We start from the raw sequence: 57,671 nt of genomic DNA, 5'->3' as shown, positions 1-57,671 counted from the left end.
AATTTATGGCAAACTTGTGAAGCAGGCATAGAGGCGTGACCTTACTTTTTGGTGGAACACTAAGTAGATCACAACCTTCTATGCCTGTCTTTATTTATGGGGAACCGTCAGCCCTCATGGGGGCTTCTTTCCTATCGCGCCAGCACCTCCACCGCTGACACGCATGCGTCTCAGCCCACGACGGGCCATTCCGCCAGCGATCCCCTGGAGACACCCCCATGCGCGACCCGTTCAAGATTGACTCCCCGACCTGCATCAGTTTTTCCGGTGGCCGCACCAGTGCCTATATGCTGTGGCGCGTTTTACAGGCCAACTGCGGCCTGCCTGCCGATACCATAGTCTGCTTCGCCAACACGGGCAAAGAAGTAGAGGCTACCCTGCGCTTCGTGCGTGACTGCGCCACACATTGGAAAACCTCCATCCACTGGCTCGAATATCAGGACGCTGCACCAGGGTTCACACGGGTCGATTTCACGACGGCCAGCCGTCAGGGTGAGCCTTTCGAGGCGTTGATCCGTAAACGCCAATACCTGCCCAATCCCGTTGCTCGCGGCTGCACCACCAGCCTGAAAATTCGGCCGATGCATAAATACCTGCGCAGTCTTGGTTGGGCGGAATGGGATCAATTCATTGGCATCCGCGCCGACGAGCAACGGCGTGTCGCCAAAATTCGGGCACGCGGTCACTCCACGGAATCAAGCCATGAAATGATGTGCATGCCATTGGCCGATGCAAACATCAGCGTATACGAGGTCAGTGCGTTCTGGCAGGCGCAACCTTTCGATCTGGAACTCTTGACCGTGAAAGGCCGCACACTCGAAGGCAACTGTGATTTGTGCTTCCTCAAGCCACAGGGACAGCGACTGGCCCTCATCAAGGCCAGACCGGAAGCTGCCATATGGTGGATACGCATGGAATCACTGAATCTGGCCAGCAAAGCCAGTGGCACACGGTTTCGTATTGACGGTCCCAGCTATGCCGATCTGGCGCGCTTCGCCGCAAATCAGGGTGATCTGTTCGATTCAACCGAAGATGCGGTGGCCTGTTTTTGCGGTGATTAAATCGCGCCGCAGGGAAACCTGATTGTCTTGGGTCTGTGCTGATCAGGTGCCACTTTGGATAACGACTAGGGCAGCAATAACTGCGCCTGCGTTTTGCCTGCCGCGAGCGCCTCTTTGAACCAGTTCGGCTGCTTACCTCGACCACTCCAGGTCAGGCCTGGGTTGTCGGGATGTGCATATTTGGGAGCCACAGGATTTTTTACCCGAGGACTCGGCTTCGAGTTCGGGAAGACCTGCTCCAGCTCCAGATTTTCACCTTCCAGCAACTGCAGAATTTTCTCGCGAACAGCCTTGATGCGTTCACGTTCTCCCTTGACCAGTTGATCCTGTGCGGATGCGATCAGGTTCTTCAATTCGGCTGCGGACAGCGCCTGCAAATCAATCGACATTATTTCTCCCTCCATGGGTGATGCAGAAAGTCGTTAAGTACGCGTTTGTACCACGACAGCCATTTCCAGAGGAATGGCATCTCGAAAATAGGGAACGACTCCAGTTCATATTTCTCGTCGCGCCGGCATTGAGGCACGGGCATTCTGTCTGCATGTTTTGCTGACGTTGTCAGCGACATGCCACGCAACCACGGTCTCCAAGGTTGCGGTGCGGCAAAAACCGCATGACCAAGCCAGTTCGCACAGCATCCTCGCGCGGACGACCACCGGCTTCTACCGGTAGTGGATGCATTCGCCTTATCAACCCATCGCGGGGTGACACACCCCCGCCATCGGGCCTGGTGTGTCTCCGCTTCATTTTCAATGGAGATTTCACCATGACTCATTCTACTTCAGGCGAAAAGGCCTATTTCGATCTGCACACCGAAGGTTACGGTCGTCTGCAACGCGTACGGGAAGTTCCCGTGCGGGGTGGCCGACGTGCTCAACCCTTCCTGGCCTGCACCATCGCAGCGCTGGTCGGCTCGTCCCAAGAACCGACCACCCGCTATTTTGATGTCAAAGTCACAGGTGCCGAGGCTAAAAAACTGGTCGAACACTATGTCGGCATTGATGATCCAAAGCAGCGTCCGATGATCAAGTTCCGGCTGGGGGATCTGTGGAGTGATGCATTCATTCGCCCCAGCGGTGAGCGCAAGGGTGAACCGGCAGCCAGTCTCAAGGGACGGCTCCTGAAAGCTGAACTGATCGCCCCTGCCGCACTGCAAATAATCGAACAGTACGAGTTGGTCACTCGGGGCATTGGCTACCTCAATCGGCCCAAAGACGTCACACCGAAGAAGGGTGACCCGTTCCTCGCATGCACCATCGGTGCGCTGGCCGGGCCTGTCGAAGAACCGGAATACCGGTACATCAACACCATCGTGACCACACCGGAGGCTCAACATCTGGTGCGCCGTTGCGTGCAGGCCGTCGAGGCTGAGCGCAAGGTACTGGTGGCCTTTCGTCTCAACGACATGAAAGCTGATCCGTACCTTCGCACGAAGGGCGAGCATGCCGGCGAGCCGGCTGCGAGTCTGGAGTCCAAACTGATCCATATTGGCCTGATCAAGATCGATGGCCAATTGGTCTATCCCACTGCCAACCAGGCTCCCTCTTCCGAGCATGCTACAGCGGTATCCACTGCGTCAGAAAGGTCTGATAACAGCGTGGATATGCCGCCTACGACGCCCGGTACAACCGAACCTGAAGCGCAATCCTCGGTAGAAGAAGAGCCCGCTCTCGTCACTTCACGCTAAGCCGATCGGCAAGACCTCACATTGGGGTCTTGTCTCTTTTCCCAAGGTTATCGGTAGTACAACGCATCCCAGGAGATTATCCATGGCTACAGCAGCCGTTCAATCCACTCCCCCCATTATCGTTCGCGGCCAACTCGCAATCCGCACAATATCCGGTCGTAACGGCCGGTTCACAGTCGGTCGTCTCACCACTCACCTTGGGCTGTTCCATGTCAAAGATCCCGAACTGGAGCAGTATCCCGAAGGAAAGTATGAGGGTGAATTTGCGATTCGATATATTTATCCGAAAGCCTATCCTGTCGGCGACGGCATGCGATTCGAGATCCGGGCCAACCTGGATGGCATGACCTTGTCTGGTATCGACAAACTCAGCAAAGCAGAGGCTCGCGCCTTCGCCACGCAGGATGTCGATCCGCTTGATGAGGAATCGGGTACTCAACCCGTACCCACGCCAACCGCAACGTCCAAATCCAAGGCCAGGCCTGCCCCTGTACAAGCCACCCAGGACCCACTGGTCGACACCACGCCATTCAGCGTCGATGCACCCTCCGCGACTGTAGCGGCCTCGGACAATCCCGATAGCGATGATGCTGCATTGTTCGGCATCCTCTGGCCGCTGGGTGAATCGGTGAAGCTGGACGCAACCATTGACCGCCGCACGTTGCGCCTGCAAGTCGCGCGGTTGAGCCAGTTGAGCTATGCGTTCGACGCCACGGCCCAGCAGTGGAACCGCCAGCCAGAATCTCTGGCGACCTGATTCATCCTGTCACTGCTGCCGCATTTTTCCCCACCCACCGGAGCCCCGCCTCCCTGGGGGAGGACTCCGATTTCTTTCTGGAGCACACCATCATGTTCACAAACGATACAACCTCTTTCTCGCACGCTGACGGAAATGCCCGCATCGTACTGGATGAACAAGCCTGGCAGGTTGTCTGCAAAACAGCAGCCACAGAGGCTAGCAGGTACTGCGGGCTGGCTTACGACCATTACATTGTTCTCCTGAGCTCATCAATTGACCAGCATGTTGATCAACTACCCGAGCACCTGCGTGCACAGGCGCTGTCAATAGCACGGGAATGGGATTATGCAACGCCCGCTGAAAGGCAGGAGACCCAGGACTGGAATGCTGAAAACGGCTATTGCACACACGGTCTTGATCCGAATTGCTGTCCGGCTGGTTGCAGCGAGTATTGAACGCCAACCGTCGATCTCCACGCCGCTGATGCGGTATTTATCCACCCGCCGGGGTCTTCCCCGCAAGGGAGGTTCCCGGTCCTTTCATTTCAGGAGCCTCACCATGAGTCGGCACTACTTCACTACCTCTCACCTGGGTTTTCCCACCACTCTCTACCTCGGCTGGGATCGCCCGATGCAGTACTTCTTTCTCGTCATTGAGAAACCGGAAGAACCGATCGAGGAAGACACGTGTGACGAACACGACATCTATCTGTACAGCAACCTGCAAGAGCGTGATCCATTTGGCCATGGCCTGGATTACTACCGTGCCGTGTTGCTGCATTTTCAGATCACCGTGCCCGAGAGCATGTTCAGCGAAGTTCTGCGTGATGCCGAAAACAATGTCGGCAACCGTGTAGTCATTCATCAGGCTGACGGTTCGTTCGCCGAACGTGAAAGCTGAACGGCTCACGCGCTTTCATCCCCTTGGGGCAACACGGCCCCAAGGGTGGTGTTGCCCCTCAATTTTTTATTGAGGACACCACCATGCCCGAATCTTCATTACAGCAACCGTTGTTCCGCATCGACGAATGTACTGACCTGATGGTCGATGCCTGCGTCTGCCGCGAGAATGGCGATCTGGTCTTTGTCTCAATCTGGGCGCGGGATACTGCTATCCAGCAATTTATCGCCCGACTCACACTGGGCCGCGATGACGATGGACTGAACCAGTTTCACCTCATCACAGAGCACGGCGGCTCCGTACCTGTGTTCATCCCTTCGGTCGAGCGCCTTGAAAAGCGTCTGACCCGCAACTATCGCCGCACGCTGTTTGGATCGCTCACCAATCTGTGGCTGTTCGACCAGCGTTGCATCTGCCCTGACAAGAGCACAGCCAGCGCACTGGCGCTACTGCCGCGCTCTGCTGCTGAACCGACCGTTCGCTTGTGGCAACTCGTCAAAGATACATGTCCGCTGCCACTGCTCGACCACTGGCAAACGCCCGTGCTGGAGTTACTGAGCAGCCGCGACATGCTCCATGAGCTACCGGTCGCTCTCGGGCCGCTGCAGGGCTTTCGCCTTGGACTGGACGTGCCAGCACTCACCGATGCGCTGGGCGAGCTTATTCGTAACGGCGTTCTCACGGCCTATCCCTATCCGTCACAGATCTGGACACCGCACGCGGTGGTCTGATCATTTCACGGCAGGCGCACCTTACCAGGCACCTGCACGTTCTTTCATCATCGCCAGACAGGAGATCCCTATGGCACTCATGTTTCCCCGGCTCGCCAGAAATTTTGCCAAAAATGGCTATTACCCTACCGATGAGTCCACGCTCGAACGGACACTCGCCGCACTGGCTCCCAGCGATGAGCCCATGTGCATTATTGACCCTTGTGCCGGCGAAGGCGTTGCGATTGCCGAAGCCGCCCATGCCCTCGGGCTTGATCACACCCGTTCGTACGCTGTCGAGTACGATCAGGAGCGCGCCAGCCATGCACGGTTGTTGGTCGATCACTGCATCCATGCCGACCTGATGGATACTCTCATCTCGCGTCAGGCATTCGGTTTGCTTTGGCTCAATCCACCGTACGGCGACTTATCCAGAGATGCCAACGGCAACATCGGCTACGACGGTAAGGGCCGGCCCCGACTGGAAAAGCTGTTCTACCAGCGGACACTGCCCTTGCTGCAGTACCACGGCATTCTCATTTTCATCATTCCGTTCTATGTGCTCGACCAGGAAATGGTGGGCTGGCTCACGCGCCACTTCGCCGATCTGCGTATCTTCCGTGCGGTAGATACACAATTCAAACAAGTGGTGCTATTTGGTCGTCGTGCTCGCCAGCGCGATCTGGCGAGTGAAGACGTGAAGTCCACCCGCGCCCGGTTGTTGCAAATCGGGCAGGGAGAACAGGACGTAGAGGAATTGCCGCCCGAGTGGACGTCGCTTCCCTATATCGTGCCAGGCACCCAGGCCGAACCCGAGCATTTTTATCGCATCAGCATGGAGCCGATGCAGTTCGCCGAAGAAGTACAGCGTCTGCGAGGTTTGTGGCCAGCGTTCGAGACTCACCTCGGTGCCGCGCAGCAGTCGCTGCGCGCGCCTGCTCGTGCTTTATCTGAATGGCACCTGGCATTGGCCCTGGCAGCGGGTGCGATCTCCGGCGTCGTGCAGTCCCAAAGCGGCCGCACACTTGCCGTCAAGGGCGACACCTACAAGCAGAAAGCAACGAGCACCGAGTATTGCGAACGCGATGACGGTTCAATCGCCGAAACGCGCATTCTCACCGATAAGTTCGTGCCCGTCATCAGAGCATGGGACCTGTCTCCTAACTCAGCCATGCTGGGACGGATTCTCACCATCCATTGATCCCTGCAAGGGGAAGCAGTACCACCTACACACTGCTGGCCACTGAACCCGAGTTCAACACCAGCTCATTTCTCTTACCCATCGGGGCATACATCGCCCCTGGGCGGTGCATGCCCCATTTTTTGGAGCATCACCATGAGCATACAAATTGAAGCGGCCCCTGCCGTCACGCAATCACCCGAAACCGATGATCTGTTCGGCCCTGCGAACGACGAACTCTCCATCAGCATGCAGGATTTCGTCAGCGAGTTCGGGGATGAATTGCTCGACTCTCTCAACCGGGCCAATCCACCGGTCTACAAAGGTGTGCCACGTGCAAACCGACAACGCATTCTTGCCAGTCTCAAGCGACAGTTGTTCCCCGCCCAGGCTGAGGTCGTGCATGCAGCGGCCGAGTTGCTCGTCAATCAGGGCGAGCGCGCGGCCATCGTCAATGGTGAGATGGGGACAGGAAAAACCACTGTCGGCATCGCGCTGGCGGCGGTACTCAATGCGGAAGGCTATCGCCGCACACTCGTGCTCAGCCCACCGCACCTGGTCTACAAATGGCGGCGGGAGATTCTCGAAACCGTCACGGGAGCCAAAGTCTGGGTGCTCAACGGCCCGGACACGCTGCTCAAACTGATCAAGCTGCGCGAGCAACTGAACGTGCCAGCCGATGGACAGGAATTTTTCATCATTGGCCGTGTGCGCATGCGAATGGGCTTCCACTGGAAGCCTGCATTCGTTCGCAAACGCACCCGTCACGGCACCGTTGGGCTTTGCCCACACTGCGGCACCATGGTTCACACCCTTGATGGCGAGCCTGTCAGCGCACTGGAACTCGATGCTGAGGAAGTGCGTCGCAAGTGTGGCGTTTGCAAAAGTGCCCTCTGGACACTGATGCGACCACGCAGTTTGTCAGGCAGCGATCAATCCGCAGCAGTACTGCGGGCGCTAAAACGCATTCCGACCATTGGTGAAGCCACAGCCGCCAAGCTGATGAAGACCTTTGGCGATTCATTCCTGGCCTCGATGCTTGGGGACAACTTCCACCAGTTCATCAATCTGATGGACAACCGGGGGGAGTTGGTCTTTTCAGACCGGCAGGCTCAGCGCATGGAACGCGCCATGTCGAGTATGGAGTTCGGCTTCGGTGAGGGCGGCTATCAACCCAGCGAATTCGTGAAGCGGTATCTGCCGCAAAGCACGTTCGATTTGCTCATCGCCGACGAAGCCCACGAGTACAAGACAGGCGGTTCCGCGCAAGGTCAGGCCATGGGCGTGATTGCGGCCAAAACCCGCAAAACGTTGCTGCTCACCGGCACGCTGATGGGAGGCTACGCTTCCGATCTCTTCTATCTGCTGTTCCGAGCATTGCCCGGACGTATGATCGAAGACGGCTACCGACCCAGTACCAGTGGCAGCATGAACGCTGCGGCCATGGCATTCATGCGGGATCATGGCGTCCTCAAGGACATCTATTCCGAGAGCGACGGCCCGGCCCACAAGACCGCAAGAGGCTCGAAGGTCACCGTCAGAACCGTTAAAGCGCCAGGGTTCGGCCCCAAGGGCGTGCTGCGCTGCGTTCTGCCCTTCACGATTTTCCTCAAACTCCGGGATATTGGTGGCGTACTGCCCCCATATGACGAAGAGTTCAGGGAAGTCGAGATGGATGCCGAGCAAAGTGATACCTACAGCAAGCTCGCTGCCAGCCTGACGAGTCAGCTCAAGGAAGCCCTGCGTAAGCGGGACACCACCTTGCTGGGCGTGGTGCTCAATGTGCTGCTGGCCTGGTCTGACTGCTGCTTTCGTACCGAAACCGTGCGCCACCCGCGTACGCGAGAGGTACTGGCATTCACCCAGGCCCAGTTCAACGAGCTGCAGGTGATGCCTAAAGAGCGGGAACTGATCGACATCTGCAAGCAGGAGAAAGCAGAGGGGCGCAAGATCCTGGCCTATTCCGTCTACACAGGCACGCGAGATACCACCAGCAGGCTGAAAATGCTGTTGGAGCAAGAAGGTTTTCGGGTTGCGGTATTGCGCGCCAGCGTCGATGCCAGCCGCCGTGAAGACTGGATTGCAGAACAGCTCGACCGTGGCATCGATGTCCTCATCACCAACCCGGAGCTTGTCAAAACAGGGCTGGATCTTCTGGAGTTCCCCACGATTGTGTTCATGCAATCAGGGTACAACGTGTACACACTGCAGCAGGCCGCACGACGCTCCTGGCGTATCGGCCAGAAGCAGCCTGTGAAGGTGATCTACCTGGGGTATGCGGCCACGTCGCAAATGACGTGCCTGGCGCTGATGGCGAAGAAGATTCTGGTCTCTCAGAGCACGTCGGGAGACGTTCCTGAATCAGGATTGGATGTACTTAATCAAGATGGAGACTCTATTGAAGTCGCCCTGGCCCGGCAACTTGTCGCAGCCTGATGTTCCTGTCTGCCGGCGTCCCGCAAGGACGTCGGCTTTTTCACATGACACGTTGCGCTGTGGCAATGAAAACTGCCCAGAGACAACGGGATTGTTCGTCATCGCAACCCATTCCTTCGCGCACCATTTAAAACAAAGAAGGCACAACACCAGATGCAAAGTAAGATGCTTGCTTTCGACCTTATTGCAGTCACTGGAATCTATCCGCTGCCGCAGCAATCAAAGCTATGGAGTGGTTTCAGGAGGAGGAGATTTCCTTATTGGACTGCCCACTATATGTCCGATCTCGACAAAAACGACAATTTACAATATGCAGGTCTAGCAGTTGCTCCCAGCCTGAAATTGGAGATGTTAAGAGCAACGTCCGCTTCTGGCTGCGGATTCAACCCATAGTCGCCTTACGATAGATGTATCGTAAGGGCTAGCGGAAGTTCTCTGACAAATCCGAGAAGCGACTCATTTGCGCATTAGTATGTTCTCATGTTCCGTTAACTTCATTAGTCCCAACTCTTGCCACCAAGAAATTAAGCTATTGAACTCTCGATCAAGCCATTGATATTTTTCTAAGATGCGAGGCGAATCTTTAAACTTTTCAAGGTTTTCGTCAATGTGCCCACGCACTCGGTATAAATATGAATAATACGCACCAGCATGCGGCGGATATAAAAACCATGTCCAATAGCGCTGATAATAAAAGCCGTCAATATCAAGCCCATAAAAAGCAGGAGCCAATGGCATTTGCCCTTCTTTTATGGAAAAGAAATTCATAATTTCTGGATCTATGATTACCCTAGGAAAAACTGCAAGCTCCTCTTCAAGCGTGAAAGCTCGAATATATGAGCTACCAAAAATCACCCGTTCCTTGTGGAATAATTTCCCTTTAGTAATAGCGCCCCTGCAAAATATGCCATCGGAAGCTAAGTCAGCGGTTATCTTATGAATTTTCCTTGATAACCCTTTAAAACCATCCATAGTTGGCTGAGCCGATATTATTATGCAGTCGGAAATGTATGTTAGCCTTGGATCTCCAAGCTCTCTTTCTATCAGGCCGTCTTTCGTTTCTTCGTATATTGGAAGGTCTGTAGCATAGTTTGGCTCATAAGTCTCTTCATCCAGGAAGTTTAAAACTGACCTTATTTTCATAAAAATCAGGTCATCTTTTGAGTTGCGCTCTTCTATGCCTCTGATTATTTCCTTGAAGCCAAGGATATCAATAAATGCAACAAATCGCTCCTCCATTAATTCATAATTTTCTAGCATGAGGCCCTCGAAATTCACGCATTATTTTTATGTCTGCGCTATATGATTTAAGCCTAAAAAATATACTACTTCAGTAGAATTCGTCTCTGCTTGGCGCGTGACTGCAATCGTTCCAGACCTGTCTATCATTTTTTGGCAGTTTTTCGAAATCACCGGATCAGTACCGCGCTTTCTAAAACTAAGGTATTAGGGGCATAGCGTTGGATGGCCTGCAATACAACTTCGCGATCTTTCTCGTTAATACTTGATCCCAACGTTAATGTCATGTGATTAAGCATTGAAGTGCCTATCGGCAGATCAATGAAAGGCAGCTCTGGCGGTGGGGCTCCTGTTTCCAAGGTATACCATTTTTCCATGAGGTTGAGGAGCTCATGCTCATACTCATCAGGATTATCTTCATAGATGAGCTCTGGTCCTCGAATGGCCATTAGAGTAAACCGAAGCTCAGATTGATCTTCCCAGTGCGCGGACTTTATCCGGCATAACCTAGAGCCTCCAGTAATCTCAGTTATCTCTGGATTTGAGCGAACGAACTGCTTCAAATAGGCGGAAGGATCTTCGACATATAGAATTTCGCCACCGAAGGATTCCTCGTCAGCCCATGGCATAAGCACAAAGCCCTTGCCAAACATTGTTTTTTTGTAAATGGTGCTGGCGCATCATTGAGTTTAAGTCCCACCTTCTTTAATTCGCCGTCCTTGGTTTTATATGGGCGGCTAAGCTCAAGTTGCAATTTATTCACCGGAAATGGGGAGCTATTGAAGCTCAAGCGAACGCCTCGGTGTTGATCTGCATACCGGTACCACTGCCCTGATTTTTCAACAGTTGATTTCACCCAGGAGCTTACAAAGTAAGCCTGCCGCGACAGGTGAAATGTTTCAAAAGGCATCTCCGCGAGGTCATCCAAGTGATCAGCTCTTGTGAACCGGATCTTGCCACTTTGAAGGATTAATGGAAGGGTAGATGCTTTTGTGTAGTGGTGAATTTCCATTTCTCAGCTCCTGAACGGACTCCTAGACGTCAATACATCTCAAATGCGGAGAAATAATTGCGATTTGACACTGTCTACGAGAGGTTGATGACAACCACCTCGGGCTTAACGCAGCTATTTCTGGATGTCCGCTCTTGACCTATCACAGACATTATAGAATTCCGTTCAGATTTTTGTTACTTCCACCTAAATAAATTTGCATATTACCACTCCAATTTAGTCAGACCATGGTGATTATAAGGGAGCGGTGGGGCTACCTTCATAAACGGTTTACCTGTTCCAGTAACTCCCAAATATACGGGCACCGGTTGCATGAGGATCGCCAACGGAATGGCGCCGTCTTCCAGTCCCTCCGCCTCCAGATGATCCAGGTGACAGTGACGGAAAATCCGCACCAACTCATCGTCCTCGATGAGCCGAATTTCCTTGCCTGCCGCTGCAATTGGGTCAAGTTCCGGAAAACACCAGCATATGCTGAACTCGCCTCACCGATTGATAAAACTACTGCATCAGGCCCTAGCGTAGTTCAGAGAATTGCAGAGCTGGAATCATCGTCAAACAGAAAATCCCCCTCTACTTCGTCTGCGGCAACGACGCAAAATAGGAAGGCACCCAATCCGCATTCTTTGCTGATCAAACCCACGCCTCAGACGAAGGTAGCAGCTCATCGCAACAGAGAGCTGAACCATGTCACCCACACATTCAACCCGGCAGTTGTTCGTCAGTCACCTGCTGATCATTGCAGCATTGAGCAGCGGATGCACAACAACCACTGCCCCGCCCCCCTCACCGCCCATTAAAACGGTCTCCCCGGTTCCCGACGCGACGCCGGACTTCATCCCAATCGTGCGCTACGGGCGCTATACCCTTGTTGAACTGGCACCCAATGCGGCGCAACGCGACCTGCTGCTACAGGTAATTGACGTGGCAATACCCGAAGACGCCCGTGCCACCGTCGGTGATGGCCTGCGGCATGTGCTCAAACGCAGCGGTTACCAGCTCTGTGAAACAGCACAAACCCTCATTGAACTGTATTCACTTCCGCTCCCCGCCGCACACCTGCACATGGGGCCCATGACCCTACGCGACGCTCTGCTGACCCTGACTGGCTCAGCATGGGATATGCAGGTCGATGACCGAGTGCGGCAGGTGTGCTTTGTACGCGCCAGCACAGATAGCAAGGTCGGTGCAGTTTCCAGCGACCTCCCGGCCGCCAAGGCAGGTAAAGCGGCCCTGTCCGCAGGAGGTCAACCATGAACAACGCACCTACGAGGCTGAAGCGCACGGCAACCGCTGTCTCCTGGTTCCTGATCTATGCGTGGTTGAGTGTGCTCACTGTTTTTATCAGCCAGAGCTATCGCGCGATAGCCAACCTTGCTGAACGTGAACAGGTGGATGCCAGCGTGCGGCAAGTTCACGTACTGGAAGCAAGCATGGCAGAGCTGGCTGATAGCATGCAGGTACTTCAAACGCACACTCTCCCTGCCAGCGCTACAGCCCTACGGGAATTACAGCAGAATCTGGAAAATCGCCTCGCTCAAATCGAGCAGATGCAGGAAAACCAGGCTTCCACACAAGCCGTGCAAACCCTTCGTGACGAGCTTGAACGGCTCAAGTCTCAACAGGACGTTGCCCGTCCAAGCCCGCCAACCACCCACAGCACTGCCAACCCTGCAGCGACAGCGCCCAGGAACATGCCATTCCCGTTCCGCATCTTGGGTCTGGAGCTGCGTGCGGGACAACGCATGGTCTCGCTGGCACCTGCCAGCGGAAAGCTGTCATCCACACAAATCCAGCTTGTGTCGCTCGGCGAAACCGTGGGCCAGTGGCGACTGGATGCCATTGAGGGTGACACCGCAATTTTCAGCCGCGCTGGACAGACGCGCCGCCTGGCGATCCCCTGATGGAGAAGACCATGAAACGCCTGATGACGATCCTTATCGCTGCTGCGGTGACCGCCCTTCCACTCCCCACGATGGCACAGCAGCCCACCACTATGGAGTCTCGTATCGTACCGACTCGGGTCGAACAGCACCGAGACGCGCACCTGGCCCAGGACTGGGGCCTGAACACCGAAGAATGGCAGCGTTACCGCGAACTCATGGAGGGGCCACTCGGCACATACTCACCCAACCTCGACCCACTATCAGCATTGGGCATCGAGGCACGCAGTGACGACGAACGGCAACGCTATGCCGAACTGCAAGTACAGGCAGAAGCACATCGCGTTGAAAAGCTGCTGGCCTATCAACGCGCTTATGATGAAGCCTGGCAAAGGCTGAATCCTGGCATGCAGCGGGTGAACCTGCCGGATGCCGCCCCCAACAGCAACGCAATGACCGGCAGCGGCCGCACGGCAGTGTTCATCAAAGAAGACTGCCTTTCATGCACCGAGCACGTACAGCGCCTGCAAGCGTCGGGTACTGAATTCGACCTGTACATGGTCGGCTCGCGGCAAGACGATGCGCGTATCCGCGATTGGGCCAAGCGTGCCCGGATCGACCCTGTACGGGTGCGTAACGGCACCATCACCCTGAACCACGATGCCGGCCGCTGGTTGTCTCTGGGCATGCCCGGAGAACTGCCTGCCAGTCTCAGACAGATCAATGGTCAATGGCAACGCCAGCCCTGAACGCCATGCAGCGCCTGAATGTACTACTGGTGTACCTGCTGCTGACCAACCTGGCGCAGGCGCAAGAAATCCCTCCTCCCGCCTACCAGTTGGCCGCTCAACGCGCAGGGATTCCCTCCGTCGTCCTGTATGCCGTGGCGTTGCAGGAAAGTGGCGTGTACCAGAGAGAGCGCATCGTGCCGTGGCCGTGGTCTCTGAATGTCGCCGGCCAGTCACGCCGATATGCCAGCCAGGCGCAAGCCTGCGCAGGAGTGCATCAGGCGCTGCAAGACGTACCACCTACCCGCATCGACGTGGGCCTGGGGCAGATCAATCTCGGTTGGCAGAAGCACCGCTACCGCCAGCCCTGCGAATTACTCGATCCGTACAACAACCTGGCTATCGCTGCGCAGATCCTCAAAGAGCAGCACACACCCGGCGAAGACTGGCTGCTGGCGATTGGTCGCTACCACCGACCCGCTGGAGGTGCTCCGGCGGCACGCTACCGCCGCAGTGTGTCGCAGCACCTTCAGCGCGTATTAGGGCCACAACAGCAATTGTTCGCCACGACTATCAGCAAGGAGACCTCCCCATGATGCCTCATATCGCTGCCGTATACGGCCTGCTCCTGCCCCTCACCACCGTACCGCCGTTGCTGCACGCGGCACAACCGCCCATCGTGGTGAAAGACCTGGGCGGGGCATCCGCCCTGCCGTACTACGAAGCGCTAAGCCTTCAGGCACGTTCACCTGGTACGCCACGCCCCCCTATTGCACTCCCCTCGGTGCAGGTCAATCCAGCCACCGAAGCGGACATGCTGCCAGTGCGTAGCCCGAAACTCACACCCGGCACCGTAGCACGCCGGATCATTGACGCTCCTGGCCTGCAGCCGTTCTTCCTGGTCGGCGACGATGAAGCATCGCATGTGTGGCTGCAACGCCAGGGCGCATCATTGCGCGAGCGTGGTGCCGTCGGTCTGGTCGTCAACGTAGAGACTGAGGACGGTCTGGTACGCCTGCGCGCAGCCGCGCCGGGCCTGCAGCTTGCACCCGTTGCCGCCGATGACCTGGCCGAACGCCTTGGCCTGCGCCATTACCCCGTGCTCATCACCAGCACGGGTATTGAGCAATAACACGATGGCACAGACTCAGCCGGTCGAGGTACTGCTGCGCCCTCCTGTGGAGCTCTACACCGTTGCCGTTTGTGCCGGAGCCGCGCTGCTGTGCGTGGCAGCACCGTGGTCGCTCGCGCTGAGTCCGGACATCGGCATCGGTAGCGCACTGGCATTCGGTTTTTTTGGCGTACTGCGCTGGCGCGATGCGCAGGTGATCCTGCGCTACCGCCGCGATATCCGTCGCCTGCCACGTTACGTGATGACGAGCAGGAATGTGCCTGTCAGCCAACAACGCTTGTTCATTGGCAAAGGGTTTCGCTGGGAACAAAAGCACACCCACAGATTGATGCAGACCTACCGGCCCGAGTTCAGGCGCTATGTGGAGCCGACACCCGCCTACCAGTTGGCACGACACCTGGAGGAACGGCTGGAATTCGCACCCTTTCCGCTGTCGCTACTGCCCCGCCTCACAACCTGGGATATCCCGCTCAATCCAGTACGGCCATTACCGCCTGTTGGCGGCTTGCCGCGCCTGCATGGCATCGAACCGGAGGAAGTTGATGTCAGCCTGCCGCTAGGTGAACGCGTTGGCCACTCACTCGTTCTGGGCACCACACGCGTGGGTAAAACGCGGCTGGCCGAATTGTTCATCACCCAGGACATTCGTCGAAAGAATCACCTCGGCGAGCATGAAGTGGTCATTGTTTTCGACCCTAAAGGAGACGCAGATCTGCTCAAGAGGATGTTCGTCGAGGCAAGACGCGCAGGCAGAGAGAACGCGTTCTACGTGTTCCATCTGGGGTGGCCGGAGATCAGCGCCCGTTACAACGCAGTAGGCCGTTTCGGGCGAATTTCCGAGGTCGCGACGCGTATCTCGGGCCAGCTATCGGGAGAGGGAAACAGTGCGGCCTTCCGGGAATTTGCCTGGCGATTCGTCAACATCATCGCCAGGGCGTTGATTGAACTGGGGCAACGACCAGACTATATGCTGATCCAGCGCCACGTCATCAATATCGACGCCTTGTTCATCGAATACGCCCAGCACTACTTCGCCAGAACGGAACCCAAGGCCTGGGAAGTCATCGTTCAGATTGAAGCCAAGCTCAACGAGAAGAATATTCCCAGGAACATGATCGGCCGCGAAAAGCGCGTGGTTGCCCTTGAGCAATACCTCAGTCAGGCCCGTAACTACGACCCCGTACTGGATGGCCTGAGATCGGCGGTTCGCTACGACAAGACCTATTTCGACAAGATCGTCGCCAGCTTGCTGCCCCTACTTGAAAAACTCACCAGCGGCAAAATCGCCCAATTGCTGGCACCGAACTATTCGGATCTGAGTGACCCCAGGCCGATTTTCGACTGGATGCAAATCATCAGGAAACGTGCGGTAGTCTACGTCGGGCTCGATGCGCTGTCTGATGCCGAAGTCGCCGCCGCAGTGGGCAACTCGATGTTCAGCGATATGGTCTCTGTGACCGGACACATCTACAAATTCGGTATCGACGACGGCCTGCCCGGTGCATCGGCAGACACCAAAGTACCAATCAACGTTCATGCCGATGAATTCAATGAGTTGATGGGCAATGAATTCATCCCGATGATCAACAAAGGTGGCGGTGCCGGCATCCAGGTCACCGCCTACACTCAAACCCTGAGCGATATCGAAGCACGCATTGGCAATCGCGCCAAAGCAGGTCAAGTCGTCGGAAATTTCAATAACCTGTTCATGCTGCGCGTGCGCGAGACAGCCACCGCCGAACTGCTCACCAAGCAATTGCCCAAGGTGGAGGTCTACACCACCACGGTGGTCAGCGGCGCAACCGACAGTTCAGACATCTACACCAAAACCGATTTCACCAGCAACACACAGGATCGCATCAGCATGTCGAGTGTGCCGATGATTGAGCCGTCACACGTTGTTCAACTTCCAAAAGGGCAATGCTTTGCACTGCTACAGGGTGGCAACCTGTGGAAAGTCCGCATGCCCCTGCCCGCCCCCGATCCAGATGAAATCATGCCAACCGATCTTCAGCAATTGGCAGGTTACATGCGTCAAAGCTACACCGATACCAGTCAATGGTGGCAGAACCAGGGCTCACCTATGCTACAGAAGCAAGCGCTACCGCCTGAACTGCTTGATGAGGATGCCGACCCTATTATCGACGAGAGTAAAGCGCCATGAGCGATCCAGCAGCTACGGCACAACATCAGCAGACACGCCGGAAAAGCCTGCTGGCCAGTGTCATCACCTTGCCATTCAGGTTAGTGGGTGTACTGATTGGCTCATTGCTGATTTCAATCATCGTGGAATGCGCAGGCATGCATCTTTTCTGGAAAGACCAGGGCTGGCAACACTCGCAGGCGATGCTTCAGTACGAATTGGGACACCTGTCGAATAACTTTACCCGCAGCGTCATCGTGCAGGAGCCGGGCCGCACGGCACACCAGCTCATCGACACCGGCTATGAATGGATGTTCATCAAGACCGGACTACTTGAACGCATGAAGCAGACCGCCGAGCATGCGCGTACTCCCAGCCAGACACCCAGACGCGACTTCCGCTACTTCGTAAGCCAAGCCTATGTGTGGTCAGAAAACTATCTGATCGCCGCAGCCTTCACCACACTGACGTTCATGGTGCGTTTGCTGGTACTGGTACTGACATTGCCGCTCATTGTCATGGCTGTGTTTGTGGGCCTGGTTGATGGTCTGGTGCGGCGCGATGTGCGCAGGTTTGGGGCGGGTCGGGAATCAGGATTCGTTTACCACAGGGCAAAAGCCGCGTTACTGCCGCTGGCTGTACTGCCCTGGGTAGCCTATCTGGCACTGCCGGTATCGGTGCATCCGCTGATGATTCTGCTGCCCGGCGCTGCATTGCTGGGCGTCGCTGTGGCGCTGACGGCGAGTAGTTTCAAGAAATACTTGTAGTTTTAAAGTTAAATACCTGAAGCTAGGTTATTAAGCATCCCTTTCGTAGCAAAATAATGCAACCTTGGCAACTCTGGATTAACATAATAGCCCATCGACCTAAAAGGCACAGGAATAACCTCACTATCCAATTCAAAACAAAAACAATTGCTCGTCTGATAAATTATGGCAATCACATCTCGATTTAGCTTATCAAACTCCCTCTTGCCAAATTCACTATAAAAAACCGAGTCAGCCTCGTGGGAAATATAACCATTTAGCAACTTAGAAAAATTCCCATCAGAAATTATAGAACTCAAAACTCCATCTTCTCTAATCTGATTAGAGAAAAAACCTTTATTCGCCATTTTTCCATAAGACTTTAGAAACGAAGAAAAGACATCCTGACTAAAATCCCAGATCTTATCATTATCACATACATTAGATAAATCCAACGCAACAATTCCAAGTTTTGCCAACCCACCATCAACTCTTTTTTTAGCTTGATCTATAGCCTTTGCAACATTATCTCTTAGACCTCTAAGACTATGCAAATATTTGCACTCAATAGCGTACTCTTTACCAGCGATAACATCACACACTGTGGTTAAATCAATATCGGAAGGATAGTCATTCGCTTTGAAGGTAACTGCAAATCTGATAGCCATAGAAAGTTCAAAGAAGTCGTCATTATAACCTTCATTAGCATCATGAATTTTTGCATCCCCTTCCAGAATCTTCATCAACTTATCGTTATTAATAGACACTCCTGATTCATGAGAAAAAAGGCTATTCATAGCAAGATATCTATTAACAATACCAATCAACCCCGACAGCTCGCGGTTTTCCATACCAGATAAGTCATCCAGCATCTTCTGGTACTTCCCCAGCTTTGTACTTTTTATATTTGTTTTTGACCCTGACTCAGAAAGCAACTTCTCAAAGTTACCAACCAAAACACCAAAATCACGAACAACATCATCAATAGAGCGACGACCAATCACAGGACCCATAACCCACCCACTAAAATATTTAAGTAAGATTAAAATTTAGATAAAACCCATCTCAATCGTTAGCCTATTTACAATTCCACGCCCCCATTATCGCCCCAGCAAAATTTTTTCACCCAATACGAATTGAACAAACCAATTCACAACTCCCCTATCAATTAGTTCACCACACACATCACTGAGACCATCCAAACCAAGTAAATTAGAATGGGACGATTCAGTAAAAACCATCAAACAACATAGCAATTATAAAAAAATTAACCCTCTCCCTCATTTGACTCTGAAATAGTGAGGTCAAAACAATAAAAATTTTATAAAAACATCCCGAAACGTAATACTTAAGAGCACCATACCATCCCCCAAAAGGAAACTGGTCTCGAAGTGATGCTAATTACATTATTTTAAGTTATCGAAAATAATACGGCAGCTCCGCAGTTCCGATTGTTTGCAGCCCTGAAGCGCCTACTTCGTCACGATCACCACATTGCTGATCGAATCGAGGAATAGTGCAATGGTGCATCCTACCCGACTTCGCGCTGCGCACTACAGCGCGCTCATTTTTCTCTCCGCCGCTCTGATGCAGGGCTGTCCATTGACTGCCCATGCCGACACGCCAGCCCAGCGTCAAGAACTGGCGGCCGCACTGCGCCAGCTAGACGCACTAGAGCACTTCGTTGTGCAAAGCGCATCCAGAACTCCCACAGTATCAGGCGAACGCTATCACTTCAACTACCCCCGGTTGCTCGATGATTTAGCGCGTGTACGCACAGGCATCCAGTTCCATCTGTCGCCGTCCCGCGCCCAGCCGCGCGACACCACCGAGCTGAGCAGTCACTACCGCCAGGAATCGGTATCCGAGCACAGCAACGTCCCCCCAGAAGGCCAGCCATGACTGCCGCACAGATCAGCGCCTTCCAGGCAAACAGCACTATCACACCTGCAGCCATGTCCACTGTCCTGATCGGCATCGTGTTCGCTGTTCTGCTGCTATGGGGCGCATGGGCCATCCGTACCGCCTACGTCGGCTGGGCCGAGAACCAACTCAACCAGCGTCAGTTCCTCGGTGTCATCGTGCGCTTTCTCGCGATGTACCTCGTGCTGACGTTTTTCCTCCTCTCGTAACCAGAAAGGATCAACCCCATGAAATACCACCACTCTCCCACTCGCCTCGTTCAGCGCGTCGCGCTGGCTTTGAGCCTGACCACCTTGCCCTCACTGTCATTCGCACAGGGATTGCCGCAACTGGAAAACCCATCGCGAGGCACCGGTGGCGGCATTATGGAAACCATCCGCAACTACGGCTACGACATCGTCCTGTTGGTCGCGCTTCTGGTAGTAGCCAGCATGTTCATCGGTGTGTGCTATCACGCGTACGGCACCTACGCCGAGATCCACAACGGCAAGAAAACCTGGGGCCAGTTCGGCCTGACGGTTGCGGTTGGGGCCGTACTGCTGGTGATCGGCATCTGGCTGCTGACCGAAGCTACCGGCATTTTGTGAGAGGGGCTGGACATGTCAGCGCATCCTCATATCCGCGCAGACGGCACCGTCACGTTCCTGCCGCATCGGCTCAATCGGCATCCGGTGGTGGTGCGCGGTCTGACAGCCGATGAGCTGTGGATCTGCTGTGGCCTGTCCGGTAGCGCCGGGTTGCTCATCGGCATCCCGCTGTCCTGGCTACTTTCAACCATCGCTCTGGCACCGACCTGCATTGTGCTGGGCATCGCCTGCGGCGTGTTCGTTGGTGGCGGCTTCCTGCGACGACAGAAGCGCGGTCGCCCCGACACCTGGTTGTACCGCCAGTTGCAATGGCACATCACGACCCGCTATCCGCTGCTTACAGGCTGGGTCGGCGGACACCGGCTGATCACGCACTCAGGCTTCTGGTCGAATAGAAGGACAACGCGATGAGCCGATTCAAGAACGAAGTCACACATCTACAGGCACACATCAAGACCCTTCGTATCGGTGCAAGTGCATTACTTCTGGTATCACTGGTGATGGGGGCCGGTTGGTGGAGCGCACCGCGTGACCTGACCATTCACGTACCGCCCGACCTGCGCTCGGGGAGCGCACGTGCCTGGTGGGAGGTGCCTCCCGAGTCGGTCTACGCTTTCACCTTCTATGTATTCCAGCAACTCAACCGCTGGCCAACCAATGGGGAAGAGGACTACGCACGCAACCTGCATGCATTGTCGCCGTACCTCACCCCAGCATGCCGTGCCTTTCTGCAGGCGGATTACGACTATCGCCGCAGTACTGGAGAACTACGGCAGCGCGTACGCGGTGTCTACGAAATCCCAGGGCGCGGCTATGGCGACAACCCCACCACACGGGTGCGCACAATATCCAATAGTGACTGGGTGGTGACCCTCGACCTCAGCGCCGACGAGTACCACGGCCCGGAACAGGTCAAACGCGCCCTGGTGCGTTACCCGGTGAAAGTCGCACGTGCCGATGTCGATCCAGCCCGTAATCCGTTTGGCCTCGTGCTCGACTGCTATGACGGTGCTCCGCAACGCATCACAACCCCCACACCGGAGCCACCGAGTCGTGGCGGTCTGGGTACACAGGGAGAAACCCCATGAAGCACCACCCTCTCAGTCTTATCTGGCTGGGGCTGTTGACCCTGATGCTGACGCCCGTTGCCCATGCCGTGGAGATCCTGCGCTGGGAGCGACTGCCGCTTGCCGTTCCCCTTACGGTCGGACAGGAACGCATTGTGTTTGTGGATCGCAACATCCGTGTCGGCGTCCCGGCCAGCGTTGGCGATCGGCTGCGCGTGCAGAGCGCAGGGGGGGCAATTTACCTGCGAGCCAGTGAGTCCATCGAACCCACCCGATTGCAGTTGCAGGACGCTGACAGCGGCACGCTGATTCTGCTCGACATTGCAGCCTCCCCCGCCAAAGACGGTGAGCCGGCGCTTGAGCCGGTACGCATCGTTGAGGGCAATATCACGCCACCGCGCTACGGCCAGCAACGGGACAGCGAAACCGACGCCGCCATCACAGAACAGGACAGGCCGGCGCGACGTGAAACCCCCGTGGCCGTGGTACTGACGCGCTACGCAGCACAGAACCTGTACGCACCACTGCGTACCGTTGAACCTGGACCCGGCATTGTGCGCGTGAACCTGCGCCGCGACCTGCCACTCGACACCTTACTGCCGACGCTGCCTGTTCAGGCGACCGCGCTGGCATCATGGCGACTGGAAGACCAGTGGGTTACTGCCGTGCAGCTGACCCATATGGAGGGGGGCTGGATCGAACTCGACCCGCGCACACTTCAGGGCAACTTCCTCACCGCCACGTTCCAGCATCCGACGCTTGGCCCACGCGGCACCCCCGAAGACACCACCGTGCTGTATCTGGTCACCCGCAAGCATGGGCTATCACAGTCACTGCTACCCGCCATCCAACGCTTCGATCCCGCCAGGCACGTGCAAACTACGACAAACCCGACGACGGAGGTGCAGCATGCGCAGTAACGGTCTGCTGAAATGGCTGATGATCCCCGTCGCACTGCTGGTCCTGTTCGTTAGCATCCGCATGTTCTCTGGTGGCGACACACAGTCCCCTGCCTCGACAAAGACGGACAGCCAGCTCACCCCAGAGGAAATGAAGGCGCTGGGCATCGAAGGGGACACACCACGTGATACCGTCGCGACCCTGGTGGCCCAGGTCCGGCAACTGCGCACCGAGCTGCAAACCGCCACCACCGACAACCGGGCACAGCGAGAAGAGAACCAGCGTTTGCGCCAGCGCGAAAGCGCCATTGACCAGCGCATCAGCACTGCACTGGAGTCCGAGCGAACCAACCTGCGCCGCGATCAGGAACAACTCAGCAGCGAGCGCCAGCAGACCGAGGGTCTGCTGGCAGATTTGCAACGGCGGCTGGACAGCATGGGCAGCGGCGGCCATGGCGACCTGCCTGTCGGCCTCGGCCTGCAAGGCGGGGATGCGGAAGGATTCAGCGACGAGGCCACAATCCGCTGGGTAGAGCCTGATGATGCCAGGCAGACTGAGGGTCGTCATGGCAACGCTGCGCCGAGCTTTCCGACACGTTTCGGGCCCGCTCAGAAGACGCTGGAAACCACGGCCAACCCTATCACCGATGCGGGAGCCAGGGCTGCTGGCGTCAAAACTGCCAGAACCGTCTACACCGTACCGACCAATTCAACGCTGATGGGCTCTGTCGCGATGACCGCGCTGATCGGTCGCGTGCCAATCGATGGCACCGTCAATGACCCCTACCCCTTCAAGATTCTGGTCGGCTCCGACAACCTCACGGCCAACGGCATCGATATCCCTGATGTGGCAGGAGCGGTATTCAGCGGCACCGCCTCCGGCGACTGGACACTCTCATGCGTCAGGGGGCAAGTTCGCTCCATCACCTTCGTTTTCCATGACGGCACCATCCGCACCCTTCCGGAAGACAGCGAACGCAGTAATCAACAAAACAATGATCAGAACGGCCTGGGATGGATCAGCGATCCCTACGGCATCCCGTGCGTGTCCGGCGAGCGCCGCAGTAATGCCCAGCAATATCTCGGCACACAGGCGCTGATCACCGCTGCGGGCGCAGGCGCGGCATCGCTCATCGATTCGGACAGCGGTCAGATGTCCTACGCCGGTGCCGACGGCTCCATCGGTACGGTGGGCATCAGCGGCAACGAGGCTGTGGGCCGTATTCTCGCAGGCGGTGTGCGCGACATGTCGGACTGGGTCAACAAGCTCTATGGACAGGCATTCGCAGCGGTCTATGTGAAACCAGGCGCACATGTCGCCGTCCACCTCGAAAAACCCCTCGCCATCGACTACGAGCCTGAAGGTCGCAAAGTCGACCATCGCACAGGAGAAAGCCATGCGCTCGAACTGGACTAAACCGCTGGCAATCATGCTATCCGTGATCGTATTGACCGGCTGCGCCACGAGCAAAGAAGACCTGTTACCCCATGGCGGCCAAACCATGCAGGAGATCTGGCAGCAAGAAAGCAGCAATGGGGGTCGAGTGGGGCAGATGGCTTATCGACAACTGCTCGATGCCCGTCAGAGCTTGCGCCGTCCACTCAGCCATGCGGATGTACGAGCGGCCCCAGCAGAACAGGCACACTACACGCGTACCGCCGCCAATGAAGTACGCAGCCAGTTTCAGCGACTGCCCAACCCCGACCTGCTGATGTACGTGTTCCCGCATCTGGCGGGGACGGACCCGGTTCCTGTACCGGGTTACACGACCATCTTCCCCCTCTACCAGCGTGTGCAGTACGCGATGCCGGGCGAACGTACGGAGGATTACTGATGGTCTGGTCGCTTCCCTGGCGCAAGCCCACGGTGCCTACCAAAGACGAACAGCCGGACGGCTGGCAACACCACACCGATGCATTGCATCACGCTGGCATTCCCGAACCCGGTGCCGCAGTGAGGGGGAACCGCCCCGCCACGCAGGCGGATGAGCAGGCCTTGTACGAGGTTGCGCCATCGTTCGTCGCGTTGCTGCCCTGGGTCGAATACCTGCCCGAATCGCAAAGTATGCTGCTGGAAGATGGTATCTCGGTTGCCGCATTCTTCGAGCTGACCCCGTTGGGCACCGAAGGCCGCGAGCCAGCCTGGCTGGCTCAGGCACGGGATGCGCTGGAGAACGCGCTGCAGGACAGCTTCGACGAGCTCGACGACAACCCCTGGGTACTGCAACTCTACGCTCAGGACGAGACCAACTTTGACTCGTATCTGCAGACCCTGCATAGCTACATCCAGTCACGTGCGCAGCACTCACGCTTCACCGAGTTCTATCTGCATTCAATGGCCCATCACCTGCGCGCAGTAGCAAAACCGGGAGGCCTGTTCGAGGATGCCACAGTCACGCGACTGCCCTGGCGCGGACAAACACGACGGGTACGCATGGTGGTCTATCGCCGTACCACTGGCAGCACGGCCCGACGCGGCCAGACGCCAGAGCAGGCTTTGAATGTGGTTTGTGATCGCCTGAGCGGTGGTCTGGCCAACGCAGGCATCCGCACCCAGCGCCTGAACGCGCAGCACATCCACGACTGGCTGCTGCGCTGGTTCAACCCACACCCCACGCTGCTGGGACCCAGCGCCGAAGACCGCGAACGTTTCTACCAGTTAACCGCCTACCCGGACACTCACGACGCCGATGAAATCGAGCTGGCCTCCGGGCGAGATTTCAGTCAGAGACTGTTCTTCGGCCAGCCACGCTCAGATGCGGCCCGGGGCGTGTGGCACTTTGATGGTATGCCGCATCGGGTGATGATGACCGACCGCCTGCGCACACCACCCAACGTGGGTCACATGACGGGCGAGAATCGCAAGGGCGACGCCATCAACACCCTGTTCGACCAGATGCCGGAAGACACAATGATGTGCCTGACACTGGTTGCCACACCGCAGGATGTACTCGAAGCACATCTGAATCATCTGGCAAAGAAAGCCGTTGGCGAGACGCTGGCGTCCGAACAAACCCTGGCAGACGTGCAAGAGGCACGCTCGCTGATCGGCAGCTCTCACAAGCTGTACCGCGCCAGCCTGGCGTTCTATTTGCGTGGCCGGAATGAAACGGAACTCGACAGTCGGGGCCTTCAACTGGCAAACGTGATGCTGGGCGCAGGCCTGCAACCGGTGCGCGAAGAGGACGAAGTCGCCCCGCTCAACACCTATCTACGCTGGCTACCGTGCATGTATAACCCGGCCCAAGACCGCAAACAGTGGTACACGCAACTGACGTTCGCCCAGCATGTGGCCAACCTCTCGCCAACCTGGGGACGTAGCCAGGGTACAGGCCATCCAGGCATCACCGTCTTCAATCGTGGAGGCGGCCTGATCACGTTCGACCCCTTCAACCGCCTGGATCGGCAAATGAACGCGCACCTTTTCCTGTTCGGCCCCACAGGTTCGGGCAAAAGCGCCACCCTCAACAACCTGCTCAATCAAGTCACCGCCATCTATCGTCCACGCATCTTCATTGTGGAGGCCGGCAACTCCTTCGGTCTGTTCTGTGAGTTAGCCCGGCGCTTGGGACTGACCGTCAATCGGGTCAAGCTCGCCCCCGGAGCTGGTGTGAGCCTTGCGCCGTTCGCCGATGCCCGCAGACTCATCGAAACACCCAGCGATGTACAGACACTCGATGCCGATGAACTGGATGATGAGCAGCAGAGCAAGGAAGCCGAGGCCGACGAACAACGCGATGTACTGGGCGAACTGGAGATCACGGCACGCCTGATGATCACGGGGGGTGAAGACAAGGAAGAAGCCCGCATGACCCGGGCTGACCGCTCTCTGATCCGCCAATGCATTCTGGACGCCGCTCAGCGCTGCGTCGCTGCCAACCGTACCGTGCTAACCCGCGATGTGCGCGATGCGCTGCGTGAGCGGGGTCATGACACCACGCTGCCGGAAATCCGGCGCGCTCGCCTGCTGGAGATGGCCGACGCGATGGATATGTTCTGCCAGGGCAGCGATGGAGAAATGTTCGACCGTGACGGAACGCCCTGGCCCGAGGCCGACATCACCCTGGTCGACCTGGCGACCTATGCACGCGAAGGCTACAACGCACAACTGTCGATCGCCTATATCTCGCTTATCAACACCGTCAACAACATCGCCGAGCGCGACCAATTCCTGGGACGCCCCATCCTCAACGTCACGGATGAAGGCCATATCATCACCAAAAACCCCTTGCTCTCGCCCTACGTCGTGAAGGTCACGAAAATGTGGCGCAAGTTGGGTGCGTGGTTTTGGCTCGCGACACAGAACATCGACGACCTGCCGAAGGCCGCAGAACCCATGCTCAACATGATCGAATGGTGGATTTGCCTGTCGATGCCACCCGACGAGGTGGAAAAAATCGCCAGGTTCAGGGAGCTGACACCCGCGCAGAAGGCGCTGATGCTGTCCGCACGCAAAGAGTCTGGCAAGTTCACCGAAGGCGTCATCCTCTCCAAGAACCTGGAAGTGCTCTTCCGTGCCGTACCGCCCAGCCTCTATCTCGCTCTGGCGCAGACCGAGCCCGAGGAAAAAGCCGAACGCTACCAACTGATGCAGCAGTTCGGCATTGGCGAGTTGGATGCCGCACTCAAAGTGGCCGAAACGATTGACCATGCGCGTGGCATAACCCCCCTGCCATATGGACACGCACTGGGTTGAAGTCAGAAATTTGACCTGCTCCAGTAAGGGATATACACGCGAGCGCAACTTGAAAGAGTAGTCGACTCACGCCTCTCATCAATACGGTGACCGTCAGCTTCCTTTTGTTTGTCGTGCCCCACTCGGCTTTGCAGTGGACTACCACCATTAGCAACTACATGGTGGCTCGACATGCTGACGTATCCCCTTCCATTCCTTTTGCCCAGGCTGAGGCCACTCGCCATCACCGCCTGGTTGTACGCGTTGCTGTTCGCTACCGACGCCTTCGCCGCTGACATCATCGTCGTTACTGATCGACGCCATCCAGTGCAGGTCGAACACCCGTCTGTGCGGGTCATTGAGTTGGACGCCGCTCAACGCATCGAAGCCGAACTGGCCGCCAACCTCCCCCAAGACCCCGCCCGCGCCGCCATCATCGTGCAACAACGCCTGAGAGAAGGCGGCACAGCCCTGCAGCAACGCATCAACGAAGCCTATCAGGACGTTGTCGATGCCTGGAGCCTGGGCATCACCACCCTGCCCGCCGTTATCGTTGATCAACGGTATGTGGTTTATGGCGAACCCGACATCGCCAGAGCGGTTGAACTCATCAACACGCACAGGAGAACTCAGCCATGAAACGCTCACGCCGCCTGCGCACCAGTACTGCCGCCGTTTTGCTTACGGCTGCCAGCTCGTCGTTCGCCCTCAATACCGCCACCATCGTTGCCTCATCGCTATCCCCGGATTGTATGGAATACCGGGTCACCGGGATCTGCTACTGGCTGCTTTGCACCAAGTTCGGCTGTTCGGTACGCACCTCCGTCAAAGTCAGGCACTACGTTCCCGATGCCGTGGTATCGAGCTATAGCAACACGGGCGACAACCCGTGGGTTGAAGTGCGCGCCATGAGTATGTCCAACCCCACAGCCCAGAGCGGTGGTGACGGCACCAGCAACCATGGCAACGAGAACAATCTCTCCAGTTTCCGCAACGCAGACGTAATAGGCCACCCTGGCGGCCAGGCATTCAGTCAGTTTGCCTCGTCATCAGGCTATATCTGCGACGGTGCCGGCACCGCCTTCATGCCGTACCTACTGAGCACACTCGATACCATCGCGTGGCGCTACAACATTCCCGAATCGGTGTATCCCGAGGCGCTGATACCCGGTATGCGTGAGATCGGTTCACGCACCGCACTGAACCTGTGGGGCAACGTCTATCCACGCGGCGGTTTTCTGCATCAAGTGGACAGCTACAAGGCCAGCGCCGTGGCCGCCCAGCGGGCGGGCGATATCGTGACCCGCCGAGGGCAACTGCACGTGTACCAACCCCTGCTCGCCAATACGCGCGACGGTTACTGGCCGGCAGGCGCATTGATGGAAAGCGATGCCTTGACCGGAAAATGGCAAGCGCTGGCTCCTCGCCAGTCTTCCTCCTGCACGGTCTTCCCACATAAAGAATCACTGGCTCAGGCGCAGCAAGACGACTACGCCTGGGCACTCTGGCGACCCTATAGCTGCTGCCAGCGACGCGGCCAGACCTTTCTCGGCAGCGTGGATTTCAACTGAGGACATGATGATGAAACGGCTCGACCCGAAAGCGTTTTCAATTCCTGCGCCGCGCCTGTGGCAACCCGCACTATTGGTTGCCGTACTGGCTCTGAACAGCGGTCTGGCACTGGCACAGAACGGAGGGTTCCAGAACAGCGGTGCCGTCATTGGCGATGAGGTGATGTACTCCATCGGTGGCGGCAACGCCGTGTCGATGAGCGGTGCGGCCGGCATGCGCTCGCTTGGTGTCGGTGTGGGCTGGAACAGCAACCTGATCTGTGGCGACATGAACATCAGTACCACAATCCAGAATCAGCTCAACGGGCTGACCAACGGCTTTCAGAACATCATGAGCAATGTGATCCAGAACGCCACCAGCGCGGTCGCCTCATTGCCCGCGCTCATCATCCAGCGGGCCGATCCGGGGCTCTACAACCTGCTGACCAATGGCGTTCTGCAGGCTCGACTGGACTTTGACCGCTCCAAGCTCTCCTGCCAGGCGATGGCGGAGCGCATGGCAGACACCGCAGGCGGCCAGCTCGGCTGGAACCAGATTGCCCAAGGTATGGCGCTGCGTCAGGCAGTCTCCAGCACCGATGCCGTCTCGGCTATTGAACAGGCTGAAAAAAACCGGGGCAACGACGGAGTGCCGTGGGTCGGTGGCAGCAACGCAGGTGGAGCCGGTCAGCGGTCAATCAAGGTCGTCAGTGATGTCACCCGCGCAGGCTACAACCTGGTCAATGGTCGCAATGTGGCCGACACCTCATCCATCGACACAGCAAATTGCCAAAGCCTGTCCTGCCAGACCTGGGCATCACCACAGCAGGCCATCGACTTTGCCACCCGCGTGCTGGGCGAGCAGGAACAGCGCACCTGCGAAGGCTGCACCAAGACCGAGACCGTGCCAGGCGTCGGGCTGACCCCGGTCATCCAGGACGAATACGACACCAAGCTGGAAGCCCTGCAGGAACTGGTCAGGGGAACCCGCAACACCACATTCGAGAACCTTCGCGAAGCAGGCAGTGCCTCGCTGCCGATCACCCGCAGCGTCATCGAGGCACTGCGTGACGAACCGGATCAAGACATTCTGGCCCGACGCCTGGCCTCCGAAGTCGCACTGGCATCGGTACTGGAAAAAGCCCTGCTGCTGCAACGAACGCTACTGACCGGCAAGAAAGAGCCAAACGTTGCCGCCAACCAATTGGCAATCGCCACCGTCGATCAGGAAAGCAACACGCTTGACCGCGAGATTCTCAATCTCAAAACCGAGCTTGAACTGCGCCGCGAACTTGCCAACAACTCGCCGATGGCCATCATCCAGCGTCACAGCGCACGCGCTGCCGGCTCACGCGGCATCTATGAAGGCGATCCCGTACCTAATCGCCTTGATCAGTTGCAGCGTCCCCATCCTGGAGGCACGCCATGAGTCTTGCCAGGCTGCGCTCACACCGTCTGCTCAGTTGGCGTACTGCCAGAGCCCTTCTTTGGATGGTGCTATTGCTGGTCATCACCGTCACAGCCAACGTCCTGGGCATCTACTTTGCTGGCAGCATCGCGGGCTGGGAACACTGGCTGGCCGATGCTGCCAGCTATTTCCTGTTGTGGCGAGTGTGCCTGTACGGTGCCACCGTTTATGGCTGGCTGTGGATGCGCCGTCGCCTGCTCCTGCGCGATACCAGTCCCGATGCACGGCGCAGGCTCATTCGCGCCGAAGTTTCCGGTATTGCGGCATTGCTGGTGCTGGAGTTCAGCCTGTTGGTGCAGGACGTATAGGGAATATGACCATGACGCTTTTCACCACCGATTATCTGGAGTATTACCTGACCCTGGTGAGCTGGGTCGTCCACAACGGCATTTGGGCAGTATTGGTTTCCAGCGGTGTGTTCGTCCTCCCCTTCGTGGCCATCATCATCGACGAATGGTTGAGATCCCGTACCGAGGGTGCTGACGAAGGCAACAAGGGCGTCCTGTCTTCAATGCGCATTGAAAACCGGGTATGGGTAGCGATCGTGGTGGTGATGTTCGCCGGTATCCCGTTCATTGATGTTGACCTCAACACAATCAGGTACGATCAGGCGCGTTCGGCACAGTGCCAGATCAGCGTGCCACAGCCCGAAGACACAGGCTGGTCACAATCCTTCAGCACCCTCAACAACCAGAGTGCAAAAGTGCCAGTATGGTGGGCCTTCATGCATGCGCTCTCACGCGCGATCACTGGAGCATCAGTGGCGGCTATCCCATGCGGCACCGACCTGCGACAAATGCGGATGGAGATCAATGCCACCCGTATTGACGATCCCCTGCTGGCTCAGGAAGTCGCGGACTTTACCCACGACTGCTACGGCCCTGCACGTGCCAAACTGTTCATGAATCGTCCTGATCTTGATGAAGCACAAATGCACGACGTGACCTGGATCGGCTCGACCTATTTTGTCAGCACCGGGGGCTTCTACGACACCTACCGCGCCAAGACACCACGTGAGGGCTGGGCTTATGACAGCACTCGTGACGCTGGACTGGCTCAGGTGCCAAGCGGGGCGGGCTACCCCAGTTGCCGCCAGTGGTGGAGCGATGGTGGCAACGGCTTGCGTGCGCGCCTGCTGGCACAGGTCGACCCCAGCCTACTTAGTCGCATCGCCAACTGGGCAGGATTCATCAGCCGTGCAGAGGTAGATGACTCAGTCATCAGGGCGCTTGCTTCCCCCCGCCAGCAGAAACTCAACCAAGGCAGTGTATACACCGATTATGGTGGCCAAATCGACAAAACCTTACCGAATATCGTCACACGTGCTGCAGGCGACATCGGCATGACCATTGGAGGGATCGCCGCATTCCCGGCATTGGACGTCGTGCGCCAGGCACTGCCGATGGTGCTTGCACTAATGAAGATGGCACTGGTGATCTGTATCCCTCTGGTGCTCCTGGTAGGCACCTACGACCTGAAGACCGTTGTCACGCTCAGCATCGTGCAGTTTGCGCTGTTCTTTGTGGATTTCTGGTTCCAGCTTGCTCGCTGGATCGACAGTACGATCCTCGATGCGCTTTACGGTTGGGGATGGGGCTGGAATCGGCCACACAACAATGTTGATCCGCTTATGGGCATGAACAATACCTTCGGCGACATGTTGCTGAACTTCGTTATGGGAACCATGTTTCTGGTTCTTCCAACTTTCTGGATTGCAGCTTTGGGATGGGCTGGTGTAAAGGCGGGGGCAATTGCACAGAATCTAGGAACCGGCAGTAAAGATGCAAAAGACAGCACAGCATCAGGCGTAAACAAAGCGATGCACTGATGGCTCAAAGCTTTTACGGACGGCCATCAATCATCGTACGGATCATTGGGGTCATGGGGATCAATTCGATGACCATCCGATGAGTACAACCCAAATCCAGCCTCACCATGACGTAACTCAATGCTTGGCTGCAAATCGTCATGCTCTCTGTTGCCACGGCTCTGTGCAACAAGCAAGAGACCTATCAGCAAAAGGGCCAACCAGAACGCCACATAAAGCAATAGTCCCAGAAGAGCCAGTTTGGCAATCCACAACAGGGCAAACGCTACCTTAACGGGCATCCCCTGATCGACAAACCAGCTCGATATCTGTTGCTCACAACGCACATAGCCACGCCAGCCTCTGCCGAGCCAACGGCCAAAGCGTTCTGCAATACTGTTATGGCTCGTGCTATTCATGGTCATCATTTTCCTGCGTTACCCGCTTGTACCGGAAGTCCACCTTACAGCGATTGAACACGATGTTGTTACGGAAATCGCCTTGTCTACTTAGCTTAGAGCAGAAATACCATACATCAAATATCCAACTGTCGGAGATCGCCTGTCCCGCTTATTGCTCTGACAGTGCATAAACTAATCAGGAACAAAGTGTGCATCAATCACCCCCCTTCTGGAAACGCCTGTGCTGGTTTGTATTCACATCGCATCCGCACAAATTGGCGGGGAACATTTGCCGAGGCCTCAAAGAACGTGGCGAAATCAAAGTCTTCCAATTGATAAGGTGCAACTAACACTGCGTCCTGAGCATTACCAAGAAAAACCACTGGCCGATCTGCAGGCACATTCGCACATTGATGCGAATCATTAAAATCCAGTGCATGAGCCAGCAGATAGATTTTTTCAGATACCCGAGAATCGCTCAATTGATCACTGGACCACAACCATCCATGATAAAGAAGGACGGATGAAACAAATACGCAAAGAGCAGGGTATAACAACAATGACAACTCTGAATCCTCACCATAAAATTTATTCTTGAGCCAGGCCAGAATAAAGAATAAATTCACTAAAAATATAATCACAGCCACGAAGATTATAAACGGCAAAAGCAATTTAAATACCATAAGGCCGGTAGTAAACAACAGGGTAATAGGTAAAGCCGACGCATCAACATGAAACACAGCATTGACATAAATGCCCGCCTGACCCCGTGCATAGATCACCAGCCCCGACAGTACAATTGATAGCAACACCTTCGTGACAGTAAAACGCCACAGAGAACTCACCAGAGAAGATCGTTCGAGCGATACACCAACGAAAATAGCGCACAAGGCCACTCCCCATAGCCGGAATGCCAAAGTATGCTCTCGTACCCAATCGATATCACTCGCCGCTGAGCGGGTAATCGCCAGCAACACGCCAATTAAACCAATTACACAAAGGGCAACCTCAAGCTTGCGCTGTGATTCTTCTTGTTCATATTGGCGCGTAAACTTCCATTTCACCAAATCGTTATAAATACCCCGGATATAGTACTTCAGGGACCGTGCCTTTTGCTGTGACAGATCCAATTCAGAACCTGTCAATTCCCGCCTGATAGTACTGATATCGCGTTCAATATCCTTCGTCATTTTTATTTCCAGTTAACTAAACAAAACCGTTTCCCAACCAAAGAAAAAATGTCATTACCTCAGAAATAAATAATCTCATAGTAACGTTCCCTGCAAAACAAAGTCTTCACATCCTCAATAGCCCCCCATTCCCAACACAAAAAGAACTCCCCCCTGCCGCATTGATACTCGATGGCACAGACAAACAACGCTATATCAAAAGGCACCAACAAGGGTAAAACCCATAAAAGGCAATGGAATGGGGTCAAGGGGAAAGGCCCTACCCAGAAAAGGAAAAGGCCCATTTACCCCGCACCTGAGGCATCACAATGTTTACTCTGTTCCAGCGAAAAAAGCCCACGCCCCCCCAACCTGATCCTGTCATGCCAGAAAAAGGGCTGCACCAGCCAGAACCCGTGGCGTCCTTGCTGGCCACACCTCGTCGGCAAAAGCTGCTGGAACATATCTGGCAACGCACCTCACTCTCTCGCAAGCAATTCATCACACTTTACCGCAGGCCTCTGGAGCGCTACGCAGAGCTGGTACAGTTGTTTCCCGCCTCTGAAACGCATCATCATGCTTACCATGGCGGCATGCTCGATCACGGACTTGAGATCGTCGCCTTTGCATTGAAACTGCGACAGTCCCACCTGCTGCCGGCAGGCGCACCTCCGGAAGATCAAGCCGCTCAATCAGAAGCCTGGACTGCGGCCATCGCTTATGCTGCCCTGCTCCACGACATCGGCAAGATTGCCGTTGATCTGCATATCGAGCACGAGGATGGTAGCCTCTGGCACCCCTGGCATGGGCCGCTGAAACAGCCCTACCGCTTTCGTTACCGGGATGACCGTGAATATCGCCTTCATGGCGCTGCCACAGGCTTGCTCTACCGGCAAATACTCGATAACCACATCCTCGACTGGCTCAGCAGCTACCCTACCCTCTGGACTTCGCTGCTGTATGCGCTTGCAGGCCAATACGAACATGCCGGCATGCTGGGCGAACTCGTCATCCAGGCCGATCGCGCTTCGGTGGCGCAGGAACTGGGCGGAAATCCCAACCGCGTCATCCTTGCGGCCCCCAAACAGGCGCTACAGCGCAAGCTACTCGACGGGTTGCGTTACCTGCTCAAAGAGGAATTGAAAATCAACCAGCCCCAGGCCTCGGATGGTTGGCTGACAGAGGACACACTTTGGCTGGTCAGCAAGACCGTCTCTGACAAACTGCGCGCCCATCTGCTGTCACAGGGGATCGAAGGCATTCCATCCAATAACACGGCTGTGTTCAACGTGTTGCAGGAGCATGGCGTACTGCAGCCTACACTGGATGGCAAGGCCATCTGGAAAGCCACCATCAGCAGCGCATCCGGCTGGTCACACAGCTTCACGCTATTGAAGCTCTCTCCGGCGTTGATCTGGGAAGCGTCCGAGCGTCCAGATCCTTTCACAGGAACGGTAACGATCGATATCAGTTCCCCCGATAGCAGCGACGCGATGCTTCCCGCACCTGAACCCGCCGTCTCTGCCTCTCCCGCTCACCCCACATCCGTTCTTGCAACAGCACCATCCCCCACTGCGCCACACGATGTCATGGAAGACATACTCGCAATGCTGATACCAGCCGAAGCGCCTAGCACAGCAGCATCCTCCAATGCGTCGAGCACTGCACAACCCACCACCTCACCACCTGATGACACGGATGAGCCCATACCGCAACAGGCCTCGGATACGCCATCCCAACCAGAACCAGCCAAACCGCTTTCGAGCGAACACTTTATGGTCTGGCTGAGGGAGGGGGTTCAATCACGCAAACTCATCATCAACGACGCCAAAGCGATGGTGCATACCGTGAACGATACGGTCTATCTTGTCAGTCCTGGGATTTTCCAGCGTTATGCGCAGGAGCACCCGACAATTGCCACCCAGGCAAAACAAGAGGGATTACAGGATTGGCAGTGGATTCAAAAGCGCTTCGAGAAGCAGCAGGTGCATCGCAAACAGCCCAGCGGGCTGAACATCTGGACATGCCAGGTGACCGGGCCAAGAAAGACTCGGCGGTTGCACGGTTACTTACTCACAGAGCCATCGAGCATCTTCTCGGAGCAACCGCCCAATAATCCATACTTAACGCTTCTGGAGAACACGTCAGCTTAATCATGCAATCCGGCACAACGCTGCACATATCAGCGTCAGTACCTGATCCCCTGCCTGAGACATTTACGATTGAACGTACGCTTGGGTATATTCAGACTATCTGCGGCAGCCTGACGATCGCCACCGAACTGCCGTAGCCTTGCTTGCAGGATGGCAGCCTCCCGTACTCGCACTGCGAGGCGCAAATCCGCTATGTGCTGAAAATCCTCTCCCCGAGCCCGTTCACTTGTCAGCCGTTTCTGCGCCTCGGGCGGCAGTGACTGCATGGTGATCTGCTGGTCGGATAAGGTGTGAGCACAAGCAACTTCCAGCAGGTTGCATAGTTCCCGTACGTTACCAGGAAAACCGTACTGCATTAACTGACGCAGGAATGACGGCTCCAGCGTCACGGATACTTTCCGATCCCGTCGGCAACAGAGTGCGATGAAGTGACGACACAACAGCGGAATATCCTCTGCACGTTCGCGCAGTGGCGCGACATGCAATACACACTGACATAGCCGGTGGTACAGATCCTGGCGGAACGCACCGTCCGATATGCGCTTTTTCAGCGAGTGATGCGTAGCAGCAATCAGCCGGAAATCCGAATGCACTTCCTGCGCTGCGCCAAGAGGACGAAAACACCGGGTCTCTAACACCCGCAATAACTTGGCCTGCATGGCAAGCGGCATATCCCCGACCTCATCCAGAAACAGCGTACCGCCATTGGCCTGCGCCACCAGACCAACCTTGTCGCTCAGGGCATCTGAAAACGCCCCTTTCTGGTAACCGAACAACTCGCTTTCGATCAGACTCTCGGGGATCGCGGCACAGTTAATTGCCACAAACGGCGCATCTCCCCTGCTCGAACATTGGTGCAGCAGGCGAGCCACCACATCCTTGCCTGTACCGGTTTCGCCCAGAATCAGCACCGACAACGTATGCTCAGCCGCTTGTCCGACCTTCTGTTGCAGCACCCTCATGCATGGCGACTGACCGATCAGCACATCCTGCATGCGTTTTATCAACGCCTGATGGCGCGCCTCATCCCGAGCGCGTTTGACAGAAGCGCTAAGCATTGACTGCTGATGCAACCCTCCCGATCGCTGGCGCAAAAGCACCATCTGATTACAGAATATCTGAACCAGTTTTTTGCCTTCTCCACTATCGTGCCATTGTTGTAAACGCTCTGGTGTATCCAGCAGCGCCAGTGTTCCCAGCACAGTGCCGTTATCCGATAACACCGGTATGGCATACAGCCCACACGCTGCCCCCAACCCCGACAGCATCTGCTGAAAAGCCAGATGCTCAATACGCGCACCACCATTCAACGATGACCAGACGTGTGCCTTGTTCTCATGCAAGGCATAGGCTAATGGATGGCTGAAATCATCCACATCAAGCGTCATCACAACGGGGACATCTGCCACCTGGCCTTGGCACAAGAGTTGCCTGCCGCTGCTATCAGCTAACCCCAGCATCGCTCCCTGGGGCCACAAGTAAAATGCCAGTGTAGATAAAAGCCAGTCACACACCTCAGCCTCAGTATTCTGGGCAGTCAGCGTCAATGCCAGATCAAGCCGGGATATCTGCCCCGACTCTTTACCGCTTTTGCTCTTCTGTTCCCCTTTCGGCAATCCTTTGCATTCAGACATCGCCACCTCCTTGCCGTATTTTTATTCCTGTACGTTTATAAAATAATTTATCCACCAGAACGAATTGATTATATTTTACTTACAAACCGACAAGCATCGCCTCCCATGAAACATGGGAACACTTCCCATTAATAAAAACCACTCACAAAAAATTGAAAAACAACCAACATCATTATTATGACACTTAATAATTAACGGCCTTACGAACATAAAAGCCATCTACAGCCCATACCTCAGAGACAAACTGGAATAATTGGATAAATTTATTTCAAATAGCATAACCCGTATTTCAGACGGATTAAAGATGGCAAAAAAAATGCTCACTGCGGAGAGCAGCAAGCATGGAGTGAGCTTGATCAAGTTTTGAATATTAATTAGCTGATGACTGCCAAATTCCGCCAGCAAAACCTTCCGAGTCTTTAATTCTAATTGTTTGTTTTGATTTATACTTTCGACCATCCAAATCACAATATTTGATTTCTACAGACAGACTGACTCCATATAGCCAAAACGTTTGTTCATCAGCGCAGGTATAACCAAAGGAATTAATCATACTTTTTCCGTTCAACAGCAATGGAATCTCGCCGTCATCCGAGAAACACCTCATCACGTTAGAATATATAGCGTTCGTATTTTTATGATTTTTAACCCATTCGGATATACACGCGTCAATCTCAACCTCTTTAACGCGAATGCGAACATTTATAGCAGGTCGAGTTCCAGTGTTACTTAGCACTAAGTTGTAGGCAATTGATTCACTACCACCAGCATGAGTCTCGACGGCCGCCGACACGATGGGTCGATTTGACTGAAACCAACTTCTTCGAGTGAACACAAATGACACAAGCGATATGCTAACAGCCAATAAAGATAAAAATAAAGATATGATAGTGATCCAACCATCCAAAATCGGCAGCGGCATTTCTGGTTCCTCGCATATTCATTTTCAGTTGGTTTATCAGATAATAGAAAATCAGCCTGATGACAGCATGAGGTAAGTTTACCGTCGCGGTGGTGAGGCGCCTCATCTATGAGGCCACCGTCCCGCTGGTAGCAGAGTCTTCACTGGTCTGAACGCAGCGTTTGCCGACACAGCATCCAAACGGGCCGTAGCAGCAACATCAGTGCTCACACCCTGGCGTATCCACAGCCCGGAGCTGGTTGCGGCTGTCCCAACGGTAATGCCACACCTGTGTGTCGATAGCCCGCACCTATTGCTTGCGGATTAACCGCCCGGCTTTGTCGTACTAGATTACGTGAAAACATGACTTAACAATTAACAACCAAATAGATTTAATTTGGCATAAACCTTTCATTTAATTTACATTCAATTATTTTGATTACATTTTCAAAGTAACAAAGAGCCCTTTCCCCAACAACCTTCCCCTCTCTGCTCCCCTCATATAGATTTCCGGACAAATCGTATGCTCTATTATTCAATGGATTTACAAACAAAAAATCATCCAAAACATCCTCATCAAAGGATTCATTGCCTAAATAAAAAAAATAACCGTTCTTCCAGCATGACTCATCAGTGATAATTGGCGGCACCAGAAATTCACAACCATTACTAGAAACCTCACCCTGCAACTCCATCGTTTTCTTATCAAAAATACAAATCAGCAGAGTGTTTTTAAATGGACCAACTGTCAAGTCGGCCAAAACAACTTGCCCGTACAAGTATTCATTTTTATTTGTTTTAAAATAGAAGACATCCCCTTTGATGGGCCTTTTAGGCTTCTTCGATACATCCATTTTAACAACAGAAATTTCATTTACCATTTTAACTTAATCCCATTATCTTTAAGCCAGTTTTCGCCCCACTCCACAGCATCTGAGTAAAGTTTTCTTGTGGGGCTAATGCTATTTATCTCGTTCTTAAAAATTGACTTGTTATTATCGATCAAAGCCTGCTCTATACTCCGGGCATGCCCCCGATTCAATGGAGTGTCAGTTATAGGAACCAATCGATCAAACCTATCACCATGCTGTAGAGCACGAACATCAACGTCCTTGCTTATTCCCACATAAATTGGCTTCCCATCCTTGTACCCTATGTATACGTGAGTATTGTTTCCTTGTGCCGCTTTAGATTTTATCCAATCGTCATATGACATATTGGGGCAAGAAGCCAATCCAAATGGATCAACCCAGCCAATCGGATTAGGCACATATCCGTAGTTACTCTCCCCACCCAAAACACTAATCGGGTCGGGTGAGATATAACAACCACCATTTGGATCATAATAGCGGAACCTGTTATAGCATAAGCTACTTTCAGCGTCACGGTATTGCCCGGCAAAGGCCAGCCCCGGATCAAGATTTTCGGTATTATCGGTATAACGCTGCCCCCATAAGTTGGTGCGCGGAGCTTGCCAGCGAAGTTCACCTTGCGGATTAAAGACCGCCTGCGGCTCGCCATTATGGCCGCTGGTCACAAAATCCGTTTCCCAACTGCCGTCCGTATGTTGCCGCTGCTGTACCAGCAGTTCCCAACCGTTATGCACCCAGTGGCGGCGGCTGATAAGCTGGTTGTCACGATAGCGCCGTACCTCTGCTATCTGGTCGCCGTCCCACAGGTAGCGAATATCTTCATAGGTTTGGTCGCAGCGTTTGCCGATACGCCGTCCGAACGGATCGTAGCGATAGAACCAGCGTTCACCGCTGGGCGTATCCACTACCCTAAGCTGATTGCGACTGTCCCAACGGTAATACCACACCTGCGGCCGATAGCCCGGCTGCACCACCTGTTTGCGAATGAGCCGCCCGGCCTTGTCATACTGGTAGTGGGCGTTGTCCTGTTGAGTCAGTCGTCCAGCCTGCCACTCGGTCAGCCTTGTCGCATCCTGCGGCAAACCACTGCGGGTGTAGCAGTATTGCTCTTCGGTTTCGACGCTGCGCCCCGCGCCGCCGCTCAGTACCGACAGCACCCGCCCACTGGCATCGAGTTGATAGCCTGCCGCTTCGCGATTGCGCCGGGTGCCGGTCAGGTTGCCTGCGCCGTCGTAGAGGTATTCACGGGTCTGCACCGGCTGCAGGCGGCCGTCCACCTTCTGGCCGCTCATTTCCCGCGTCAGCCAGCCCATGGCGTCGTATTCGCGATGCTGCATAAAGCCAGCCTGACTTTGGCGGGAAGACTCACGGCCTACGCCGTCGTGAACCAGCGTCAGCTCTGCGCCATCCGGCAACTGCACCCGGCGCAGCTCTCCCGTCGCACGGTAGCAGAAAGTGCTGGTGAGCGCCGCGCTGTTTTCTTCGCCTTCCCAGTACAGGGTGCGAGTGACGGTGTGCGACTCTCCCTGGTATTGGCGTCGGATTTCCGTTCCGCTGTTCCGCTCCTGTACCACCCGGTCACGCTCGTCATACTCAAACTGGATATGACTGGTGGAGGATGTCACTTCGATCAACCTGCCTGCCGCATCGTAGCGGTGGTGCAAGGTATCGTCCGGCGCGGTTTCCTGAATCAGCAGTCCACGCCCGTCGTACAGAAAGTGGCGAGTTTCTCCTTCACCATTGCGGATACTGATGCAGTGACCGTCTTCGTCATAGCTGTAGTGGGTTTCCGTACCGGCCATATCCCGCTCACGGATAACCCGCGCATCGGCGTCCAGCCACCACTGCCAGCGGTTGCCATCGGGTGCGGTGACACCAATCAGTTGCTGGCTTTCTTTGTCGTACTCGTATTGCCAGGTGCGGCCTTCGGCGTCAGTGCGTGAGGTCAGCAGGTCGAACGCGCCATAGGTTTGAGCCCAGACCGCGCCGTTACCGTCGGTGTAGTGCAGCAGGTTGTTGTGTTTGTCGTACTGGCGTTGCTCTTGCTTGTCGTCCGGGCGTATCAGTTGCTCCGGCAGCTTCCAACTGGCACGGCGGTAACCGAGGCGATACGTTGCCCCATCTGGACGTGTCCAGCTTGTGAGTCGGTCTTGCTGGTCATAGCGCAGTTGCTGGGTGCGGGATTCCGCATCAGTGGCACTCATCAGGCGCTGGCGGTGGTCATAAAACAGACTGGCCTGCGTCCGGCCTTGTTCGTCGCTCACCTCGGTCAGCAGGCCGTAGCGGTTCCACGCAAACCGGACTTCGCTGGCGTCCGGCCCGGTCAGGCTCAGCGGATTGCCCTTGCTGTCGTACTGCCATGCCCAACTTCGGCCCAATGGGTCGGTGATGCCAGTCAGCCGCTCGTAATGGTCATAGTCGTAGTGCCACTGATGGCCGCTGCCGTCGGTAAAGGTGCTGACCAGCCCGCTGTTGTCCAGGTAGGCAAATTCCACGACCCTCCCTGCCGGAGAGATTTCCCGCAGCAGGTTGCCTACGTCGTCGTATTCATAATGGGTGACATGGCCAAGTGGGGATTTTTCCCAAGCCATCAGGTACAGATCATTGAAGCCGTATTCATGACGCTGACCCAGCCCGTCGGTCATCACCACGCGGTCAGCCAGATACTCAAAATTAGCCGTCAGGTAGCCGTCAGCACAGGTGGTGTAAATGCAGCGGCCCTGGTGGTCATACTCATAACGCGCCCAGGTCTTGTCGTTGTCGTGCCAGCGGATCAGGCGGTTGTGATTGTCGTAGTCATAGAACAGGTGGTAGGCGTGTGAGGCATCGGCCTCGACCAATCTGCCGCGCTCATCCTGCCGGTATTCCGCCAACAGCGTTTTTTGCCCAGTGTCGATACGCTGTATCTGGCGCAGGAATTCCCCCTGCCATACCAGCAGCAACTCGATGCCGTCGCTGTGTCTGATCTTGCGCAGGTTGCCCTTGGGATCGCGCAGAAAGTTGATTCGGTTGTGGTGGTTGTCGGTAATGGATGACAGCAGCAGTTGGTCGCCCTGCTTGACGGTAAAGGCACGCCAGGTCTGGCTGTCGCGGTGCCACAGGTGAAAGCCGTTATGGCGTTTGACCAGTTTGAATTCGGGGTATTCGGCGCAGTACACCACCGTTGCACCTATCCCGAAGGTGAAGTCGATGTCATAGCCCTGCGCCAGGGTAAGCGTCACATGGATGTCACCCTGGTCAGTGCGATCAACGGTAGCGACTTCACTCCAGCTATCGTGCCAGCCATGACCCAGCAAGCCGGAGTGTGGGCTACCAGAGCGGTAGGTGCGCTCGAACAGCAGTGGAACGGTCTGGCCCAGTTCCAGATCGAGGCGTTTTTCAATGACCTCGCCACTGGCAATGTAGACGGGGTCTTTCAGGAAGCCGCGAATGGACTCGGTGACACGCGCCAGTCCTTTGCTTTCTTTAAAGCCGTTTTTGGCACACTCCACAGCACTACGGAGTCCTTTCAGGGCAAATGATGCCCCGGCCTGCATGCCTCGCAGTACGGCCATCGGTCCTTTGGTAAACAGAGTGCCCAGTCCCCGGAATAGACCACGACTGGGGGGCATCAGGAATTCCACTGCGAGTATCAGCGCTTTCTGCCAGCCACTGAATTCATCCTCGACCTTGAGTGGCGATTCTTGGCCTGAACCAAAGAACACCGTTGATGCCCCTTCCTTGATCGTGGCCCCACATACGGTTTTGTCATCTACACGTGCTGCGTGGTAGCCCTCGACAAATACCGTGGCACTGCCCTGGGCAATCAGTTGCGGGCCGTTGTGTTTGTCGCACAGCACCGCATCGATTTCAGCGCGGGAGACTGGATTACCCTCTGCAAAGACTGTCTTCGAGCCATCTTTGACCGCCCCTGAAGAGGGCGACATGCTGTCAACCATCGAGGACACACGCTTGCTGACACCGCCTATCAGGTCACTCAGTCCATACACCAGCGCCGCCCCTGCCGCCAGCTTGACTACTCCCACCACCAGGGCGAGACCAGCCCCGCCGGTGGCCCCCATCAACACCACTGCACCCGCAACGGCGGCGGCGGCCACGGTAAACGCGGCAGCCGCGATCAACGCTCCGACAGCCGCTCCTGCCAGTGCGCCCCAGAAACTGCTGTGCTTGATAGCCTTGCCTGGCGAGGTGGGCGGCTTACCCTGTCCTGGCTCAGGTAAACCCGGTGGCAGCTTAGGGCGGTTGCCCGCATGCATGGCACCAACACGTGCAATACGGGAGAGTATTTCCTCACGCATGGCCGCCTGCCTTATCCTCCGGTGTGGCAGGCAATTCAACGGCTTTGAAGGTCTCAATCACGGTCAGCAAGCTGGCTTTGTTCTCATCACTGAGCACATCAGCGGCGGTAATAGTGAACGTCAGCAGCAGGTTGCCACGCATTTGCATCACCACCACCTGATGCATCTGCCCTTCGGGCGACTGCCAGGTGTACTCAACCCCTTGAGCGGTTTGCCCATCCAGCGTCAGCGTCCACGCCTGCCGCTCTTCATAACCTTTAAGCTGCGCCGACAACTGCGCCAGCGTGTCCTGATAAGCCGCATCGGCTGTTTTACCGCCCTCCACTGGAGTGCGGTTGACCACCAGGTTGGTCGTGTCGTCAGGCAGAACAAAAACGTGCAGCGACTCATCTCGCCATTGCGCAGGAATGTTCAACGTGCCTTCGTTCATCTGGTACATGTTTCAGCGTCCTTGTTGTTTTTATTATTCAGTTCAGGTCGATACGGTTGCCGTTGACCGTGATGGTTTTGCCCTTGATGGTGATGTCACCTTCGTCGCTGATACTGATAAAACCGATGTTGGCGGCAATCAGAATGCCGCCCTGTATCGACTGGATAAGGATGTTGTTTTTCACCTGCAGGCTGTCGTGAAGTTCTTCTGTTGCCGTGACATCACCCACCACCGTGCTGCGGCTACCGGAGATGGCAACGGTTTGCTGCCCCTGGATTTCGGTGGACTGGTCTTTGATGACCGACACCGTCTGATTGCCGCCGACGTTTTCGGTATGGTCAGCCGTCACGGTAGTGCTGCGGTTGTTCAGCACCACGGTGTTCATGTCTTTCTGAGCGTGGATAAACACCTCTTCCTGCCCGGCCTGGTCTTCAAAGCGCAGTTCATTAAAGCCCGCGCCCTTATGCGTTGAAGTACGCAGCGAGGTGCGTGTCTTGTTCGCTGGCAGTGGATACGGCGATGGATTGGTGGCGTGGAAAGTGCGGCCTGTCACAATCGGCTGGTCGGGGTCGCCTTCGAGGAAGCTGACAATCACCTCATGGCCGATGCGTGGGATGGCTATCAGACCGTACTGACCGCCTGCCCAGCCCTGACTGACGCGCACCCAGCAGGAGCTCTGGTCATCGCTGGCTCCGTAGCGATCCCACGGGAATTGCAGTTTGATGCGCCCGTATTCGTCGCAGTAGATTTCCTCGCCTGCGGGGCCGACCACGGTGGCAATCTGCGGGCCATCCACCATCGGTTTGTAGGGCAGATCGGCACGCCAGGTGCTTTTGGCACTGATCACCTCGAAGCTGTTACTGTAGGTCGTCGGCTCGCCGCCGCTTTCTTCTTCCAGCGCCTGCGGTTGCTTCCCACTGTGGGTGATCGCCACCAGTTGCCAGGCTGCGTTGAGCGTTGGATTGGGGTGTTCGGTGAGGGTAAAACTGCTCCCCGGCATCAGCATCGCGGCATTTGATTCACCCGATCCCGTCATGGCACCGGCGCGCAATGCATCCAGCCGATAGCCGGTAAAGGCCTTGCCGCTCGGATCTTGTTTGAAGCGACCGGGATAATCGAAGTGCTGATAGCTTTCGCGCTGGTTCGCCAGCTCGCTGCTCATCTTGCTGTGCAGCAGGCCGTAGGCGGGCGTTTTGAAGCTGTAATCCTTGAGCGCGACTTCTGCTGTGCTGACCGCTTCGGCGTAGCGGAAACGTCTGACATATTCGCCTTCACTCAGCCCCTGCGTGGCGAGGTTGAAGAACAGCTCCGGGCCTTTGCCAAGCGCCCCGGCATCATCGGCAAAGACGACCCGGTGCTTACCGGCTTCAAACTCATGGAAAAAGTACAGGCCTTCCTCAGCCGCCAAACGGGCGACAAAGGCCAAATCACTTTCCCGGTACTGCACACAGTATTCGCGGGGCGCGTGGTCGTGCCGCAGCGCAAAGGCGTAGTCGGTGATGCCGGACTCTTCCAGCAACGTACCAATAATCGCTTCTGGCTTCTGTGCCTGAAAGATCCGTGCATTGGTGCGCAGCCCCAGCCGCCACAGCGCCGGTCGCACTTCTGCCTGATAGCGGGTACGGCGAAAACCGGTGTCGCCCTGTGCAAAGGCGCTGACAATGCCGCTGACACGGCGCTTGAGTTCACCTTCGTACCACACCAGCAGTTCACACGGCTGATCCAGTACGGCACCAAAGTCGATACCCGGCAGCGGGCTGGCCAGATTCAGCGACAGGGAAAACGGCTGGTTCAGTGCCTCGCTGAGCTGAAAATCCACCACCGCAAAGGTGCTCTCGGGCAATGCACCGACCTTTACCGTGAACTGTAATCCTGTACTGTTTGCCACACGTCCTCCTGATGCTGTCATCCACACTCAGGCATGGCATGAGCCATGACTCAGTGCAGGAAACCCGGCACAGGGCCGGGTTTGAGCGGCATCAGGCTTCGACAGGCGTGCGCCAGTCGTCAGAACCAGAGGTTCCGGCCACGGTGTGCTCCCAGTCGACTTTGCGGTAGGCCAGAGAGACTTCGATCAGTTGGGTGTAATCGAGCTTGGACGGGTCCTGGCAGTGTGGCATTTTGCAGTCGATATCCACGATGGTGGCGTCAGTCAGCACGGTAGAGAAGAAGTGCTCCTGCTTGCCTTCCACAGACGTGCGATACCACTTCAGTGTGACGGTCGGCAGCATTTCACCGGAGGCCAGGGCGTTGTACATCAGTGGCACCGCCTTGTTCAGCGCGACGGTGAACTTGAACGGCTTGTGGACGCGTTGACCAGACGGTTGGCCAGACTGCGGATCGGTCGGCACGGTGACGACGTGTTTGAATTCCTGTACCAGCATTTCATCTTCGTGGCCTTCCACATAGATGTTGCCGACAGAATCAGAAGTGAAGGCTCCAGCGGTGATGTTGCCCTGCGTTTTTCCTTCGATGCTGATATAGCATGGAGTTGGCATAGTCTTGCTCCTTTCCTTGTTGTTGATATAGGTAACGCTTCGTCGTTACTCATATCAATAACCATGCCAATTTTTATCCTGCTGTTTTTATTGTTTATTTTCTTAAATCAAATTTCCCCTAAGCCAAATTTGAGCAAGAAGTTGCTCAGACCATCCCGAAACAATGATGATTCTTTGTAAAACTGACCCAGACAGTCGGATTGTTCTGTGAGCTGCGCAATAAATGGCCTGAGCTTCGCAGTTATTCTGATAATTTTGATTAATTTTTGAGACTACCATCTCCTTGAGAGGACATGGCTATCAATCTTTCAAATAATAGCGTGCAAATATTAGCTTCTCGATCGACCAGTAATTAGAACCAATAACATGATGTGCTTAAAAGTTTTTGAGTGCGGCGCATTTTTCACTTATCTTGTTTAGGCCTTTGGCAAAATCCATCGGCGGGGATTTGCACCCCCTATACATGTGTCCCATCAGCGTTTAGGCGCTGGTGTGCCTGAGTACGCCCCTGTTATGGCGGTTCAGGCAGGGGAGGATTTATCCTGCCGGTTTAGGTCACATGTCCGGTAGTGCAAACCCTGTCTGAACCGCCACCCACAACATGGAGCTATTTATGGTTATGGCGCAGCAGCAACAGGACTGGCACCGGGCGGATATCGTCGCCGCACTTCACAAGAAACGTATCAGCCTGGCCGCACTCTCACGACAGGCCGGACTCAGTGATTCCACTCTCGCTAATACGTTTTATCGCCCCTGGCCGAAAGGCGAAAAATTGATTGCAGAAGCGCTGGACATGGACCCAGCCGAGATCTGGCCGAGCCGGTATTACGATGAGACGGGCAACAAAGTCACCCGAAGGTTCAAAAAAGCACGAACACCCGTTTCTGGCTAAAAACAATCACTTGCTGGCAAAATCATCTGCCAGCACAAAAATGCGTCTTCACTACCTGTTTTACTTACTACTCTCCCGACATGCTGCCATAACAGCTCAACGCCGCCAGTCCCCAACACAACAACTTTTTAATTTGAGAAAGCTGCAAATTTCACTTATCTTAATTATGCCTTTGGCAAAATCCATTGGCGGGGATTTGCAGCCCCATAGCGAGTTACCCATCAGCGTTCGCACGCTGGTGTGCCTGAGTACGCCCCTGTTATGGCGGTTCAGGCAGGGGAGGACAATGTCCTCGCCGGTTTAGGTAACTTGCCCGGTACTGCAAACCCTGTCTGAATCGCCACCAGCAGTAAGACTCAGGGTTACTTCATATGACAATGAACAAGCAGGACTGGCACAACGCCGATATCATCGCAGGCCTTCGCAAAAAGCACACCACACTGGCTGCTTTGTCCCGACAAGCAGGGCTAAGCTCCTCTACTCTCGCCAACGCACTTACGCGTTCCTGGCCGAAAGGCGAACAACTGATTGCCAATGCACTCGGCGTGGAACCCGCCGAAATCTGGCCTAGTCGGTATTTTGATGATGATGGCAATAAACTGGAAAGGAAAACCAGGAATAGTTGATTGACTTGCGTTCCACACCGGGGAAATAAGCACTGCAGAATTTTAATTATTATGAAAAGAAAATAAGAGGTGATACCCTCACCTCATAAAAGCAGCGACAAAATTCATTTCCAGACGCTTAAAAATACAGCAGAGTTCTTTTAACCAGAAATTGAATATGAATTAAAAATTCATCTAGGCGTGATCTGTATTAGAACACGAGAAAACCTGATATATTTCAAAGAGCGATTAGCTGACGTTAACGCCCTCAGCAGCGGAAAACATTTCAGACCAATTGGAGTTGTCAGGCACATTACTCCTTTGGATGAAACACAAACTTCTCACCCGGAACCAAATTGAAATTACAATCCTCTGGCTTCAGGCCATTAATCTTAAGAAGATTAATGGCCTTTGCTTTATCTTCTAAATCTCGGATTATCTTTTGCTCAAGAGCCTCAACGTGAGAAAGCATATGTAGAAACCCGTTAAGTATATCGTCTCCCTCTTTCAGCAGTTGCGCTCTAGAAACGTCTGACGTTCTGATATTCAACTCTTGAATTCCCGAGTGAGCCACCTGGGAATTTCTCAACTTGTTAACGAGATCCATATGATCCATGGCGCAGTGCTCGAACTCTAGACACAAATGATATGGATGTGCCAAAGTTCCAACCAATGAAACGAAGTGAGGTTTTTTATCATTTGCTCGTTTACAGCTTGGGCATGGTGCTTCTAGCAATTGGCCCAGCGCCATTCTTCCGTATATTGATTCAGGTATATGTGTGCAGTAGAGAAGCTGTTTAATTGCAACTTCGCAGAGTCTTGCAGAATATAAAATCATTTCATTGTAAATTCTCAGCCGTTCAATTTCTGAATCTACTTCATCATGACTAGGCTCAGCAGCTCCGTGCGCATAATTATGAAAATAGTTAATAACCCTCCCCATAATAAGTGACAAAGTAACTCCATTTTTTGTATACGGGTTAGTGAACCCACTTCTTTCCGGTGCCTCTTGAGCAGGCATAAGAGACAAATGTCCTCGCTGCTGCATCCAAGCACGCATATCTGTTGCGATCGGCAGCAAGTTTATTCCGCCAATCATCTCGCCCAACCAGCGAAAAGCTCTAGGATCATCCCCCCAAGAGTGATGTGCACCATGCCACTCACGCTTTTTAGTTTTCATTTCGATTGATTACCTCGCCATGCCTAATACCTCAACAACCGATTCCACTTTTTTGCGGACTACGCAAAAAAACACATAGTTAATTGATTTTTTATATTTCAAAACATCCAACTAAAAAAACCACCCGAATGTTTTTTGCTAATTTCCTTTGCAAACAACTCATGAAGTTTTTGAAAAAATTCATATTCCTTTTGAAATATTGACTGTTCAGATTCCGCCATAATTAAATCGTATTGTTTTGCTGGCTCAAATATCTTTTTCATTTCACTGATAAGCATAGATTTATTCATATCGTTAGACATATCAATAGAAACAAACCTTCTCATTAATGGCATCAACTGATTAGGGTCTATATCTTTTATAATTTCTTTGGCCTTTTTCTTTCTTTCTGAATAGATAGCATTAATCTCGTTTGTGCGTTTTTCTGCCAACCTCATAAGCTCTGGGTATGAACCAGTAGCCAAGGCAAGCTCCTCATATTTTAGAAACAAATCAGATCTACATTTTTTTACCACCACATCAAGCTCTTCGACCCTCTTTTTTAGCTCAGAATTTGCTTTGACGACTGACATTGGGATAGCTTCATAATCTCGCCCCAACTTGGATTCAGGAGTCTCAAACATATGTACTATTTCATCAAACATAAGTTGATAAGAACCTGCTAAATCTCCATATTTTAGAAAAAGTTCATTATGTGAGGTCGAACAAAAGCCTTGCAATTCTCTCATAGGCCTGTAGTAATCTTTTATAAGCTCCTTTTGAAGGCCTTGATCTTTCTTGTAGCTCTCTAGCACTCCTGCAAAAAGAAAAGATCCCAAGAATATTGGAATTATGGCAATTAGCAATTGACTAGAAAATGATGATGCTCCGTTGCTCACGGAATCTCCTTAAAATATAACGCAGAAATAATCAGCCACCTGTCAGGAGTGGGCGACCAACAGGCCACGAAAGAAATTGATTGACTGGCTAGCTATAACCCAGAACCTTGGTTAAAACATTGACTATGGTTCCCACTGCAACCTGAAGTGAGGTTTCTGACGACTTTTCAAACACCGCTTTCAAAACAGAGATATTTTTGTCATTCTCATCAGCTATCTCTCCACCTTTGAATGATTTATTCAGATGAGAAAACCCCTTCGCCGTGAGCTGATATCCATTATCACAGTGACGTATGAGGCCTTCCCAGCACAGAAAATCTAAGGTGCCATTGAAAATTCGTTCTTGCCGGTCTACACCATTACGCTGGTCACGCTCTAGTTCAGCAAGTCGTGCCTCAATAGCGGGACGCTTTTCCTTGACCGTCGCCTTCAGATCCTCATCCTCTACGCAATCAACTATGTCAGCAATATCACGCCTGATCCTCAACTGTTTTAACTCTTCATAATTATCAAAATTCAAATAATCCGCAATCACTTCCCGCTGCTTGATAGCGATCGGAACAGGAAAGCTGTCATACAAGGTCTCAAATACCTTAGCGGCATAAATTGAAAATTGATCAATATTATCTGACATAAAAATCCTGATTGGCTAAAATATTATTGTTACGCATTCTTGGTTTTTCATTTTGACAGGGGAAAAAGCTACAAAAACAGCAATCTCCCCCCTCAATATATGACGCTTTTTATTAACCCAAAAGCATTTACGCAGTTGAGAAATAAGATTTTCACAGATCGATGCTCCACCCAAGCCTATAAAGGCTACAGCTTAGCCGAACAACCCACAAACCTCTTCACACTTTTCGGCCAGCCTCGAATGCTTGTTGAGGCAGCAAAACCTGCACAACGTTGTCCATATTATTCGGCGTAATAATATCAATAGCTGCACGATCATCCAGTTCAGGATGAACGCTGGTTAATAAGCGATATACATCCCATCCTTCAGCATGGGGAAGCATCTTCATCATCACCTGCGTCAGTTTGAGTTTCATCGGCACCAGTTGCCACTCAGGCACCCTCTGCCCACGGTTCCCAAGGCTGATTGTCAACAACTTGCCCGCCTTGATTTCTCGATTAATCTGCTCCTTGGATTTGCCAGCCAGTTTGGCAAACTGAACGACTGGCAAGTTGTGCGGTGCTTCATAAGCTGCAAGCATTTCCATCCGTTCACGCTGCAGGTCAGAAATAGGGATTTCAACGACAGATTCAGGCACCGGGCGTGCCGGCACAGCAGACAAGCGGTGAGGCGTAATTCCACCGACGGGTGACGCATCTTTCAGCATTGCCTCCGTCCCATTGCTTTCATCCAGAACAGGCACGCCATCAATGCGAATGGTCAGATGCTGACTGGCCGCTTCTACTTCTCCCTGCTCCAGCAAGTCCAACCGGTCCGCCCAGTCCTGCATCATCTTACGCCGGGGCTCGACGTAGAGTGCATGGTTGTAAGCTGCACTCACCTGGTTGGGATCGCAATGCGAAAGCTGGGCGTCCACCCAAACTTTGGGGTAGCCCACTTCGTTGAGTGCTGTGGAGATCGTGCCACGGATGCCGTGACCAGTGAGCAAATCCTGATAACCCATACGCTTGAGGGCACCGTTCAACGTGTTCTCGCTGATACGTTTTTTCAAATCGCTGCGGTGCGAGAAAAGATACCGTTGTGCCGGCCTCACTTCTTCGAGCAGGTAGCGAACAATCTCAATCGCCTGAATAGACAACGGTACGATGTAGGAGGGAATATCCTGGGGTCGCTTGCCTTTCTTGCGCATATCCGTTTGCAGTTGCTTGACCACTTCCGGAGGAATAATCCACAGCCCTTGTTCCAAATCGAACTGCTCCGGAGTCGCCAACCGTAGCTCACCAGTACGCACGCCCGTCAGCAACAACAAGCGGATTCCGAGTTGCGTCGTGATCGCCCCACGATAACGTCGTACTTTTTGCAGAAGTTCGGGTAGCTCAGGTAAACGCAAGAAAGGATTGTGAACAACAGGTGGAGCAGGAACAGCAACCACATCCAAGTCAGATGCCGGATTGCTCTCCAGTCTTTCGACTTTCACCTGCGCAAATCGGAACAGTTGATTGAGCCAGGAGCGTACTTTCTCTGCGGTGGTGAACGCCTCTCGCTGCTCAATCTTGGAGAGCACGTTCAGCAAGTCGGCACGACGAACGTCGTAAATAGAGAGCTTACTCAGGCTTGGCAGCACATCACGCTCAAAGATGCGCAGAATTTGCGACAAGGTGCTGTTGCGCCCCTCTTTGAGCTCTAGCTTACGATGCTCAACCCATTGAAGAAACACAGCCTTGAATGTGTGCTCGTCGGCAAGTCGTACGAACTGCCGTTTATGCTTACGATCGAGCTTGGGATTGATGCCCTTGGCAAGCAAGGCACGAGCCTGATCGCGCAGCGTTCGCGCCTCACGCAAACCGACCTCAGGGTAAGTCCCCAAGGACATACGCTTCTGTTTGCCAGCCCAAGAATAGCGGAAGTGCCAAGACCGACCGCCCATGTCGGTCACAGCCAATGAGAGACCATCGATGTCGCCTAGCGTATAGGCCTTGCCTGTCGCCCTGGCTTGGCGAACCGCCATGTCTGATAGTGCCATAGTTCCAGCTCCTAACTTGAAGAGTTAGGCTAGATCCTCGACTCATGGCTCGCTCCGACCCAGCAAGAATACGGAACCCCACGCACCCGTTTTTTATGGACTAAAAAATGGACTAAAAAAGCGTGGATGTAGACGGATTCCAGTAGACTTCGCTGGAACGAAAAAAGGACCCGAAGGTCCTATTTTCAACGACTTGCAGACTTCAGTAGCTGTCTACAGATCATAAATTGGAGCGGGAAACGAGACTCGAACTCGCGACCCCGACCTTGGCAAGGTCGTGCTCTACCAACTGAGCTATTCCCGCAACACAGAACTTACTGATTCTTCTAACTTCTTACAAACCAGCGTTGCTGTTGATGCGGTGCATTCTACTGACCTGACACGATGAGTCAACAGAATTATCAAGCAACCACGTTCGTTTGCTGGTTTTTACGGCGCTTCGATCAAGGTTCAAGCAAATCGTGACGTGCGGCATTCAAATATTGGAACATGGACCAAAAAGTCAGCACAGCCGCGATATAGAGCGCCACAACACCAACACCTTCAACAATGCGCTCTGGGCGCCATAGCAAAGCAAAAAGCGCCATCATCTGAGCCGTAGTCTTCACCTTTCCTATCCACGACACAGCAACGCTGCTTCTTTTGCCAATTTCAGCCATCCACTCGCGCAAGGCTGAAATAATGATTTCTCGCGCGATCATCGTTGCTGCCGGCAGCGTAATCCACCAGGAATGATAGTATTCCGCGACCAGCACCAACGCGACAGCCACCATCACTTTATCCGCTACGGGATCGAGGAAAGCACCAAAACGCGTGGTCTGTTTCCAGCGGCGGGCAAGGAAACCATCAAACCAATCCGTCACGGCGGCAAACACGAAAATCAGCGCACAAAGCAGCGGTGCCCAGACGAACGGAAGATAAAACGCCAGCACAAAAAACGGAATAAGAGCAACACGAAACAGGGTAAGCAACGTCGGTATATTAAATTGCATAGCGCTTAGGTAACTATCTGGCTGGAGTGGATACTAAGAGTATGTTGCTACATTGTCCCTAGTGTTTCAATGCATGGAAGATCTTTTCTGCCAATGCATGCGAAATTCCCGGAACATTTGCAATCTCCTCAATACTGGCATTCATCAACGGCTGTAGCCCTCCCATGTATTTCAGCAGGGTTTGACGACGTTTAGGGCCGACACCTTCGATAAGCTCCAGCGTACTGGTATTCTTTACTTTTGCTCTCTTTTTACGATGCCCGCCAATCGCATGGTCATGAGAATCATCGCGAATATGCTGGATAACATGCAACGCAGGAGAATCGGGTGGCAGAGCCACGCCCTCGCCTGTTGCTTCAAAAAACAGCGTTTCCAACCCAGCTTTACGATCACTCCCCTTCGCAACACCAAGCAACAGAGGCTTATTTTTATCCCACGATACTTGTAGCGAGTCAAACACGGCCTGAGCCTGGCCGAGCTGCCCTTTCCCGCCATCAATCACAATAACATCAGGTATTTTACTCTCATCCAGCGCTTTACCGTACCGGCGTCGGAGGACCTGTGCCATGGCAGCATAATCATCACCGGGCGTAATGCCACTGATATTATAGCGGCGATATTCCGAACGTAACGGGCCATTGGCATCAAATACCACGCAGGATGCCACAGTCTGCTCCCCCATCGTATGACTGATGTCAAAACACTCCATTCGATGAATTTCTGGCAGTTGCAAAACGCTTGCCAATGCAGCCAAACGCTGATGAATTGTAGATTGTTGGGACAGTTTTGTGACCAGCGCAGTCGCAGCATTCGTCCGTGCCAGTTTTAAATAGCGAGCGCGATCGCCACGGGGCTTCGTCTGAATCTGCACTTTTCTCCCCGCAACCTCCGTCAGGGACTCCGTCAGCACGTCTTTATCGGGCAAGGTGAAGTCAAGCAGGATTTCTGCAGGAAGCGTTCGGCTTAGGCTTCCTTGTAAATAGAACTGCCCAACAAACGTTTGCACCACTTCACCTAATTCCGTACCGCCAGGCACTTTGGGGAAATAGCTGCGGCTACCAAGCACTTTTCCCTGTCGGATAAACAGGACATAGACGCAAGCCATACCCGCATCAAAAGCCACACTGATCACATCCAGATCTTCACCGTCGCCAGAAACAAATTGTTTTTCCGTTACCCGCCGAACGGCCTGGATCTGATCGCGTATCCGGGCTGCGTCTTCAAAATTCAGATCGCGACTGGCCGCTTCCATCCGGGAAATAAGTTGATTCAGTACCTGCTGATCTTTGCCAGACAAAAACAGGCGAACATAATCAACCTGCTGTTGATAATCCTCTTCGCTAACCAAACCGCTAACGCAAGGCCCGAGGCAACGACCAATTTGATATTGCAGACAAGGACGGGAGCGGTTGCGATAGACGCTATTTTCACACTGGCGCACTGGGAACAGTTTTTGCAGCAATATCAGCGTTTCACGCACGGCATTGCCATTGGGAAACGGGCCGAAGTATTCGCCCTTCGCATGCTTGGCGCCACGGTGAACAGCCAGACGTGGATGAGCGTCACCGCTCAGGAAAATCATGGGGTAGGATTTATCGTCGCGCAGCAAAACGTTATAGCGCGGCTGATAAAGCTTAATGTAGTTGTGTTCCAGCAGTAAGGCTTCAGTTTCTGTATGCGTGATCGTGACATCAATATGCTTGATGCTTTTGACCAACGCCTCGGTTTTGCGGCTGGCGACATGACTGCGGAAATAGCTGGCAAGCCGTTTTTTTAAGTCTTTTGCCTTACCGACATAGATGACCGTATCGCCCGCATCATACATACGGTAGACACCAGGCTGGCTCGTTACCGTTTTTAAAAATGCCGAAGCATCGAAACTCTCACTCACTACTTAACAATGTCTCCGCGGTAAAAAGCCCATGCTTGATAGCCAGATGAGTCAACTCTACGTCACCGTTGATATTCAGCTTGCTAAACATACGATAACGATAGCTGTTCACTGTTTTAGGGCTGAGATTAAGCTGATCTGAGATTTCAGTCACTTTCTGCCCCTTCGTTATCATTAGCATAATCTGTAATTCGCGTTCAGACAAACACTCCAGCGGCGCGTCCGTCTGCGGCTCCAACTGGCTTAATGCCATCTGTTGGGCGATATCAGAAGCAATATACCGCTTACCGGCATGCACTGCTCGAATGGCTGAGATCACTTCCTGAGGGGCAGCAGCTTTACTCACATATCCCGCAGCTCCGGCTTGCATCACTTTTGCAGGCAGAGGATTCTCTGTATAAATAGTGAGCATAATGACTTTTATATCTGGAGTAAAACGCAGGATCTTACGCGTTGCTTCAAGCCCGCCGATGCCCGGCATGCTCATGTCCATCAGGACAACATCCACATCATTGCTTCGGCACCATTTCACGGCATCTTCACCACAGCATGCCTCACCAACCACTTTCAGACCTTTGATATCGTCAAGAATGCGTCGTATCCCTGCCCGCACCAGTTCATGGTCATCAACAAGAAAAACGCTAATCAAAGAATAATTCTCCAAAAAAGGGAGTAACACTTACATAAAAAGTTGCTTGCAGGTGATACTACGTTGGTTTCAAAAAATAATGAACACTGATTTATATGAATATGTATTTTAAAATATGCCGAGAAGGAATAAAGCGCATTCTCGATCATAACAATATATCGTCGACCTGAGGGTGTATGTTGATCACATTCTTAACATTTCAAATACGCCACACAGTATAAACAGTTCGATGGCACAAAATGTATAAAAAACAATGCAAATCAAATGGCATGCAATTGGCTTTACATCTTAAATGTCAATAAAAAGTCACTATTGTAAGCGGAATATCATTAGAAATTTTACCATCGCTTACCGCTTTATTATACAAATAATATATTCAGTGAAGAACGTCCATAGTGAACATCATATGTATTAAACGAAACACATCTATAGCCTTTTCCACGAAAAAACGTCCAGAATATAGTCGCTCTTTTAATAAGTTAAATGCATAAAAAACAGTCACTAAAATGATGTTATCCGCGAATAATATCAACCCACAATATGCTTTATGTTATACTCCCGTCCATCTGGACCTGCCTGTCGCATCAGCGGTAACGCCCGCAGCAGGCGAAGGAAAACATCTTTTTCTTGTTGAGGAGAAAACATGAGCAACGTAGATTTTTCTACTGCCGCATCCGCTGAAACACTGGCCCACGAGGTCACCTGCCTGAAGGCGATGGTGACGCTGTTATTAAAAGCAATTGGCCAGGCGGATGCCGGTAAAGTGATCATCAATATGGAAAGATATATTGCTCAATTGGAAGATGCTGAGCAAGCCGCTGTTTTTGATAACACGATTAAACAAATCAAAACCAGTTACCGTAAATAGCACTATTTGCTACACCGCCATCTTAATAATTTGCAACGGCGGTGTAGTGATATTTAGCTTTGCTTCCCTGATTAGAAAATAGAGACTCTCGTCTATTTATTCCCGATACTGATGAGCTTCAAAAGTAGCGCCTCTTCTTTCTTTTTATATTGCGTTAATTCCGTCACCAACGCTTTATCCAGGAACTGTTTCCTCGAGAGCGCTTTTCTTTCATCAACCAGTTCCCTCAGCTCAGTGAAGCATTCATTTATTTTGTACTCTTTCGAACTTTCGGTACAAATTATCTCGTGGATTGCCTGGCTCAATTCAGACAATGAGATAACTGATTTTGGATCCTGGTGACTTTTTTCTATGACAGCCAGTAATTTTTCGAATCCCATATGAACCTCCGAAATCAAGCAGAAATTTGCTTATGGCTAACCAGGAAATTCCAGCTACCTCTAAACGCCGCCCCAGTGGATGTGAACACAACCCTGTGAAATTTCGTCATACCAAGCTACATACGCACTGGCTAACACCATTACGCGCTGTTGACTATTCCATCTGTTAAGCATAGCACTTTATCGCGACTCTTCAGGGAGCCTGAGTCACATCCTCATCAGGCCGGGCGATAACTTTCAGCAAGATCATCAACCGAGTTATATTTTCACCGACGTTAACGCGCCATATGAATAAAAACACGCCAGAGAAAACCCCATTTATTAAGGATAAAATAGTGTAGTAGAGATGAGATTAAATAAAAAAAATGGGAGGTGTTATTTAATGCAGAAAATACGAATAAATTTAATAAAGGATATAATTAAAAATATGTTAACACAAAAGAAAAACACTAATAACAAATTGAGAGAGTAGCCTTAACTCATTGATATTGTTGGTGGGTCGTGCAGGGTTCGAACCTGCGACCAATTGATTAAGAGTCAACTGCTCTACCAACTGAGCTAACGACCCAACGGGGGAGATTATTCTCCTCACAGACCCGTCTGTCAAACACTTCATATTAATTTTTTATTCACGATAATAGCATTGTTAGCGATTGGTAAATTTGTTAACCTACTCTACCTATTTATCTATGCCTCTCATCGTTTTATATCCTCTTCATTTTAGGGCGAAAAATATACAGCATCACTTTAC

At 53.6% G+C, this 57,671-nt stretch carries 55 protein-coding genes, 2 tRNA genes and 2 pseudogenes (1 of these 59 cut by a window edge); 33 read left to right on the top strand and 26 right to left on the bottom strand.

The window, feature by feature from the left end; all coding sequences use genetic code 11:
- Positions 1–29 (bottom strand): annotated as a pseudogene (locus AB8809_RS09015) (IS4 family transposase); it reaches 1,146 nt to the left of the window's first position.
- 189 nt (positions 30–218) lie between these two features.
- Here AB8809_RS09015 and AB8809_RS09010 point away from each other — a divergent pair.
- Positions 219–1,061 (top strand): phosphoadenosine phosphosulfate reductase family protein, encoded by an 843-nt coding sequence (locus AB8809_RS09010; RefSeq protein ID WP_129712306.1) that lies wholly within the window; start codon positions 219–221, stop codon positions 1,059–1,061.
- Positions 1,062–1,126: 65 nt separating this feature from the next.
- Here the strand turns inward: AB8809_RS09010 and AB8809_RS09005 are convergent, their stop codons facing one another.
- Positions 1,127–1,450, bottom strand: a complete 324-nt coding sequence (locus tag AB8809_RS09005; RefSeq protein WP_129712307.1) for an H-NS family nucleoid-associated regulatory protein — start codon at positions 1,448–1,450, stop codon at positions 1,127–1,129.
- Positions 1,451–1,827: 377 nt separating this feature from the next.
- Here AB8809_RS09005 and AB8809_RS09000 point away from each other — a divergent pair, with 377 nt between their 5' ends.
- From AB8809_RS09000 to AB8809_RS08970, 7 genes are all read left to right on the top strand, one after another.
- Positions 1,828–2,748, top strand: a complete 921-nt coding sequence (locus tag AB8809_RS09000) for a DUF3577 domain-containing protein (RefSeq protein WP_129712308.1) — start codon at positions 1,828–1,830, stop codon at positions 2,746–2,748.
- A gap of 82 nt (positions 2,749–2,830) precedes the next feature.
- Positions 2,831–3,505, top strand: a complete 675-nt coding sequence (locus tag AB8809_RS08995; protein WP_129712309.1) for a DUF3275 family protein — start codon at positions 2,831–2,833, stop codon at positions 3,503–3,505.
- Positions 3,506–3,597: 92 nt separating this feature from the next.
- Positions 3,598–3,942: a hypothetical protein gene (locus AB8809_RS08990; protein WP_129712310.1), complete on the top strand. Its 345-nt coding sequence runs from the start codon at positions 3,598–3,600 to the stop codon at positions 3,940–3,942.
- 103 nt (positions 3,943–4,045) lie between these two features.
- Positions 4,046–4,387 carry a hypothetical protein gene (locus AB8809_RS08985; RefSeq protein WP_129712311.1) on the top strand — a complete coding sequence of 114 codons (342 nt, stop codon included), beginning with the start codon at positions 4,046–4,048 and terminating at the stop codon, positions 4,385–4,387.
- Between the two features lie 83 nt (positions 4,388–4,470).
- Positions 4,471–5,118: a hypothetical protein gene (locus tag AB8809_RS08980; protein WP_129712312.1), complete on the top strand. Its 648-nt coding sequence runs from the start codon at positions 4,471–4,473 to the stop codon at positions 5,116–5,118.
- Positions 5,119–5,188: 70 nt separating this feature from the next.
- The gene (locus tag AB8809_RS08975; RefSeq protein WP_349856130.1) at positions 5,189–6,298 is read left to right on the top strand and encodes a DUF6094 domain-containing protein; all 1,110 of its coding nucleotides are present in this window, start codon (positions 5,189–5,191) and stop codon (positions 6,296–6,298) included.
- A 135-nt stretch (positions 6,299–6,433) separates the two neighbouring features.
- The gene (locus AB8809_RS08970; RefSeq protein ID WP_349856131.1) at positions 6,434–8,713 is read left to right on the top strand and encodes a DEAD/DEAH box helicase family protein; all 2,280 of its coding nucleotides are present in this window, start codon (positions 6,434–6,436) and stop codon (positions 8,711–8,713) included.
- 456 nt (positions 8,714–9,169) lie between these two features.
- On the opposite strand, the gene AB8809_RS08965 is transcribed toward AB8809_RS08970, so the two are convergent.
- The 4 genes and pseudogenes from AB8809_RS08965 to AB8809_RS08950 form a co-directional block, all read right to left on the bottom strand.
- On the bottom strand, positions 9,170–9,973 hold the full coding sequence (locus tag AB8809_RS08965; protein ID WP_129712315.1) for a hypothetical protein: 804 nt from the start codon (positions 9,971–9,973) through the stop codon (positions 9,170–9,172).
- Between the two features lie 149 nt (positions 9,974–10,122).
- Complete coding sequence (locus AB8809_RS08960) at positions 10,123–10,401, bottom strand: hypothetical protein (RefSeq protein WP_129712316.1); 279 nt, start codon at positions 10,399–10,401, stop codon at positions 10,123–10,125.
- A gap of 110 nt (positions 10,402–10,511) precedes the next feature.
- Entirely contained in the window at positions 10,512–10,964 is a 453-nt protein-coding gene (locus AB8809_RS08955; protein WP_129712317.1) for a hypothetical protein, read from the bottom strand.
- A 308-nt stretch (positions 10,965–11,272) separates the two neighbouring features.
- Positions 11,273–11,410: pseudogene (locus tag AB8809_RS08950) on the bottom strand (integrase); the annotation flags it as partial.
- A 241-nt stretch (positions 11,411–11,651) separates the two neighbouring features.
- Here AB8809_RS08950 and AB8809_RS08945 point away from each other — a divergent pair.
- The 7 genes from AB8809_RS08945 to AB8809_RS08915 are packed head-to-tail and all read left to right on the top strand — an operon-like array spanning position 11,652 to position 17,617.
- Positions 11,652–12,221, top strand: coding sequence for a PilL N-terminal domain-containing protein (locus tag AB8809_RS08945; protein WP_129712318.1), 570 nt, complete (start codon positions 11,652–11,654; stop codon positions 12,219–12,221).
- On the top strand, positions 12,218–12,868 hold the full coding sequence (locus AB8809_RS08940; RefSeq protein ID WP_129712319.1) for a hypothetical protein: 651 nt from the start codon (positions 12,218–12,220) through the stop codon (positions 12,866–12,868). The genes AB8809_RS08945 and AB8809_RS08940 overlap by 4 nt, the downstream gene beginning before the upstream one ends.
- An 11-nt stretch (positions 12,869–12,879) precedes the next feature.
- Positions 12,880–13,596 carry a TIGR03759 family integrating conjugative element protein gene (locus AB8809_RS08935; RefSeq protein ID WP_129712320.1) on the top strand — a complete coding sequence of 239 codons (717 nt, stop codon included), beginning with the start codon at positions 12,880–12,882 and terminating at the stop codon, positions 13,594–13,596.
- Positions 13,578–14,171, top strand: coding sequence for a transglycosylase SLT domain-containing protein (locus AB8809_RS08930; protein ID WP_129712321.1), 594 nt, complete (start codon positions 13,578–13,580; stop codon positions 14,169–14,171). Before AB8809_RS08935 ends, AB8809_RS08930 begins: the two co-directional genes overlap by 19 nt.
- Complete coding sequence (locus AB8809_RS08925; protein WP_129712322.1) at positions 14,168–14,707, top strand: integrating conjugative element protein; 540 nt, start codon at positions 14,168–14,170, stop codon at positions 14,705–14,707. The genes AB8809_RS08930 and AB8809_RS08925 overlap by 4 nt, the downstream gene beginning before the upstream one ends.
- Before the next feature lie 4 nt (positions 14,708–14,711).
- On the top strand, positions 14,712–16,871 hold the full coding sequence (gene traD / locus AB8809_RS08920) for a type IV conjugative transfer system coupling protein TraD (protein ID WP_349856132.1): 2,160 nt from the start codon (positions 14,712–14,714) through the stop codon (positions 16,869–16,871).
- Positions 16,868–17,617 carry a TIGR03747 family integrating conjugative element membrane protein gene (locus tag AB8809_RS08915; protein WP_205566934.1) on the top strand — a complete coding sequence of 250 codons (750 nt, stop codon included), beginning with the start codon at positions 16,868–16,870 and terminating at the stop codon, positions 17,615–17,617. Before traD ends, AB8809_RS08915 begins: the two co-directional genes overlap by 4 nt.
- Positions 17,618–17,625: 8 nt before the next feature.
- Here the strand turns inward: AB8809_RS08915 and AB8809_RS08910 are convergent, their stop codons facing one another.
- A complete protein-coding gene (locus AB8809_RS08910) occupies positions 17,626–18,609 on the bottom strand; it encodes a hypothetical protein (protein ID WP_349856133.1) in 984 nt (327 codons plus the stop codon).
- Positions 18,610–19,117: 508 nt separating this feature from the next.
- Between AB8809_RS08910 and AB8809_RS08905 the strand changes: the two genes are divergently transcribed.
- From AB8809_RS08905 to AB8809_RS08840, 14 genes are all read left to right on the top strand, one after another.
- Positions 19,118–19,498, top strand: a complete 381-nt coding sequence (locus AB8809_RS08905; protein WP_349856134.1) for an RAQPRD family integrative conjugative element protein — start codon at positions 19,118–19,120, stop codon at positions 19,496–19,498.
- Entirely contained in the window at positions 19,495–19,728 is a 234-nt protein-coding gene (locus AB8809_RS08900; RefSeq protein ID WP_025920323.1) for a TIGR03758 family integrating conjugative element protein, read from the top strand. The genes AB8809_RS08905 and AB8809_RS08900 overlap by 4 nt, the downstream gene beginning before the upstream one ends.
- An 18-nt stretch (positions 19,729–19,746) precedes the next feature.
- The gene (locus AB8809_RS08895) at positions 19,747–20,106 is read left to right on the top strand and encodes a TIGR03745 family integrating conjugative element membrane protein (RefSeq protein WP_103182609.1); all 360 of its coding nucleotides are present in this window, start codon (positions 19,747–19,749) and stop codon (positions 20,104–20,106) included.
- Positions 20,107–20,118: 12 nt separating this feature from the next.
- Positions 20,119–20,517 (top strand): TIGR03750 family conjugal transfer protein, encoded by a 399-nt coding sequence (locus AB8809_RS08890; protein WP_129712328.1) that lies wholly within the window; start codon positions 20,119–20,121, stop codon positions 20,515–20,517.
- Complete coding sequence (locus AB8809_RS08885) at positions 20,514–21,194, top strand: PFL_4703 family integrating conjugative element protein (RefSeq protein WP_129707059.1); 681 nt, start codon at positions 20,514–20,516, stop codon at positions 21,192–21,194. Before AB8809_RS08890 ends, AB8809_RS08885 begins: the two co-directional genes overlap by 4 nt.
- Entirely contained in the window at positions 21,191–22,093 is a 903-nt protein-coding gene (locus AB8809_RS08880) for a TIGR03749 family integrating conjugative element protein (protein ID WP_349856135.1), read from the top strand. The genes AB8809_RS08885 and AB8809_RS08880 overlap by 4 nt, the downstream gene beginning before the upstream one ends.
- Positions 22,083–23,489: a TIGR03752 family integrating conjugative element protein gene (locus AB8809_RS08875; protein WP_349856136.1), complete on the top strand. Its 1,407-nt coding sequence runs from the start codon at positions 22,083–22,085 to the stop codon at positions 23,487–23,489. The genes AB8809_RS08880 and AB8809_RS08875 overlap by 11 nt, the downstream gene beginning before the upstream one ends.
- A complete protein-coding gene (locus tag AB8809_RS08870) occupies positions 23,470–23,907 on the top strand; it encodes a TIGR03751 family conjugal transfer lipoprotein (protein ID WP_349856137.1) in 438 nt (145 codons plus the stop codon). Before AB8809_RS08875 ends, AB8809_RS08870 begins: the two co-directional genes overlap by 20 nt.
- A complete protein-coding gene (locus AB8809_RS08865) occupies positions 23,907–26,768 on the top strand; it encodes a conjugative transfer ATPase (RefSeq protein WP_349856138.1) in 2,862 nt (953 codons plus the stop codon). The genes AB8809_RS08870 and AB8809_RS08865 overlap by 1 nt, the downstream gene beginning before the upstream one ends.
- Positions 26,769–26,939: 171 nt before the next feature.
- Positions 26,940–27,386 (top strand): TIGR03757 family integrating conjugative element protein, encoded by a 447-nt coding sequence (locus AB8809_RS08860; protein WP_349856139.1) that lies wholly within the window; start codon positions 26,940–26,942, stop codon positions 27,384–27,386.
- Complete coding sequence (locus tag AB8809_RS08855; RefSeq protein ID WP_349856140.1) at positions 27,383–28,318, top strand: TIGR03756 family integrating conjugative element protein; 936 nt, start codon at positions 27,383–27,385, stop codon at positions 28,316–28,318. The genes AB8809_RS08860 and AB8809_RS08855 overlap by 4 nt, the downstream gene beginning before the upstream one ends.
- A gap of 10 nt (positions 28,319–28,328) precedes the next feature.
- Positions 28,329–29,726, top strand: coding sequence for an integrating conjugative element protein (locus AB8809_RS08850; protein ID WP_249651817.1), 1,398 nt, complete (start codon positions 28,329–28,331; stop codon positions 29,724–29,726).
- Positions 29,723–30,073, top strand: a complete 351-nt coding sequence (locus AB8809_RS08845; RefSeq protein WP_349856141.1) for a hypothetical protein — start codon at positions 29,723–29,725, stop codon at positions 30,071–30,073. Before AB8809_RS08850 ends, AB8809_RS08845 begins: the two co-directional genes overlap by 4 nt.
- Before the next feature lie 11 nt (positions 30,074–30,084).
- Entirely contained in the window at positions 30,085–31,593 is a 1,509-nt protein-coding gene (locus tag AB8809_RS08840) for a conjugal transfer protein TraG N-terminal domain-containing protein (protein WP_349856142.1), read from the top strand.
- A gap of 26 nt (positions 31,594–31,619) precedes the next feature.
- On the opposite strand, the gene AB8809_RS08835 is transcribed toward AB8809_RS08840, so the two are convergent.
- Positions 31,620–31,991, bottom strand: coding sequence for a DUF3742 family protein (locus AB8809_RS08835; RefSeq protein WP_349856143.1), 372 nt, complete (start codon positions 31,989–31,991; stop codon positions 31,620–31,622).
- Between the two features lie 200 nt (positions 31,992–32,191).
- Positions 32,192–33,163, bottom strand: a complete 972-nt coding sequence (locus tag AB8809_RS08830) for a hypothetical protein (RefSeq protein ID WP_349856144.1) — start codon at positions 33,161–33,163, stop codon at positions 32,192–32,194.
- 308 nt (positions 33,164–33,471) lie between these two features.
- Between AB8809_RS08830 and mobH the strand changes: the two genes are divergently transcribed.
- Entirely contained in the window at positions 33,472–35,295 is a 1,824-nt protein-coding gene (gene mobH / locus AB8809_RS08825; protein WP_349856145.1) for a MobH family relaxase, read from the top strand.
- 35 nt (positions 35,296–35,330) lie between these two features.
- Here mobH and AB8809_RS08820 read toward each other — a convergent pair whose 3' ends face one another.
- The 7 genes from AB8809_RS08820 to AB8809_RS08790 all read right to left on the bottom strand — a co-directional run bounded on the left by AB8809_RS08820 (position 35,331) and on the right by AB8809_RS08790 (position 45,928).
- Complete coding sequence (locus tag AB8809_RS08820) at positions 35,331–36,929, bottom strand: sigma-54 dependent transcriptional regulator (protein WP_349856146.1); 1,599 nt, start codon at positions 36,927–36,929, stop codon at positions 35,331–35,333.
- A 370-nt stretch (positions 36,930–37,299) separates the two neighbouring features.
- Positions 37,300–37,851, bottom strand: coding sequence for a hypothetical protein (locus tag AB8809_RS08815; protein WP_349856147.1), 552 nt, complete (start codon positions 37,849–37,851; stop codon positions 37,300–37,302).
- A 371-nt stretch (positions 37,852–38,222) separates the two neighbouring features.
- Positions 38,223–38,711, bottom strand: a complete 489-nt coding sequence (locus AB8809_RS08810) for an Imm26 family immunity protein (protein ID WP_349856148.1) — start codon at positions 38,709–38,711, stop codon at positions 38,223–38,225.
- Positions 38,705–43,000 (bottom strand): RHS repeat-associated core domain-containing protein, encoded by a 4,296-nt coding sequence (locus AB8809_RS08805; protein ID WP_349856149.1) that lies wholly within the window; start codon positions 42,998–43,000, stop codon positions 38,705–38,707. The genes AB8809_RS08810 and AB8809_RS08805 overlap by 7 nt, the downstream gene beginning before the upstream one ends.
- Complete coding sequence (locus AB8809_RS08800; RefSeq protein WP_349856150.1) at positions 42,993–43,439, bottom strand: DUF1795 domain-containing protein; 447 nt, start codon at positions 43,437–43,439, stop codon at positions 42,993–42,995. The genes AB8809_RS08805 and AB8809_RS08800 overlap by 8 nt, the downstream gene beginning before the upstream one ends.
- Positions 43,440–43,467: 28 nt before the next feature.
- On the bottom strand, positions 43,468–45,318 hold the full coding sequence (gene tssI, locus AB8809_RS08795) for a type VI secretion system tip protein TssI/VgrG (RefSeq protein WP_349856151.1): 1,851 nt from the start codon (positions 45,316–45,318) through the stop codon (positions 43,468–43,470).
- Between the two features lie 91 nt (positions 45,319–45,409).
- Positions 45,410–45,928 (bottom strand): Hcp family type VI secretion system effector, encoded by a 519-nt coding sequence (locus AB8809_RS08790; protein ID WP_129707094.1) that lies wholly within the window; start codon positions 45,926–45,928, stop codon positions 45,410–45,412.
- 619 nt (positions 45,929–46,547) lie between these two features.
- Here AB8809_RS08790 and AB8809_RS08785 point away from each other — a divergent pair.
- Both AB8809_RS08785 and AB8809_RS08780 read left to right on the top strand, forming a co-directional pair.
- Positions 46,548–46,820: a helix-turn-helix transcriptional regulator gene (locus tag AB8809_RS08785; protein WP_129712389.1), complete on the top strand. Its 273-nt coding sequence runs from the start codon at positions 46,548–46,550 to the stop codon at positions 46,818–46,820.
- Between the two features lie 377 nt (positions 46,821–47,197).
- Complete coding sequence (locus AB8809_RS08780; RefSeq protein WP_039325644.1) at positions 47,198–47,446, top strand: helix-turn-helix transcriptional regulator; 249 nt, start codon at positions 47,198–47,200, stop codon at positions 47,444–47,446.
- Between the two features lie 292 nt (positions 47,447–47,738).
- On the opposite strand, the gene AB8809_RS08775 is transcribed toward AB8809_RS08780, so the two are convergent.
- The 8 genes from AB8809_RS08775 to uvrY all read right to left on the bottom strand — a co-directional run bounded on the left by AB8809_RS08775 (position 47,739) and on the right by uvrY (position 55,672).
- Complete coding sequence (locus AB8809_RS08775) at positions 47,739–48,605, bottom strand: hypothetical protein (RefSeq protein ID WP_349856152.1); 867 nt, start codon at positions 48,603–48,605, stop codon at positions 47,739–47,741.
- 98 nt (positions 48,606–48,703) lie between these two features.
- Positions 48,704–49,483 (bottom strand): hypothetical protein, encoded by a 780-nt coding sequence (locus tag AB8809_RS08770; protein WP_349856153.1) that lies wholly within the window; start codon positions 49,481–49,483, stop codon positions 48,704–48,706.
- 88 nt (positions 49,484–49,571) lie between these two features.
- A complete protein-coding gene (locus AB8809_RS08765; protein ID WP_025919277.1) occupies positions 49,572–50,117 on the bottom strand; it encodes a hypothetical protein in 546 nt (181 codons plus the stop codon).
- 217 nt (positions 50,118–50,334) lie between these two features.
- Complete coding sequence (locus AB8809_RS08760) at positions 50,335–52,140, bottom strand: integrase arm-type DNA-binding domain-containing protein (RefSeq protein WP_349856154.1); 1,806 nt, start codon at positions 52,138–52,140, stop codon at positions 50,335–50,337.
- A 228-nt stretch (positions 52,141–52,368) separates the two neighbouring features.
- Positions 52,369–52,444: transfer RNA gene (locus tag AB8809_RS08755), tRNA-Gly, on the bottom strand.
- 139 nt (positions 52,445–52,583) lie between these two features.
- Positions 52,584–53,132, bottom strand: coding sequence for a CDP-diacylglycerol--glycerol-3-phosphate 3-phosphatidyltransferase (gene pgsA, locus AB8809_RS08750; RefSeq protein ID WP_010279374.1), 549 nt, complete (start codon positions 53,130–53,132; stop codon positions 52,584–52,586).
- Between the two features lie 58 nt (positions 53,133–53,190).
- Positions 53,191–55,023 carry an excinuclease ABC subunit UvrC gene (uvrC, locus tag AB8809_RS08745; RefSeq protein ID WP_015840868.1) on the bottom strand — a complete coding sequence of 611 codons (1,833 nt, stop codon included), beginning with the start codon at positions 55,021–55,023 and terminating at the stop codon, positions 53,191–53,193.
- Complete coding sequence (uvrY, locus tag AB8809_RS08740; RefSeq protein WP_010279369.1) at positions 55,016–55,672, bottom strand: UvrY/SirA/GacA family response regulator transcription factor; 657 nt, start codon at positions 55,670–55,672, stop codon at positions 55,016–55,018. The genes uvrC and uvrY overlap by 8 nt, the downstream gene beginning before the upstream one ends.
- 643 nt (positions 55,673–56,315) lie before the next feature.
- Here uvrY and AB8809_RS08735 point away from each other — a divergent pair.
- Entirely contained in the window at positions 56,316–56,540 is a 225-nt protein-coding gene (locus AB8809_RS08735; protein WP_015840869.1) for a DUF2594 family protein, read from the top strand.
- Positions 56,541–56,632: 92 nt separating this feature from the next.
- Here AB8809_RS08735 and AB8809_RS08730 read toward each other — a convergent pair whose 3' ends face one another.
- Together AB8809_RS08730 and AB8809_RS08725 are read right to left on the bottom strand one after the other, a co-directional pair.
- On the bottom strand, positions 56,633–56,920 hold the full coding sequence (locus AB8809_RS08730) for a hypothetical protein (RefSeq protein WP_137742527.1): 288 nt from the start codon (positions 56,918–56,920) through the stop codon (positions 56,633–56,635).
- Positions 56,921–57,412: 492 nt separating this feature from the next.
- Positions 57,413–57,488: transfer RNA gene (locus AB8809_RS08725), tRNA-Lys, on the bottom strand.
- Between the last annotated feature and the right edge of the window lie 183 nt (positions 57,489–57,671).

Source organism: Pectobacterium aroidearum (genome assembly GCF_041228105.1).
In the GTDB taxonomy this organism is placed as follows: Bacteria; Pseudomonadota; Gammaproteobacteria; order Enterobacterales; family Enterobacteriaceae; genus Pectobacterium; species Pectobacterium aroidearum.
Note: the sequence above shows the minus strand (reverse complement) of the source record. Positions and strands in the feature narration are given on the sequence as shown.

Coding starts and splice junctions, on each gene's coding strand:
- AB8809_RS08775 (WP_349856152.1), bottom strand. CDS start 48,605: ATGAAAACTAAAAAGCGTGAGTGGCATGGTGCACATCACTCTTGGGGG.
- AB8809_RS08890 (WP_129712328.1), top strand. CDS start 20,119: ATGTCAGCGCATCCTCATATCCGCGCAGACGGCACCGTCACGTTCCTG.
- AB8809_RS08820 (WP_349856146.1), bottom strand. CDS start 36,929: ATGTCTGAATGCAAAGGATTGCCGAAAGGGGAACAGAAGAGCAAAAGC.
- AB8809_RS08860 (WP_349856139.1), top strand. CDS start 26,940: ATGCTGACGTATCCCCTTCCATTCCTTTTGCCCAGGCTGAGGCCACTC.
- AB8809_RS08765 (WP_025919277.1), bottom strand. CDS start 50,117: ATGTCAGATAATATTGATCAATTTTCAATTTATGCCGCTAAGGTATTT.
- AB8809_RS08875 (WP_349856136.1), top strand. CDS start 22,083: ATGCGCAGTAACGGTCTGCTGAAATGGCTGATGATCCCCGTCGCACTG.
- AB8809_RS08955 (WP_129712317.1), bottom strand. CDS start 10,964: ATGGAAATTCACCACTACACAAAAGCATCTACCCTTCCATTAATCCTT.
- AB8809_RS08845 (WP_349856141.1), top strand. CDS start 29,723: ATGAGTCTTGCCAGGCTGCGCTCACACCGTCTGCTCAGTTGGCGTACT.
- AB8809_RS08915 (WP_205566934.1), top strand. CDS start 16,868: ATGAGCGATCCAGCAGCTACGGCACAACATCAGCAGACACGCCGGAAA.
- AB8809_RS08960 (WP_129712316.1), bottom strand. CDS start 10,401: ATGGCCATTCGAGGACCAGAGCTCATCTATGAAGATAATCCTGATGAG.
- AB8809_RS08900 (WP_025920323.1), top strand. CDS start 19,495: ATGACTGCCGCACAGATCAGCGCCTTCCAGGCAAACAGCACTATCACA.
- AB8809_RS08810 (WP_349856148.1), bottom strand. CDS start 38,711: ATGGTAAATGAAATTTCTGTTGTTAAAATGGATGTATCGAAGAAGCCT.
- AB8809_RS08805 (WP_349856149.1), bottom strand. CDS start 43,000: ATGCGTGAGGAAATACTCTCCCGTATTGCACGTGTTGGTGCCATGCAT.
- AB8809_RS08970 (WP_349856131.1), top strand. CDS start 6,434: ATGAGCATACAAATTGAAGCGGCCCCTGCCGTCACGCAATCACCCGAA.
- AB8809_RS08815 (WP_349856147.1), bottom strand. CDS start 37,851: ATGCCGCTGCCGATTTTGGATGGTTGGATCACTATCATATCTTTATTT.
- AB8809_RS08835 (WP_349856143.1), bottom strand. CDS start 31,991: ATGAATAGCACGAGCCATAACAGTATTGCAGAACGCTTTGGCCGTTGG.
- AB8809_RS09000 (WP_129712308.1), top strand. CDS start 1,828: ATGACTCATTCTACTTCAGGCGAAAAGGCCTATTTCGATCTGCACACC.
- AB8809_RS08985 (WP_129712311.1), top strand. CDS start 4,046: ATGAGTCGGCACTACTTCACTACCTCTCACCTGGGTTTTCCCACCACT.
- AB8809_RS08880 (WP_349856135.1), top strand. CDS start 21,191: ATGAAGCACCACCCTCTCAGTCTTATCTGGCTGGGGCTGTTGACCCTG.
- AB8809_RS08905 (WP_349856134.1), top strand. CDS start 19,118: ATGGTGCATCCTACCCGACTTCGCGCTGCGCACTACAGCGCGCTCATT.
- traD (WP_349856132.1), top strand. CDS start 14,712: ATGGCACAGACTCAGCCGGTCGAGGTACTGCTGCGCCCTCCTGTGGAG.
- AB8809_RS08910 (WP_349856133.1), bottom strand. CDS start 18,609: ATGGGTCCTGTGATTGGTCGTCGCTCTATTGATGATGTTGTTCGTGAT.
- AB8809_RS08995 (WP_129712309.1), top strand. CDS start 2,831: ATGGCTACAGCAGCCGTTCAATCCACTCCCCCCATTATCGTTCGCGGC.
- AB8809_RS08735 (WP_015840869.1), top strand. CDS start 56,316: ATGAGCAACGTAGATTTTTCTACTGCCGCATCCGCTGAAACACTGGCC.
- AB8809_RS08785 (WP_129712389.1), top strand. CDS start 46,548: ATGGCGCAGCAGCAACAGGACTGGCACCGGGCGGATATCGTCGCCGCA.
- AB8809_RS09005 (WP_129712307.1), bottom strand. CDS start 1,450: ATGTCGATTGATTTGCAGGCGCTGTCCGCAGCCGAATTGAAGAACCTG.
- AB8809_RS08895 (WP_103182609.1), top strand. CDS start 19,747: ATGAAATACCACCACTCTCCCACTCGCCTCGTTCAGCGCGTCGCGCTG.
- AB8809_RS08940 (WP_129712319.1), top strand. CDS start 12,218: ATGAACAACGCACCTACGAGGCTGAAGCGCACGGCAACCGCTGTCTCC.
- AB8809_RS08930 (WP_129712321.1), top strand. CDS start 13,578: ATGGCAACGCCAGCCCTGAACGCCATGCAGCGCCTGAATGTACTACTG.
- AB8809_RS08840 (WP_349856142.1), top strand. CDS start 30,085: ATGACGCTTTTCACCACCGATTATCTGGAGTATTACCTGACCCTGGTG.
- AB8809_RS08830 (WP_349856144.1), bottom strand. CDS start 33,163: ATGACGAAGGATATTGAACGCGATATCAGTACTATCAGGCGGGAATTG.
- AB8809_RS08925 (WP_129712322.1), top strand. CDS start 14,168: ATGATGCCTCATATCGCTGCCGTATACGGCCTGCTCCTGCCCCTCACC.
- AB8809_RS08730 (WP_137742527.1), bottom strand. CDS start 56,920: ATGGGATTCGAAAAATTACTGGCTGTCATAGAAAAAAGTCACCAGGAT.
- pgsA (WP_010279374.1), bottom strand. CDS start 53,132: ATGCAATTTAATATACCGACGTTGCTTACCCTGTTTCGTGTTGCTCTT.
- AB8809_RS08975 (WP_349856130.1), top strand. CDS start 5,189: ATGGCACTCATGTTTCCCCGGCTCGCCAGAAATTTTGCCAAAAATGGC.
- AB8809_RS08990 (WP_129712310.1), top strand. CDS start 3,598: ATGTTCACAAACGATACAACCTCTTTCTCGCACGCTGACGGAAATGCC.
- AB8809_RS08855 (WP_349856140.1), top strand. CDS start 27,383: ATGAAACGCTCACGCCGCCTGCGCACCAGTACTGCCGCCGTTTTGCTT.
- AB8809_RS08865 (WP_349856138.1), top strand. CDS start 23,907: ATGGTCTGGTCGCTTCCCTGGCGCAAGCCCACGGTGCCTACCAAAGAC.
- AB8809_RS08945 (WP_129712318.1), top strand. CDS start 11,652: ATGTCACCCACACATTCAACCCGGCAGTTGTTCGTCAGTCACCTGCTG.
- AB8809_RS08850 (WP_249651817.1), top strand. CDS start 28,329: ATGAAACGGCTCGACCCGAAAGCGTTTTCAATTCCTGCGCCGCGCCTG.
- AB8809_RS08980 (WP_129712312.1), top strand. CDS start 4,471: ATGCCCGAATCTTCATTACAGCAACCGTTGTTCCGCATCGACGAATGT.
- AB8809_RS08800 (WP_349856150.1), bottom strand. CDS start 43,439: ATGTACCAGATGAACGAAGGCACGTTGAACATTCCTGCGCAATGGCGA.
- AB8809_RS08780 (WP_039325644.1), top strand. CDS start 47,198: ATGAACAAGCAGGACTGGCACAACGCCGATATCATCGCAGGCCTTCGC.
- AB8809_RS08870 (WP_349856137.1), top strand. CDS start 23,470: ATGCGCTCGAACTGGACTAAACCGCTGGCAATCATGCTATCCGTGATC.
- AB8809_RS09010 (WP_129712306.1), top strand. CDS start 219: ATGCGCGACCCGTTCAAGATTGACTCCCCGACCTGCATCAGTTTTTCC.
- AB8809_RS08790 (WP_129707094.1), bottom strand. CDS start 45,928: ATGCCAACTCCATGCTATATCAGCATCGAAGGAAAAACGCAGGGCAAC.
- AB8809_RS08965 (WP_129712315.1), bottom strand. CDS start 9,973: ATGCTAGAAAATTATGAATTAATGGAGGAGCGATTTGTTGCATTTATT.
- AB8809_RS08935 (WP_129712320.1), top strand. CDS start 12,880: ATGAAACGCCTGATGACGATCCTTATCGCTGCTGCGGTGACCGCCCTT.
- AB8809_RS08760 (WP_349856154.1), bottom strand. CDS start 52,140: ATGGCACTATCAGACATGGCGGTTCGCCAAGCCAGGGCGACAGGCAAG.
- mobH (WP_349856145.1), top strand. CDS start 33,472: ATGTTTACTCTGTTCCAGCGAAAAAAGCCCACGCCCCCCCAACCTGAT.
- AB8809_RS08885 (WP_129707059.1), top strand. CDS start 20,514: ATGAGCCGATTCAAGAACGAAGTCACACATCTACAGGCACACATCAAG.